This window comes from Clostridium sardiniense (genome assembly GCF_019753795.1).
Taxonomy (GTDB): Bacteria; Bacillota; Clostridia; order Clostridiales; family Clostridiaceae; genus Clostridium; species Clostridium sardiniense.
The window spans coordinates 115,344-173,014 of the sequence record NZ_JAIKTU010000004.1; the positions used below are offsets into that span (position 1 = coordinate 115,344).

Here is a 57,671-nt window from a genome sequence, read left to right on the forward strand (position 1 = left end):
CTCTCCCCACATAGAAGATATATTTATTATATTGCCACCTCTTCCAATCATATGAGGTATACCATGTCTTGTTATATACATGGGCCCTTTAAGATTAACCCCTATAAGGTTATCTATATCTTCCTCACTTGCATCCATAAAAAGCCCTAAGCTACTTATTCCTGCATTATTAATTATAATATCAATAGCTCCAAATTTATTTATAGCTGCATCTACTACATTTTTTGCACCTTTAAAACTTTTGATATCCTCTTTCACCTTTATAGCATATCCACCAAATTCCTTTATTATATCTATAGTTTTTTTTGCACCTTCCTCATCCTTTGAATAGTTTATTAAAACATTCGCACCATTTTTTGCAAGCTCTATTGCTATATCTCTTCCTATACCTCTAGATCCCCCTGTAACAATTGCTACTTTCCCTAATAATTTGCTCATTTAATTACTCCTTACTGCATTCCTTTAGTACTCTAATTATATTTTTATAAAATATCTTTTCTATTTCATAATAACTAAACCCTTCTTTTTCAAGATAGTTAGCCAGTTTATTCATTTCACTTGTATCTTTTATTTCAACTTCATTTTCAATTCCATCAAAATCGCTCCCCAATGATAGAACATCTATTCCACCTATATTTCTTATATGTTTTGCATGCAGTACTAAATCATTAATAGATGTTACTTTATTTTCTCCAACAAAATCATTACAGAAATTTAATCCCATAACACCGCCTTTTTCTGCTAAAAGTTTTATCATATCATCTGTTAGGTTTCTTGGATGGTTCATTATCCTTCTTGAGTTAGAATGAGTTGCTATAAAAGGTTTCTTACATAGGTTTACTAAGTCGTAAAATCCTTGATCCGATAAATGTGAAGCATCAGGTATTATCCCTACCCTTTCCATTTCTTGAACCATTTCTATTCCTTTATCTTTCAAACCCATATCTTTATATTTAAAATTATAATTCGGATATCCTATGCTGTTTTCATAATTCCAAGTTAATGTTATCATTCTTATACCTAAATCATAAACTTCTTTAACCTTATCTATCTCTCCATTTAGAACTTCACCTTCTTCTATTGATAAAAAAGCTCCTACTTTTCCTATTCGTTCTACCTCTTTAAGCTCTTTTAGATTTCTTACTATTTTTATGCTATCTCTATTTTTATTTACTTCTTTCATAAAATTTTTGTACATATCCATAAATCCTACAAATGGATCACTCACTTCATCTAAATCTAAGAAAAAGGCAAATACTTGAGCAATTGCTCCTCCTTTTTTAAGCTTTTCTACATCAACCTTGCATATACTACTACCTAATGGTAATTTTTCATTTAACATTCTATAAGCTGTATCACAGTGTAAATCAATATATTTCATAATTCCTCCAATAAATGTATAAGATATTGTTTATATTATAACATTTATTTCTTAACAAATTTTAAATAAGCTTCAATTCTTTCAGGTCCTGCTAAAAAACTCCTTCTTATATATAAGTTATTTTCATTCCCAACTTCTATACTCCATTTCACTACTGAAATAAGACCCTTATTAATTTCTAAAGATGTTATACTATTCGGAAGAACACAAGAACCATCATTAAAATAAAGCCCCTCTCCAGCTTTTGGAAATTTAATTTTATGTGTATGTCCACATATCAATAATATTTTATTCTTATCTGACCACTTTCCAAGTTCTTTATCAATTTTGCTTCCTTTTTTATAGCTATTTGCTGGGCTATTTGGAGCTTTAAATCCAGCAACTCCTTCTAAAAATCTCCATAAATATCTTACTAGAAATCTACTTACACAACTTAATTCATCATTCATTAAATCTAATTGATGTCCATGAGCTACTATACCTTTTTTATTTGATGGTATAAAATTCAGTACAAGCCCCTCGTGAAATTCTATATTTTCTATAAGATTTAAAAAATTTTCTCCAAAGTTATCTCCAATTTTTTTAAATCTATTTCTATGAATTATTTTAAAATTTTTATTTTTCTTCATCTTATCATGATTTCCATATAACATATATAGCCTCTTATCTTTATTGAATCTATTGTATATACTAAATACATCTTTATAATTATAGGCTATATCTCTACAGTCTTTATTTTTCCATAGCTCATCTCCGTCTCCAATCTCAACTAAAGTATACTCTTCTTTATAATAATAATTTATAGCTGCTAAATATATATTCTTATTGCCTATAAGTGAATCAGCAGATCCTCCATCACCTCTATGAACATCACTTATAAATACAACTTTAGAATTTAAGTCTATATCTAAGACCTCTGCATTTTTTAATATTTTTTCAAACTTTTTCTTTCCCATATCTATCTCTTTATAATTATTTTGCAGTATTATTATATTCATGAATTTATTCTATGATAGTATAACTAAGTATTAATTTTATATCTTCCTTTAATATCAAATGAAATATGCTATCTATGCTAAGAAAATTTAATGACCTAAGAAAAGAAAAAGTCAGGTAGTATTCTACCTGACTTTAAACTTATTTATACATTCTATGTTTTGAGCTTAACTTTTTAACTCTTTCAATTAACTCTTTAGATCCTTCTTCTCTCTTATCTATTAATTCATTAATTATTGAAGCAATTTCTTTCATATCTTCTTCCTTATATCCTCTAGTTGTTACTGCTGCTGTTCCTATTCTTACACCTGAAGTAACAAATGGACTTCTTTGTTCATTTGGAACCGTATTTTTATTTAATGTAATTCCAATTGAATCTAAAAGATGCTCTGCTTCTTTACCAGTTATATCTTTATTAGTTAAATCTACTAATATTAAATGATTATCAGTTCCTCCTGATACAAGTTTAAATCCATAATTAACAAGTTCTTCTCCTAAAACTTTGCAGTTCTTAACAACTTGATTCATATATTCTTTAAAACTTGAATCTAATGCCTCATTAAAACATACAGCTTTTGCAGCTATAACATGCATTAATGGGCCACCTTGCATTCCTGGGAATATATTTTTATCAATATCTTTTGCATACTTTTCTTTGCAAAGAATTAGTCCTCCTCTAGGTCCTCTTAAAGTCTTATGCGTTGTTGATGTTACAAAATCAGCATAAGGAACAGGTGACATGTGTATCCCTGCTGCAACAAGACCTGCAATATGAGCCATGTCAACCATAAAGTAAGCTCCTACTTCATCACATATCTCTCTAAATCTTTTAAAATCTATCGCTCTTGAATAAGCACTAGCACCTGCAACTATCATTTTAGGCTTATGCTCTAAAGCAAGTTTTCTTACATTATCATAATCTATAACCTCAGTGTCTTTATCTACTCCATATGAAACAAAGTTAAATAATTTACCTGAGAAATTTACTGGTGAACCATGAGTTAAATGTCCTCCATGGCTTAAATCCATTCCAAGTACAGTATCTCCTGGATTTAATACAGTAAAGTATACAGCCATATTTGCTTGTGATCCGGCATGAGGCTGAACGTTTGCATGCTCTGCATTAAATAATTTTTTTGCTCTTTCTCTTGCAAGTTCTTCAATTTCATCAACTACATAACATCCACCATAATATCTTTTATTTGGATAACCTTCTGCGTACTTATTTGTTAAGTATGATCCCATAGCTTCCATAACTGATTCACTTGCAAAATTTTCTGATGCAATTAGTTCTATCCCCTCTTCTTGTCTTTCAACTTCCTTCTCAATTAAATTATAAATTTCTTCGTCTTTTTTTGATATTTTTTCAAAATTCATATTTCCACCCCAATTTCTTTTAATTATAAAAATTATAAGTTCTTAACCAATATTTTTCAATCTTTTTTCTTAAATTTCCTAAATATTATTTCTCATATTTATATATTCCATTCATATAATTTTACTTCTTTTAACATTATAATCTCTTTAATATATGATATAATACTCTTGGTAATTGATTTTGAGGTGGTGATATTTTGGATGTAAATAAATTACTTCATTTATCCACATATGCAGGTATTATAATGCTTCAAAGTGGAGCAGAAATATACAGAGTTGAGGAAACTATATGTAGAATATGTGAAGCATATGAAATTGATGAAGCAAATAGCTTTGTTACTCCAACTGGAATTATGGTATCTCTAAGCTATAACGATCAAACTTACTCTATAGTTAAAAGAGTAAATCTAAGAGGAATTGACTTACATAAGATTGAAAGAATAAATGATTTATCAAGAAGGATAGCTGCTTTTAAACCATCACTTGAGTCAATAGATAAAGAACTTAATGATATAAATAATACAGCAAGATATTCTATGCCTGTTACACTAATGTTTTCAGGACTCGCTGCTGGATTTTTTTCAATACTTTTTGGGGGAAACTTTAGGGATTTACTTGCAGCCTTTTTTATAGGTGGCTTTATAAAATATCTAGCCTCATTATTTACAAAAATGTCGTTAAATGAATTCTTTATAAACACTATTTGCGCTGGAGTATCTGCTGCATTTGCAATATTATTTTTAAATCTAGGTTTAATAAGGAATATAGATGAAACTATAATCGGAGCTATAATGATTTTGGTTCCTGGTCTTGCAATTACAAATGCTATACGTGATACTATAGCTGGCGATTACTTAGGTGGAATTATAAAGGCTAGTGAAGCTTTTATAGTTGCAATTGCAATAGCTGTAGGTACAGGTAGTGTCATAAGCTTCTGGCTTAAGGTTTTAGGAGGTGTTTAATATGACTATTGCCCTACAAACCATATATGCATTTATAGCGACTTTAGGATTTGGAATAATTTTTAATATCCATGGAAGAAACTTATTTTTTGCAGCAATCGGTGGAGGTATAAGCTGGTTTGTTTATGCCTTAGGACTTGAAGTTCATTTTTCAACTACAACAAACTTTTTCTTATCTGCAGTAGTTTTTAGTACTTATTCTGAAATACTTGCAAGAAAATTAAAGACCCCAGTTACTACTTTAGTTGCCTGTGCACTAATTCCTTTAGTTCCTGGTTCTGGAATGTATTATACTATGTATCAAGCTGTTACTGGAGATGTTATGCAATCCCTTGAACTTGGAATTAATACCTTAGCTAGTGCAGGAGCCTTAGCACTTGGGGTTATATTTGTGTCAACTATAACTAGACAATACTATAAAGTAAAACTTAAAAGTAAAGTAACGCTTAAAAAGTTTCAAAAAATTAAAAAGATTGAGAAATAATTTCTCAATCTTTTATTTATTCTAATCATCAATTAAAATCATATCAATACTACATAATTTTTCACTTAGCTCATCTATATCAATAATTTCATCAAATTCACTTGATGGATATTTTATATTAATTCTTGTATTAACATAATTATCTAATGCTTTTTTAGCTTTACCAAACTCACAAAGTTCAATTCTCAGAAGACACTCCATAAAATATAGATCTCTAAAATCATCATATTTTTTAGTATAAGTTTTTAAAAATCCTTCTTCCTCCTTATACATTTTTAGTTGATGAAGAGCTTTGCTTCTATTTATTATAAGTCTTGGTATCAACTCTACTATATCTTTATTTTTTTCTTCTTTAATTTTTGTTATAGCTTCATCATAGTTTTCTAAAGCATTCTTGAAATTTCCAATCTTTCCAAATTCATTGCCCAGTCTAAAAAAGTAATATATATCTTTTTTTTCATCTTCATAATTTTCAAGTATTAAAATATTCCTTTTACTCTTATTATCAACATCTACTAAATTCTTATCATTTCCATAATGAAAAATTTGAGTATCACTAAATGATAAGGCATCCTCACCATATTTTTTTATAATACTATCTTTAACAGTCTCTTGTATTTTCCCTTTAAATCTTACGGCACTATCATTTCTAAAAAGTCTTATAGAATTATCTATGGATCTTCTTTTTCCATCTATGAATGAGACTACTCTAAGACTTATTCCCTTATCTTTTTTATTATCTTTTATATAATTAAAAATTCTTCTTTTCCCTTCATCATTTATTATCTCATCACAATCTAATACTAAAATCCATTCTCCCTTAGCTTTTTCTATAGATATATTTCGAGCATAGGAAAAATCATCTATCCATTTTTCTTTATATACTTTTCCTCCATATGATTTTACAATGTCCATACTTCTATCAGTGGATCCTGTATCTACAACTATTATCTCATCAACCATATCTTTAACACTTTCTAATGCATTTCCTATTGTTTTTTCCTCATCTTTACATATCATACAAAGACTAATTAAAGCCTTTTCCATAATAAAACCCCTCTCAATCTTTAATTTTGTATTACATCTAAAAAAGTTATGTAATATTACTCATATATTATAAAGATATTAATTGCCATGGTAATTTATGTTAAATTATTTTATGATTATAAAAAATAATATTCAGTAAAAAAGACTTCAGTTTAAATAAACTGAAGTCTTTTTTAGCTAAAACCCTAATGGAATTCCAAATGCAAAGAATCCAATTAATAGAATTGTCCAACATATTAAGAATCCAACTGAATATGGGAACATTAATCTGATCATATCTCCTAATGTATATTCCGGCTTATACTTTCTCATAAATACAAGTATTATTCCAGCATATGACATAAGTGGAGAAATAACATTTGTCGATGAATCTGCTAATCTATATGCAGCTGATACAAACTCTGGAGTTAAATTATTGTTAACTTGATATAACATTGGAATAAATATAGGTCCAAGTAACATCCACTTTGATGTTAGTCCACCAACAAATAGATTTATTATTGAAGTTATTATAATAAATCCTATTAAAAGAACTATTGGATATTTATCTATACCAAGTCCTTGAAGGAATGATGCTCCTAAATATGTTATATAAGTTCCAATATTTGAATAACTAAGTAGTGCTAAGAAATTATATGAGAAGAATGTTAAGACTAAAACATATCCCATTCCACCCATTTGCTTTGACATAGCTCTTACTATGTCCATAGCATTATTAAACTTGCCTACCTTTCTACCATAGAATAATCCTGGCATAAAGAATAAGAATGTAATTATTAATATAACATTATCCATAAACGGATTAACTTTTGCTCCATCTTCTCCTATAAAAGGTGCTAATGGCCCAAAGTAAAGAATTGCAACTAAAACTAATCCTATTAAAAAACCAAATCCTGCAAATTTTAATCCTTTGTTTTCTTCAACCTTAACTGAGAAATCTGATAAGTCCATATCTTCTGGAACAACATACGTTTCTTTTTCTAATCTCGGTTTTATGAATTTAGCAGTAATAAAGTATCCAACCATTGATAACAAAACAGTTGATGCTACTATAAATATATAATGCATTGTAGCAGGATTTAATGCTTGTCCACTTTGTGATAAAAATGGAACACCTTGTCCCTCTGCAAATATCTTAGCATTATTACCAACTATAACATCAATTGGAGTTCCAGGTATTAAGTTAGCACTAAATCCAGCTGATACCCCAGCAAAAGCAGCTGCCATACCTATCAATGGATTTTTCTTTAATCCAACATATAATAGTCCAGCAAGTGGTATTAATATTATGTATCCAGCATCTGTTGCAATACTACTCATTATTCCTAAGAAAACTAAAACTACAGGTAAAAATTTATCTGATACTTTAAGTCCTATTTTCTTAATTAATGTAGTTAATAATCCTGACTCTTCTGCAAGTCCAACTCCAAGCATTACAATAAGTATTGTTCCTAAAACTCCGCCACCATAAGCAAGCCAGTTATTTAAAAGTGCATTATCAAATATCCATCTAAAATTTTCTGCTTGGAACATATTTTTTATTTCATAAGCAACTGTTCCACCATCTGCACCTAAAGTTTCAAATTTTATTCCACCCATGAATATAGTTGCAGTAATTACTATTGCATATAATACCATGAATATTATTACTGGATCTGGTATCTTTTTCCCAACCTTTTCAATAAAAGACCCTTTTTGTTTTTTCCCTTCTTTCATTTCTAAACCCCTTTTCCTTGTTTATTATTTAGACATATTATTATTAATTTATTCATAATTTCTTTTTAATTATATCATCTTTATTTCTATATTTGAAATTTAAAGTATTTTTTACCTCTTCTTTATGACTTTCTTCGTAAATTCAATATTTTTCCTCGATTAATTAACATTTTATTAAAATTACTTCAACTTTATTATCAATTCATTATCAGACTTATTTTGTTACATATCTATTTTTCGCACATTCTTTATTTTTTGTATCTATATGGCGGACATATTTTTCATAAAAAAAATACCTCTTTATTCTTTTTAGAATAAAAAGGTATTTATAATTTCTTAAAAATAATATCTTAATTGTTATTAATTTTATTTTTATGATAATTATATATATAAAATGGAACCCCTATAAGCATTAATATAAAGCCCCACATTACAGTTTCTGCACCTGATCCATATATTGTCCATATTGAATATATAAAAGCTAAAATTGGAACTATAGCTTTTGTTATGAAAATCTTAAAGTTAAATTCTTTTGCACCTTTAAACATTAACATTATTTCTGCTGCTGATGTTAAAAGATATATTGGTAAAAACGAAAGTGTTGCAAGTATAGTTATAAATGTAAATGCTGAAACCATGCTCTTTTGGAAATTCATAATTAATAATATATTTACTAATATTGATCCCACTATTAAAGCATTTGCAGGAGTACCATATTTAGGATGAAGTTTTCCAAAAAATTTAGGGAATACTCCATCTTCTCCAGCTGCAAAAGCAACACGTGCAGTTGAAAGAAGCCATCCTATAGTTGTTCCAAGTATACATATAACTACTGCAATTGTAATTGGTTTACCAATTGAACTACCTAAAATCTTGCTTAATATATCAGTAAGAGGCGCTTGGCTATTTGCAAGTTCTCCGTTTGGCATAGCACCCATGCTCGCTACACTAATTAACATATAAATTACAGCTGCTATTATCATTCCATAAATTGTACTTTTCTTAACATTTTGCTCTGGATTCTCTATTTCTCCAGCAGTAACAGTTGCACTTTCAAGTCCTACAAAAGCCCAAAGTGTTGATGTTGCCGCAAGTGAAATTGTTGAAAATCCTTTTCCATCTGGAATTAAAGGCATAATATTTGCTACATCAAAGTTTAGGAAAGCTACTATTATAAATATAGCAAAGAATGCAATTTTAAATACAGTTGCTATAGTTTGAAGTTTTCCAGCCTTTTTAACCCCAATAATATTTATTATAGTAAAAAACCATAAAATAGCACTTGTATATATTATTGAAATAAATGGGTCCCGTAGTGCTGGAATAACTGCTGAACTATAGCTTGAAAGTGCTACAATTATAGCTGCATTTCCAATCCATGAACCATTCCAATAAAGCCATGCACTTAAAAATCCTGTAAATTCTCCAAATGCTATTTTTGTATATTGATATGCTCCACCTGTCGTTGGATACTTTGATCCAAGATTTGCAAAAGATATCGCTATTAATATTGATCCAGCTGATGTTATAATCCAAGCAATTATTGTTGCAAGTGGTCCTGAAAGTTGTGCTAATGTTGCAGGAAGCATGAATACACCAGATCCAATCATATTACCACAAACAAGCATGGTGGCCATAAATAGACTAATCTCTTTTTTTAAGTTTCTTTCTTCCAATTTGTCCCCTCCCAATTTTAGAGTAAAAAAATAAGCCCAAAAGAGCTACTGTCTTTGAGCTTGTATATATTCACTACAAACGCAAAGATAGCTCACCACAATTTCTTATGGCAGTTTTACACATATTCTATGTAAACCCAGTATATAATCTCAAAGCATTAATTATATACTTCGGCAACAATACCTTTTATATTAACTCAAAGTGCTTTCCTCATTAATATTACTTATTATTATTGCGACCTCTATCTTACCCGATTCATTATATTATGACATTGTAATTTTAGACAAAATTTCAGAAAATGTCAAATAATTTTTAAGTCTATCAAATCCCTGTAGTTATCATATTCTAAAAGTTTTCATTAATTTATAAATTCCTAATGATCAAATTAATATATTCCATAATTCAACTTACATTTCCTTGATACTTTGTTTATTTTTATTATTTTCCAATTCTATAATTTTATTTCAATATATAATAAATTAATTATCTCTTATGATTTTTTCTTTAACTTTATAAATTGAATATATAATTCTATTTATTTTAAACTGGATTTTATTTTTAAAAATTTCACACTTATTTAATGTAGGGGTAGCGAATGTTAATAGCTAGTTCAATAATAGCACTTATAATCGTAACAAATTGTTTTTTAGAGGTGTACTTATGAATATTTCACAAATTTTAATTGGGAAACCATTAATGACAAAAGATTTAAAAAATCAGACATTTAATACATTATGGGGATTGCCTATATTATCAAGTGATGCAATATCATCTGTAGCATATGCTGGAGGTGCAATACTTGGAGTATTATTGCCAGTAACGGGCTTATTAGCCTTTAAATATATGCTATTTGTTACAATTGCCATAATACTATTAATGTTCTTTTTAATTTGCTCATATAAGCAAGTTATTGATTGCTACCCTGCTGGTGGCGGTGCTTATATGGTTGCCAAAGATAACTTTGGTACAAAGACTAGTTTACTTGCAGCATCAGCATTAATAGTCGACTATATTTTAACTGTAGCCGTTAGTGGTACTGCAAGTACGGATGCTATAACATCAGCTTTTCCCTCACTTTATAACTATAGAGTGTTAATAACACTAGGACTTATACTTTTTTTAACTATAGGTAATTTAAGAGGGATACGAGAAGCATCAAAGCTTTTTGGTGTACCTACATATCTTTTTGCAATAGCAATACTTTTTATGATTGTTGTAGGTATATATAAAGTACATGTTTTAGGATTTACTCCTAAACCACTATATAGCTTGCCAAGCTTTTCAAAGAATTTAACAATTTTAATATTTTTAAAGGCCTTTGCTTCTGGATGCACTGCCCTTACTGGTATTGAAGCCGTAAGTAATGCTGTTCCAGCATTTAAAGCGCCTTCACAAAAACATGCAAAGCATGTACTTTATTTATTAGGGCTTTTAGTATTTTTAATTTTAGGTGGATTATCCTACCTATCAACAATATATTATGCTATACCAAATCCTGAACAAACACAGATATCACAAATAGCTATTCAAATATTTGGTCATAATATATTTTACTATATAATACAGTTTACAACTGCAATAATATTACTTATGGCTGCAAATACTGCCTTTTCAGGACTACCATTATTATTATCAATAGTTTCAAGGGATGGATTTGCTCCAAGACAATTAAGTAAAATCGGAAGAAGACTTGGTTACTCAAATGGAATCATCTTGCTGTCAGTAGTTTCAATACTATTAGTAATTATTTTTAATGGAGATTTATCTTTACTACTTCCACTTTATGCAATTGGAGTATTTATTTCATTTACAATTGCTCAAAGTGGTATGTTAGTTAAATGGTTTAAAGGAAGACCTAAAGGATGGAGGCATAAAGCTTTAGTAAATGGTCTAGGACTTATTGTAAGTGCTATTACTTTAATTATAATAACAGTTTCTAAATTTCTTGAAGGTGCTTGGATTATTTGCATAATAATTCCTATTATAGTCTTTATAATGTATAGAATAAAAAAATACTATGATGTAACTTATTCTGAACTTAAGATAAATGAAGGAGAAACTCTTAAAACCTATGAATCAGATATTACAAATTATAGGGTTGTTTTACTTATTGATTCTTTAAATAAAAGTTTTGTTAAATGCTATAATTATGCTAAGTCAATATCTTCAGATATAACAATTCTTCATATATCTACAAATGAAGATAAAACGAAGAAGCTTATTGATGATTTTAAAAAATTTGGATTTAAAAATGAAATTACAGTATTATCATCACCTTATAGAGAAATACGTAATCCAATTATTAAATATATAGATCAAATGTGCAAGGACTTATCAAGTGATGAGAAAGTCTTAGTTGTGTTACCTCAACTAGTTTCCCCTAAAATTCATGATAACTTCCTTCATAATCAAATTACTCTAATACTTAGAGCATCTTTATTAACTAGAAAAAGTGTTGCACTAGCAACAATACCTTATATAATTAAATAAAAAATAGCCATAGAGATATAAATATCTTTATGGCTATTTTTTATTTTAAAAACTTAAAATAATTCCTTAACTTTTTTACCTATTCTTTCTCCAAATATCATAGGTGTATCTATATCTTTATCATTTACTCCATTTACACTTATATATCCTAAATGTATAAATGGCTTTCCAAGAGCTGCTCCACCAGAATAAATAAGCATTCCCTTTACTATTATCTGATTTATTAAAGTTAAAATAGCAGTGTCTGCACCACCCCATATATAATCTGCTGTTGCATAAAATGATGCTAATTTACCTTCTAAATTTATATCATGAGAATCATCAAGCCATTTCTTCATATTTGCAGTAGTATTTGCAAGATATGTTGGTGTTCCAAATACTACTCCTTTACTCTCATCTAAAAATTCTTTATCAATTTCTTCAATATTCATACATTTTATTTCTATTCCATCTACTCTTTCAATGCCTTTCTTTATTATCTCCCCTACTTCTCTAGTATGTCCACTTTTAGAATCATATAAAATTGAAACCTTCATACTTTCCTCCTTAATATCCTTAATCTCTCTTTTTATATTACACCTATTCATATTATATATCAAAAAGGGCTAAGCTTTGTTTATTTAACAATGCTTAGCCTTTAACCTTTTCATATATAACTTTATGATAATTTAACTATTTTTTTAACCTTTGCATATCCTACAAAGCTTAAAACTATCATAGGTATTACAAAAGGAATATACATTAAGAATAATACTCCTCCTACAGAGTAAAGAATAGCACCAGTTAATGCAAATCCTGCTTTACTTTTAATTGCCCCTATTACATTAAATATAGTTGCTAGAACAATACAGATCATATGTGGTGTTACTAAAGCTGTTGCTATAGCACCTCCTAAAGCTTCTGCATCTGATGATGCTCCAGATATAGCACCTCCAAAATTAACTACTAAAAATATGGAATATAATACTCCAAGTACCGCTGATATAATTAATACCTTACTTCTCTTTTCCATTTTATAATACCTCCTAATGAATAAAAATAATACCTGTAGCTTATTACTTCTTGCTACAGGTATTATTATAAATTACATTATTAATTTTATGGTCTGCTACCAGCATACAAATTAAATTTTATTAGTTTCCAATAGTAATCCTAATATAAAGAATATAATTATTGTATATAAAATATATCCACCTAACACTTTAAACTTATTATTACTTTTTAATAATGGTAACTTAACTTTAATATTAATAAAATTAGAATATAAAAATATAAGTGCTAATAAAGATACTACCATGTATAAGTTTTCTAAAAATGCAGATTTAATGCCTTCAGTTTCTGTCGGAGTAAATAGTCCAATCACTAAAAATCCATATCCACAACATGCTAATATTTTCTTCCATAATACCCCTGTCCTAAAGCCAGGAATTATTTTATAAAAGTTTTTTATAGAAACTTTATATCCGCTTTTATTTATACCTTTAATGTCATCAGTAATTGATGTGTTTTTATTAATATCCTCAGAATTACTTTCTACATTTTCTAATTTTACATTTAAAGTAGGGTCATCATCTCCTTTATTAAGATCTAGTAAATTCATTTCTTTATTAAGATCTAACAAATTCACTTTTTTATTTTTATCCACAATAGACTCATCAATATTATCTACTGATTTATAAAATTCTTCTTTAAGCATTAGCAAATCTCTTTTTAATTCACTTACATTTTGATATCTATCAGATGGTGAAAATTCAATACTCTTTTTTATTATGTTCTGTAGATACCCATTATTAAGCTTATTTTTAGGATAAGTTCCTGTTGTAAGCACATTCATAAGTATTCCAACTGAATATATATCACTTCTTCCATCAGTTTGTATAAAACCAAATTGTTCAGGAGGTGCATACTCTTCTGTACCTTGAATTTTAGTATCTTCATTTATGCCCTCTTTATATTCTCTAGATACATCAAAATCTATTAATTTTAATACATCATCACTACTTATAATTATATTTGATGGCTTTATATCTCTATGTATAATTGGAGGATTCATATTATGTAGTTGTTCTAATACACTACAAAGAGATATTATGTAATCTATAACCTTTTCTTCTTTAATAATTCCCTTATCCTCTATTATTCCTTTTAAAGTATCCCCATGAATATATTCTTCAATAACTATTAGAGATCCATTATTTCTAAATACTTCATATATTTTAGGTAAATTTTTAAAATTCATTTCTTTTATAGTTTCATATATTCTAAAATTATAATTAGTTAAAATCTTTTTTATATAAATCTTTTTATCGTTAGTATTTTTAACTAAATATATCTTACTCTTATTGTTCTCATTTAATTTAGTTAGTTCTTTATAACAAGAAAGCTTGTATTCTAAAACAAGATTATCCATAACTCTATTTCCCCTTACAATATTGATTTTACCCCTAAAGAATTATATCATATTACTTGTACACCTTACAATTTAATCCTAAGGAGTGAATATATAATAATGAATGAAAAAAATACAACTGAATTACTAGATCGCCTTAAAAACACAAAAAATATTAAAGAATTAGAGAATTATATAGATTCTATAGATGAATATACTTATACAGATTTTGCAAAATATATACTAAATAAATGTGAAGAAAAAGGAATTAAAAAGAGTGAGCTTATTAATAAAGCTGATATTAGTAGAACTTATGGATACCAAATATTAAGTGGAGATAAGAATCCTAGTCGTGATAAAATAATTAAACTTTGTATAAGTGCTAAACTTAACTTAGATGAAACTGAAAGAGCTCTTGCAATTGCAAAAGTTGGTAAATTATATGCTAAGGATCCGAGAGATAGCGCATTAATATTTGCAATAAATAAAGGTCTATCCGTTGCAGATGCAAATGAATTCTTATTTAATCTTAATGAAAGTTTTGCATTTAGAGATGAATAAAGAACGTGATATAATTCACGTTCTTTATTATTTTAAATCTGTTGATTCATTCCAGTTTATACTACATTTAAGTATTAAATTTTTATTTTCTAAATTTTCTTCTTCAATAGAATCAATTAGAATTCTTGCTGCACACTTACCTTCTTCATATGTTGGCTGGGATATTGTTGTTACTGTTGGAGTAGCGTACCTAGTCCACTCCCAATCATCAAATCCTATAAGCCCAACATTATTTGGTATATTTAAATTTTGAGTCTTTATATAATCATAAGATTTCTGAAGTACCTTTCCATTTACAGCAAATATTAAATTTTTTCTATCTAAATCAATATTTGTATTTATTACTTCATTAAGCTCTTCCCTTGTAATATTATCATCAATTACTTGAACTTTATAATTTACACCTAGTTCCTCTAGTGTATCTATAAACCCATTCATTCTTTCCACTCTAACCATTAACATATTTGGATCTTGTGTTAAAAGCACAAAATTGTTATACCCTTTTTCTACTAATTTAGTAATTGCTTCTTTAGTTATATCATAATTGTTTGTTTTAACCCACTTGCCTCTAAAGTCTTTATTTACTGAATCTAGTAGTACTAATTTTTTACCACGCTCTTTTATTTTATCTATAAGTTTTGTAAATTTCACAGTTGATTGAACAATAAATCCATCAACACCCATATCTAACATTCTATTTATATATTTCTCTTCATAATTAAAATCATAACTGCTACTTCCAACTATTATTTGATAGTCTTCTTTTCTAGCAACTTTATCTATACCTTTTACTATTGTACTACTAAAAGGATTTGATATGTCAGCAACTACAACTCCTATTAAATTCATCTTTTTAGAGGTAAGACTCCTTGCCACAATACTTGGACTATAGTTAGTTTCTTTGATTACCTCTTCTATTTTTATTTTTGTCTCTGCTGACATCTTTTCATATTTCCCATTTAAATAAAAAGATACTGTTGTTTTCGACGTTCCTGCCATATCTGCTATATCTTTTATTGTTACTTTTTTCATTATACTCCACCTCTAAATCGGTTTACATTGTATTATTTGATTATGCCTTTAATCTTATCTTATTATAAGTTTCTCCTTTTTTATGAATAACTATAACTTTCCCGTAAAAAGGTACATCTTTATAATAATACATTTTACCACCTTTATATGTTTCTTTATTAAATATTATAACAATATAACTCTCATTTTTAGATATTATAAATTCTTTAGAAAATGCTACTTCTTTATCAACATAATCTAGGCTATTGAATTGCTTTATATTAGCTTCTCTAACTTCAATATTATCATCTATAATAATATCATAATTTACACTTCTATTGTTGAATTTTAATGATTTAACAATCTTTTTATTATTATTAACTTTATTGTAACATTTTGATAAAAGTCCATTAGTTATTCTTAATTTTTCTTCACTTATAATTTTAAGATTATCATTTTCATTTTTTATATCTACACCATTATAATTTAAAGATACCTTAACATTATTATCTAGATTATATATACATTCAAGTTCATGATTCCCACTACATTTTACATCATTAACAACTATCCATATTGCAGGATCTATATATAACACCTTTCTATTTATTAAATATGGAATTCCACTTTTAAGCTCTCCTGTAAATGGCATTTCCACATAACTTATATTATCTTTATTTTCAAAATAGTTTTTAAGACAATCTCCATAACTAAAATAACTCCATGATTTATTTGGTATTCCATGTGGTTCTTTATCTATTACACATACATTATGAGCCCTATAAGACTTTAAATATTCCCTTAATGGATCTTCTTCTACGTATGTATACCTACCACAATCAATAAGGTATGGCTTACCTTTATAGTAAATTGATATGTGTCCTAAATCTGTATGCCCATGTCCACTACCTAATGTTCCATTTTGAAGATAAGTATAACTTCCATCACATTCAAATGTATTCCTTATATAAATATTTCCTGAATCTTTAAAAATCTTGCACTTATCAATTGGTTCTTTTTTATTTAATTTATTAAATTTATCATATCCATTTTTTCCAAGTAACCATATACTCATTAAATCCATATCATCAAAAGAAGCCCATTTTAAAGTCTCATTATTAAATAAAACTGCAGCTTTAACTAACACATCTCTAACATCTGTTATATCACTATCCCCTTGTGCTTCTTGCGTTGATTTAGGAGATTTTGAATACATTAGATATTCAGCCATGCTCTCTATTTTATTTATGAAATTATTATCTATCTCCATGCCAAGCTTTTTACCATAATTAATAAGTTTCATTGAACAATTTAAAACTTCTACATGATACATAATAGATTGCTCCCAATGTGATCCATCATCAAAGACCTGCATCTCTATTTGTTCATATAGTTCCTTCTCCGCCCAATTACTTAACTCTCCATCTTCTAGAAATTCATTAAGCCATAAATATATAGAGCATATTGAAGTTGTTTGAAGTACTCCCCAATTACTTAATGTATATTTACCAATGTAAGCTTTCTTTAAATATTCTATTTGATCTTTTATACTAAATATTATCTTTAAAATCTCTTCATTCGTTACTTTTTTTTCATCTATTAAATGAATTAACACCTCAATCCAAGCAAGACATCTAATACCAGTGTCAATTGTTCTTATAGTATTTCCACCTTTTATATTAATTTCATTATTATCTATCCAATTAAATATAAACCATTTTAATTTTTCAATATACCTATCATCTTTTTCAATATAATAAGCCATAAGTAATTTATTTAAATACTCATGTCTATTTAACATAAATATCCATTCTTCATCTCCATTTGGTGTATAAATCCACTTAAATGGATTTATTCTGTATGGAATATTGCATTGCTCCATATCCCAAGTATTATCAAAAATAAAAGAGTTATTAATTAGAAGATTTGCTCCTATTAATTTCTTATTGTATTCTTTAGTATTTTTATTTTTTATATAATCAATAACAAAGTATTTATCATATTTGTTAAAGTAATTTCCAACCTTAATTTTAAGATTATCTATCTTTTTATTATAACTTTCCATATAAACCCTCCATTAAACTATATATCATAGTTATTATACTTTAAGAGGCTACAAACAATGTTTTTGTCTGTAGCCTCTTAACTAGAACTTATCTATTTACACTTCCTAAACTTTTATTGTTAATTAAACTATAAATTTCATCACTACTTGCTAAACTAATATCTCCTCTTTGAGCATGTTTCAATACAGCAGTAGCTATTCCAAATTCAATAATTTCACTTTTATCTTCTACACTATTATCTAGTATCTTTTTAAGAACTCCAGTTGCAAATGCATCTCCTCCACCAATCCTAGATAACATATGGAATTCATACTTAGATGATCTATAAATTTCTCCATCTGCATAAAGAACCCCAGTAAGTGAATGTACGTTTAATGCATTAGCTCTTCTTAAAGTTGTTGCTACATTCTTAACTCCAAGCTCTTCTGTCATATACTTAAATTTTTCTTTTAAAGCTAAATCAGTTACTTCCTCTTTAGATGGATCTAAAAATTTGAATTCTTTCGGATTTTTAGTAAGCCATCCAAAACATATATAACTATCCTTAACTATAGGCTTTAATACTTCTAAAAATTCCTCATAGCTTTCAAATAATTTAGCTCTATAATTTAAATCTACGCTAATTTTAATGTCTCTTTTTTTAGCTTCATTTATAATTTTAGTACTAATTTTTCTAACATTTTCTCCAAGTCCAAAAGTTATTCCTGAAACATGGAGTAGATCTACTCCATTAAATATGTTATCAAAATTTAAGTCATCTTCTTCTATCTCTGTTATTGAAGAATTCTTTCTATCATATATTACATTCGCACTTCGTGCTCCATATCCTTCTTCATAATAATATAGTCCAAGCCTATCTCCCTTTGTAACTACATTATCACAGTTAACCCCATAGGACATAAGAAAGGCCTTTGCTGAATTTCCTATTGCATTATTGGGTACTGCTGATATTATGCTTGTCTCTACCCCTAAATTTTTAAGACCAACAGCTACATTAGCCTCTGCACCCCCAAAGTACATCTCAAGAGTACTTGTTTGGTCTAATCTTAAATTATTAGGAGGAGTTAATCTCATCAATAATTCTCCTAAAACTAAAACCTTCCTCATTGTATATACCTCATTATTTCTTAAGCTCTTTAATTAAATTTATATATTTTTCAGTCTCATTCTTAACTTTATTTGGATCCTTAAGTTTAGTTATTGCACTCCCAATACTTACAACTTCGGCTCCACATTTAAACCATTCGCTAATATTATCGTAAGATACACCACCTGATACCATAACTCCAATATCTTTAATTGGAGCTTTAATATCTTTTACAATTGAAGGACTATAAGCTGAACCTGGGAATAGCTTTATAACATCTACTCCTGACTCTCTAGCTTCAACAATCTCTTTAGTAGTAAAACATCCAGGTATATATGGTACACCATATCTATTGCATATTATTGATGTTTCTTTATTAAAATATGGACTTACAATAAATTCTGCACCTTTTAAAATTGCAAGTCTAGCAGTTTCCGGATCAAGTACAGTTCCAGCACCGATTAAAACATCATCATTCTTATCATTAACTAAATTCTTTATTACTTCATCGGCATTTGGAATAGTAAAAGTAACTTCAATTACCTTACATCCTCCATCTATAGCAGCTTTTGCAATTTCAATACCTTCTTCTGTGGTATCAGTTCTTAATACTAATACAAAAGCTTCCTTACCTATAGTAACTAATTTATTTATTTTATTAATCATATTATCTCACAAGCCATCCGCCATCAACTGCAATAACATGGCCATTTATATAATCTGATGCTCTACTTGATAAGAATACTACTGTTCCCATAAGATCTGAAACTTCTCCCCATCTTTCTGCTGGAATTCTTCCAAGTATTTCAGCATTTCTCTTCTCATCTGCTCTAATTGGTGCAGTATTTGCAGTCTTTATATATCCAGGTGCTATAGCATTTATTTGTATATTATGCATAGCTAATTCATTAGCAAAAGCACGAGTTATTCCAACCACTCCATGTTTTGATGCTGTATAAGGTGGTACAAATTTCCCTCCTTGGAATGATAGCATTGAAGCTATATTTATTATCTTACCGCTTCCCTGTTCTACCATTACTTCAGCAACTCTTCTTGAAAGATAATATACAGCGTTTAAGTTTATGTTCATAACCGCTTCAAAATCTTCATCTTTGTATTCAAGAAGTGGTGCTCTTCTTATTGTTCCAGCATTATTTACTAAAATATCAATTTTTCCATATTCTTTTAAACAAGTATCTACAACTGTTTCTCTAACTTCCTTTTTAGTAAGATCTCCCTTTACAAAAACAATTTTTCTACCAGCACCTTCTACAAGCTCTTTAACTTCTTGTACATTATCATCAAAAGAAGTTACTAATAAATCTGCTCCAGCCTTTGCTAATGCTTCAGCATAAGCCATACCAAGACCTGTATTCCCTCCAGTAATTATAGCTACTTTTCCTCTTAAATTGAAAAAATCTAGTGAAAATTCTTTTAAATTATCCATAATAAACATCTCCTTATTCTTTTAAAGCTCCTATAATACTAGCTTTATCTATTTCTATTATTACATCTTTGGCTATTTCAAGTTTTACTATATTCTTATCTATTTTTTTAATCTTTCCATAAATCCCTGATATAGTAATTACTTTATCATTAATTTTTAGAGAAGAGAGAATCTTCTCTCTCTCCTCTTCTTGTTTTGCTAATTTCTTTTTATTTAAAAGTGGCATTATCATAAGAACTATTACTGGATATGCCGCTAATAGTATTATAAGTATGAAAGTCAATCTATCCATAAGAAATTAAGCTAAATCCTTTCTACATATAATAGAGCTCATATCTTTAAGTCCCTCTAATGAAGATTCAATTGTTTCTCTTATGTCTTCATCAGTACTAATAACTAAAGTTTTCATTACTATATCAAGTATACATCCAACTGATACTCCACCTATAACATATTGGTTATCACTTTCTTCATTTAAAAGTACTTCCCTTGATGTAATCTGGAAAGGTGCTCCTCCAGTTATATCAGCAAAAATTATTAAATCCTTATTTTCATTTACATGTGAATGAATCATCTCCGTAAACTTATCATGAGTTAATTCTTCATTTAAGTTTATAGCATCTATTCCTTCATCTACTCCAGTTAATAACTTTATAGCTGATTTTATTCCAGCTGCATATTCTCCATGTCCTACAATTAAAATCTTCATTATATCTATTCCTCTCTAATCCTATTATCCTAATATTCCAAGTACTGATCCAAGTACTCCTAGTACTATTGTTAAAGCAACAACATGATAAGTTGTCCATTTGCGTTTCTTAATTAAGTAGAAAACTAGTATTGTAAATAACGCTGGTAATAATGCTGGTGCTATTTTATCTACCATCTCTTGTATAGCAACTACCTTTTCCTTACCATCTGGCATTGCTGCTGTATACTTTATTGGAATTTGTAATTTAACAAATGATACTGCAAGTCCTGAAATTACTGTTACACCAATCATGCTTGCGATCTTTGAAACTTCTCCCATTTTCTCACTTAAAGTTTCAATAACACTTGTACCTAATTTGTATCCCCATAAACCGGTTAACAACTTAATAGTTAGTAATATTCCATTCATTGCTAAGAAGAATAGTAATGGTCCTGCAACTAATCCATCTTGAGCTAATGATGCTGCAATTGTAGAGAAAAGTGGTGCTAAACAGAATTGTGATAATGAATCACCAATACCTGATAATGGTCCCATAAGCGCCATTTTTATTCCTCTGATTTCATCAGTTGGTGTATCTGCTTCAAGCATTACTAAATGCAAACTTGTTATAAATGGTAAGAAGTGAGGGTTTGAGTTGAAAAACTCAATATTATCATCTAGTGTATTCTTTAGTCCGTCCTCATTATTCTTATATATCTTTTTTAACGCTGGATACATTACATTAGCATATCCAAGACCTTGATAGTTTCCATAGTTAAATCCATTTTGCAAGAAATATGATCTTAATGATACTTTTACATAATCACTCTTTTTTAAAACTCTATTAGATGCCATCTTCAAATACAACCTCCTCGTCTTCTTCATTTCCTCCATTTGATTTACCATTATGCTTTATTCTGAAGTACTCCATTAAAGCAAACATTGTTCCAACAAATGCTACTCCCATTACAGGTAAATTTAAATAAGCTACCGCTATATAACCAAGTAATACAAATGGTATTAATTCTGTCTTTGCCATAACTGTTAAAATCATTGCAAATCCTACAGCTGGTAACATCTTACCTGCTACTGATAATCCATTAATAAGCCATGCTGGTATAAGTTCTATAACCTTTTGTAATCCTTCTGCACTATAAGCTCCTGCAAATCCTATTAAGAAACCTACTATAATAAATACAAATATTGTTGCATTAGCTGCTATTCTAAATTGCTTAAAATGTTTCTTTTCAAGACCTTTTTTAGCATAAGAAGTTAATCCTGTTGCAAAAGTATAAGTTGCTGTTATTAAGAATTGGAACGCTACTGCAAATGGGAATGATAATGCAAGTGCTGTTGCTGTATCCATCCCAGTTCCCTTCATAGTTATTGCCATAATTGTTCCAACAATTCCAGGGCCCATTGGGTTTGGAGGAACTGTTCCACCTGCTCCTACACCGAATCCCATGAATGCAAGTTCTCCAACAGCCCCCATTGCAAGACCAGTTGGTATATCACCTAGTATAATACCTACACCGAATGATAAAATAATACAACGATTTGTATAAATACCTAATAGCATACCTGCTAGACAGAATGCTGTCCATAGACCTATCAGTACACATTGAATTAATGATATTTCCATTATTATACCTCCATAAATAAATTATATTCTACCTCCTAGAGTTTACCTAGGAGGATTTTTTATAAAGCAATTTAATCTAAGTATTTTGTTATATCTACCTGAACTGCTCCATCATTTCCTGATGGTGTAGTCTTTGTATTAAATTTTATTCCATATTTTTCTGACATTTCTTTAATAGCAGCCTTATCTTCTTTGCCTAAGTAAATAGAACGAGTTACTTGTTCTTTACCTTCGCAGTTGTGTATGTTACCTAAATTTATTTCTTTAACTGGAACTCCACCTCTAATTAGTTTTAATGCATCCTCTGGAGTTTTGCATACTATAAATATTTTTTGTTTAGGTGATGCTTTAAATATTACATCACATGTATGCTGAATTGAGAAAAATCTCATTGCAACAGACTTTGGAACAACCGTTTTCATTAAAGTTTGTTGAATTTTATCTTCACTTGCCTCATCATCTGCAACTATTACAGTATTAACGCCTAATGCATTTAACCACATTTGTCCTTGTCCATGTATTAATCTTTGATCCACTCTCATCATTTCAATATTTGGCGTATTCATAATTACCTCTCCTCTTTTACCAATATAATTCCCAATCTTTATAGAACCTAATTAATGCTTCTAAATAGTAATAATCTCCCCATATATTACCTTCATCTACTCCTTTTCCTGAATGCCATGAGTAAACTCCATGTAATAAAACCGGTTCACCTTCTGCAATATTAGGATTTGTATAATTCTCAATTAATTCTCTAAGAATTGTATGCATTGCATACTTATATACTTCCTTATTTTCATCAACTTCTGGAAGATATTTATTCATTTCATGCATTCCACATACTGCAATTGCAGCAGCTGATGAATCTCTTGATTGATCATCTCCATCATTAAATATTAAATCCCAATAACATACATTATCTTTAGGCAATCTATTTAAGAAATAGTTTGTCATTCCTTTATACAGATTAAATGCATGAGTATTTTTTGTACTTCTATAATTTAGAGGAATTCCATATATACCCCATGCTTGTCCTCTAGCCCAAGCTGATTCATCATTATATCCTTGTCTAGTTACCCCTTTAACTGGAGCTCCATCTTCTGGATTCATATAGAATGTATGGAATGCTGATGCATCATCTCTAATAACATAATTGCATGATGTTTCGAAATGTTTTTCTGCAATTTTTCTATATTTATCATTTCTTGTTTCATCACTTGCCCAGTATAGTAAAGGAATATTTAATAAGCAATCTATTATAAATCTATAATGATCTTTATGTCCTAGTTCTCCCCAAGCTTGAATAAATCCACCTTTTTCTTGATATCTTGAAATTAATTTATCGGCAGCCTTTATTGAAGCCTCTTTTGCAATCTCTGACCCTGTTAATTTATATGCACTAACACAAGATAGCGAATAAAGGAACCCTAAATCATGATGATCTATTTCAATGTCTTTATCTACTCTGTTTTTAAATGATAAAACATTCTTTTCTGCAAGTTCTCTATATTGGTTATCTCCAGTATATTCGTATGCCAGCCATAATAAGCCTGTCCAGAAACCATCTGTCCATTCTATATTTTCTATGATTTCATACTTACTGTTCTTAGTTGCTGAATATGGAAACTTTTCTTTGAAATATTCCATATTTGCATCTATCTGCTTAATAACATTTTCTATAGCTTGCTTTACTTCTGATTTAGTTAATAAATTACTACTTAAAAATTCATCTCTTTTTTTTATTTCTTCAATATTTATATCCTTAATCATAATTATCTCCTAAATGCTGTATTATCTTAATTCATCCATTCTTATTGCATCCATATCATCAAATGTTTGGTTTTCTCCACACATTCCCCATATAAATGTATAATCACTTGTTCCTACACCTGAGTGTATTGACCAACTTGGAGATATGATAGCTTGTTCACTTTTTACAACTAAGTGTCTTGTCTCATCCGGTTCACCCATGAAGTGGAATACTCTTGTGTTTTCTTCCATATCAAAGTAGAAGTAAACTTCCATTCTTCTTTCGTGAGTATGGCATGGCATTGTATTCCAAGCACTACCCTCTTCTAAAACTGTCATTCCCATTAACAATTGACAACTTTCACATACATTTGGATGTACATATTGATATATTGTTCTCTTATTAAGACTCTTAGCATCTCCAAGCTTAACTGGATTCGCTTTTTCTATTTCAATCTTAACAGTTTTATACTCTTTATGAGCTGGTACTGAATTTACATAAAGTTTTGCAGGCTCTTCTGGATTTACTGATTTAAACTTTACTTCTTTATTTCCTTTTCCTACATATAATCCATCTCTTTTATTTAAGTTATATTCAACACCATCTATAGTGACTATTGCTGCTCCACCTATATTGATTAATCCAAGCTCTCTTCTTTCTAAGAAATAATCAACTCCCATTTCTTTTCCTGCTTCAAGAACTAATTCTTTATAAACCGGTTTAATACCTCCAAATATTATTCTATCAACATGGCTATAAGTTAATTCAATATTGTCATCAACAAATATTTCTTCAACTAAATAATGTCTTCTAAGATCCTCTGTAGTATATTTTTTTGAATCCTCTGGATGATTCGCATATCTATAATTCATAATATCCTCCTTAAAGCTCCAACTTAGTAAACCGTTTTTCTTAAACCGCTTTACTCAGCTTATGAGTTTATTATATTTTCTTTTGAAAAGGTTGTCAATAGAATTTTAATATATTTTTTTATAAATCTTTAATTTACTTCTTTATATTATGAAAGGTTTTCATAATATACATTATTTCCAATACATTTTTATACAATTTATTACATAAATTGTATAAAAATAAAAAAACCAAGAACTTAGTCTTAGTTTTTTATTAGATAAATTCATTTAATGCTACGCCATATTTGTAACGTCAGTTTTTATGTTACTTTCTATATCATCTAACACTTCTTCTTTTCTGGATTCTTCTATTTTCTCTTCCTTTAGTATCTTATTTAAAATAAGCGCAACAATTGTTCCTGTTGATATTCCTGATGAAAATATCATCTTTATTCCTTGAGGAAGCTCTGCTATAAATTCAGGTCTAAAGGTAACTCCAAGTCCTAATCCTATTGAAGTTGCTATAATTAATAAATTTCTATTATTTATCTTTATACCGCTTAAAGTTTTTATTCCAGCTGCCGCTATAGTACCAAACATTACTATACCGACTCCTCCAAGAACTGGTGCTGGCATTATATTTATAAGCGCTGCAAATTTCGGAAAAAATCCAAGTAATATTAAAAGTATTCCTGCCGTCATAGCCACAAAACGGCTACCATTCTTAGTTAATGGTATTAAACCAACATTTTGACTAAAAGTTGTATTTGGGAAAGAGCCTACTATTCCTGCAAATAAGCTTCCCACACCGTCAGCTAATACACCTCTACCGATTATTTTATCATCAGCCTTAATATCTGTTACTTCACAAATAGAAGCTAAACATCCCACAGTTTCTATAACGGTAACGAAATATGCTGGTATAAAAGTTAATACATACTTTATATCAAAATCTACTCCATACTTAAATATATTAGGCATTGCAAACCAACTTGATTCCTTAACCAAAGTAAAATCTACCATTCCTAGTGGAATACACAATATGTACCCTATTGTCATTCCTATAAGAATTGCTGCACTACTTATCATACCCTTACCATATCTATTTAAAAGTAATGTTATAACTAATACAATCATTGCTATACTTATGTTCCTCATACTTCCATAATCAGCATTTCCTACTCCACCAGCCGCCCAATCAATAGATACTGGTACTAATGTTAATCCAATTAAACATACAACTGTTCCTGTTACAATCGGAGGAAATAACTTCATTAACGGTCTTATAAAAAAACTTAATATAAATTCTAGTATTGATCCTAAAATTGTAGCTCCAATAATTCCTGGAAGCCCTGCAATTGAACCTACTGCAATTGATGGGGCAACAAAAGTAAAGTCTGTTCCCATGACACAAGGTACTTTTGCTCCAAAAGGTCCAATTCCCTTAGATTGTATAACAGTTGCAACTCCTGATGCTAAAATTGAAGCACTTAACAGTGCAGTTGATGTTGCTCCATCTAAACCTAATGCGCTTGATATTACAAGCGGTACTGCTATAATTCCTCCAAAAGCCGCAAAAATATTTTGAAATCCTAATAGTACTTGTGCTGCTAATTTTGGTTTATCATTAATCCCATATATCAGCTTATACTCATTGCTACTTTCTTTAATTTTCTCCATCCTATTTTCTTCCCCTTTTGATATATTTATCATCTGCTCTATTTAATTTTTAGGGATAAAAAAACACCTCAAATATAATTTGAGGTGAATAAATTTAACAATAGTGTTATCCTATATACTAAATTTATATTTACCTCGTAGTCTGCTAATTTACGGCTAGCAGGTAGAAACTTTCGGACCCTATTTCCGATGATATACGAGCAGTTTCTATGATATGTTTCATATTATATCATAAAATTTAAATTTAAAATTCATTAACTTTAAAATTATTAAAATTTCAAAGTTAAACATTTACCTTTAGTATAATCGTATATTTTTTCTAATTATAGAATTACATCTTAATTTCATTCTTTAAATTTTTTATGATTTATTTATAAACCTCATTATTATAATCACATTATTACTAGATAAATTATATATTATTATATAGTATTTAGTTTATTTTTTAACAAACAGTAAACTTTTACATTTTGTGTAGATTTTTCTGAATATTCGTTATATTATATAAGTAAGTTAATAAATAAAGTGTTTAGAGAGATTTAGAGTTATACACGAAATTTTTAAAATAGATTATATGTTGCATGTAATTTCTTTTAGCAATTTAGTTATAACTCTTTTTTTACAAATCTTTGTTAAAATTTTAACTTATTTTTTTATTACAAGGAGGCAATTATATGAATTATTTAAATATTTATAAAGAAAAATTAATTTCAACAGAGGATGCTCTTAACTTAGTAAAATCAAATGATGAAATAGTTTGCTCATTAGGTCCTTGTGAGCCAAAAGGATTTTTAGGAAAATTGCACACAATAAAAGATACGGTTGAGAATGTTACTGTTGTAACTATGTTAAGTTTAAATGAATATAAATACAACACATTAGAAGAAATGAAAGGTCATTTTTTTAATGAATCTCTTTTTATGGGTGCACCCGCAAGAAATTCTAACAAAAATGACCTTTGCTCATATATACCAACTCATTTAAGATATTCAGCTACAAGAAGACTTAAATATAGAAAGCCTAATATATTTGTAGGTGCAGTAACACCAATGGATAAACATGGATTCTTTTCTTTATCACTTTCTTTAGTTTACGAGAGAGAGAATATTGATAAAGCAGATATAGTTATATTAGAAGTAAATGAAAATCTTCCAAAAGTACATGGTGATACTTGTGTTCATATAAGTGAAGTTGATTATATTATAGAAAATACTTGTAAAGTGAATGAATTAATTTCTACAGAACCATCAGATAAAGATTATAAAATAGGAGAATATATATCTTCTTTGGTTGAAGATGGATCAACAATTCAACTTGGAATCGGTAATATTCCTAATGCAGTTGCAAAATCCCTACTTAATAAAAAGGATCTTGGAGTACATACCGAAATGATAACAGAAGGTATAGTAGATTTATTTAATGCAGGAGTAGTAACAAATAAATACAAAACACTTCATCCTCATAAAATAATAGGTTCATTTGCCTTAGGAAGTCAAAAACTTTATGATTTCCTAGATGATAATCCTTGTGTTGAGCTGAAAAGGTGTTCATATACTAATGATCCATATGTAATTTCAAAAAATAATAAAATGATTTCAATAAATACTGCCCTTTCAGTAGATTTAACTGGGCAATGTTCGTCAGAAAGTCTAGGCTTTACTCAATATAGTGGAACTGGTGGACAAACAGATACTGGAGTTGGTGCTTGCATTTGTAGTGATGGTAAATCAATAATAGCCCTTCATTCAACTGCAAAAAATGACACTATCTCAACTATTACTATAAATCATTATCTAGGTTCTGCAATTTCTTATTCTAGAAATGATGCTGATTATATTGTTACAGAATATGGTATTGCAAATCTATGCGGAAAAAGTATTAAAGAAAGAGCTTATAGCTTAATAAATATAGCTCACCCAAAATTTAGAGAAGATCTTATGGAACTTGCTAAAAAAAATAAACTTTGTTAAAGGATGTGTTATTATGAATTCAAAAGAATCAAATAAAAGTCTAAACAATAAGATAGATACCCTAACTAATGAAGTTAAAATACTTGAAATGATTATAAAGAACTCTTCTTCTTGCGATGAAATACTTCGCTATTTTGGAGAGGGGTCTTCCGATTATTTAGATAGTATTATAACAAATGCATCTCAAGTTTTAGGTGAGTAATTTATAAGTTAAAGCTAAAATAAAAAAGACATGTATATTTATTACATGTCTTTTATTCTATTCTCTTTTTCATATAATTGTCCCTTAAGAATTGATAGAAAATGATAAATAAAAATATACTAAATACTTTTCTTGTCTCCATAACTATTTTAATCAATTTTCTATTCACCATATACAATCCCCTATTCACATTTTGTTAAATATTATATAATTTACCTATAATATTGATTATAAATAAGTTAAAAATAAATATATTAGAATTAATCTATTCATTGTGATATCATTAAATGAACTTATTAAAATAAATTTTAAAACGAAAGGTAAGATTTATGAATTTTAAAAACTTAGGAATAAAATCAGATATACTTAATGTATTAGAAAAATATGGAATACACACTCCAACAGATATACAAAGGGAGGCTATTCCTTTTATAAAAGAAGGTAGAGATGTTATAGCTGAAGCGCAAACAGGTACTGGAAAAACTTTAGCTTTCTTACTTCCTATATTTGAAAATATTTCTCTAGATTCTAAGGGTATTCAAGCGCTCATAGTATCTCCTACAAGAGAACTTGCAATACAAATAACAGAAGAGGCTATAAAGCTTAAAGAAGGAAAAGATATTAATATACTATCTGCATATGGCGGAAAGGATATTGGATCTCAATTAAAAAAATTAAAAGGAAATATACAATTAGTAATTGCAACTCCAGGAAGACTTCTAGATCACCTAAAAAGAGGTACTATTGATCTTAAAAACTTAAAAACATTAGTCCTCGATGAAGCTGATCAAATGTTGTTTATGGGGTTTAAAAATGAAGTTGAAGCCATAATGAAAGAGACTCCAAAAAAACGTCAAACTTTATGTTTCTCAGCAACAATGGATTCAAAAGTTAAAAAGTTATCTTATAGATATATGATTGATCCAGTTGTTGTTTCAGTAAAAAAAGAAGAAATTACATTAAAAAATATAAAGCAAGAGGTAGTTGAAACAACAGATAGAAGAAAACAAGATGCTTTATGTACAGTATTAGATAAAGATAATCCATTTATGGCAATAATCTTTTGTAGAACCAAAAGAAGAGTTGATAATTTAGAAATGGACCTTCATAAACGAGGCTATAACTGTAAGAAGATTCATAGTGACATTCCTCAACCTAAGCGTGAAAGAATAATGAAATCTTTTAGAAATGCTGATATACAATATTTAATTGCAACAGATGTAGCTGCTCGCGGACTTGATATAAGTGGTGTTGATAACATTTATAATTATGATATACCAGAAAATGTTGAAAGTTATATACACCGTATAGGTAGAACTGGTAGAGCTGGTGAATGTGGTTATACTTGTCTTTTTGTAGATCCAAAGGATAGTAGAATGTTAGAGGAAATAGAAGAAACTATAGAATTTAAAATTCCAAGGAGAATTTTAGATATTTAAATTAAAAGAGATAATATATATTTAAATATATATTATCTCTTTATTTGCTTATTTTCATTTTATCTCTTTATATGTTGCTTTTATATATTGTTTTTGCTCATCTATTTCTTTTTTTCTAGTATCATTTACATGCTCCAATAACATTAATCCTATACTTATTACTATAATTCCTAATATAATTAAATTCCGTATTTTTAGCATCTTTTATCCTCTCTCTGTTATTTTATTATACACTTATTATATATTTTCAATGTTATTTTACATATTTTATAACCTTTCAATAACATTACATATTTGTAATGTAAATAATAATGTAACGCTATTTACTTACGACATATCTTTATATATTTTTATCACACTTAAATTTTTCAACAATTTCCTTTGGTACAGCTATATTTTCTAATATTATGCTATTGGGATTAGTAGTTAAAGGAAACTCCTCAATCCATATGTTACCATCTATCTTTTCCATAAGATTTACTGCTCTACTTGGATCCTCATCATACACCTCTTCTACATATTCGTCTTCTGTTAAAATAACAATACGTCTACAAGGTTCTTCACTATCTGCATATATATTAAAAAAACTATTATAATTGTCAAAGGATTTTACTGAAGTAACTACTTTGGCTTTTAATCCTAGCTCTTTTGCTGCTTCTAATACATTAATATAATTTTCATTCATCTTATGTACCTCTTTTCTAAAATTACTTACATATTTAACTATACCATATATATTTTATCTAATGTCCTCCATTATTATTTTTCACATAAAATCTATTATTAAGCTAACTAATATCAACCATTAATTTATAAATATAAATTAATTCTAAGCTAAATTTAGGAACTACATAAAATAATTGACATGCATATTCTAATATGATAAAATATTTGTTTCGTCAAAATACAACAAGTGTGTTATAATATTATTATAACTATTTTTGGAGGTGCTCTGTTTGTTTAATGTAGGAGATAAAATTGTTTATCCTAGCCAAGGTGTTGGTGTTATTGATGTTGTTGAAGAGAAGGAATTCTTAGGTAAGATGCAGAAATATTATAGAATTCATTTAGTTAATAACAACTTAAAACTTATGCTACCTGCTAATCGTTCAGAAGTTTGTAATTTAAGATTAATAAGCGAATCTAATGTCTTAGATAAGGCTCTTAATAATATTAATAAATTTTCTACTGAATTAGAAGAATTAAATAGCAGCAATTGTAAGGCAAGGTTACATGATAATACTATAAAATTTAAATTAGGTACTTTAAAGGATTATATTGAAATAATATCTAATCTTACTCAAGTTAGTAAAGATCATAATTTAAATACAAGTGAAAAACAAATGTTAACTAACACAAAAAAATTTTTAATTAATGAAATATGTTTAAGTAAAGAAATATCTAATACTGAAGCTACTACCCTATTAGATAATTCACTTTCTTTAATATAAGTTAAGTACATATAATTGAATATATTTTAAAGCAAAGAGAGGTATAATAGAACTTTATTTAAATTTATATCTCTTTTTTCATAAAATAAAAGATGTATGGAAAAATCCAATACATCTTTTATTTTATGATATTATTCAGCAGTTTCATCTACTGCAACCTCTTCTTCAGCTTTACTCATATCTGCTATAAATGAATTTAAATCCATAAATGAACTTTTTGCAAAGTCTAAAAATAAATCTTCATCAATTTCTTTAAATTCTCTACTATTAACAACAACTAAATCTCTCATTAAAAGATTAACATCTATCTTACCAACAACTTTAGCAATATTAGCTCCTGTTAAAACGCTTAATATTCCTTCACATTCATTTCTATTATTTATAATAGCATTATTTGATTTTGGTAATGTTTCTTTATAATCTAATGTAATGCCTTCATAAAACTCGCCATATTCATCATAAACTTCTAACGCAATATTGTTAGTGTCTAAATATCTTTCCATGACACAAGTTAAATTTAAACCATCCCATTGAATTTTTTTATTAAATATCTTTATAGTTGCCATACCTAATTCTACCTTCTTTCAAATATATATCTCTATCTTAAGTGGATTTAAAATAAATCTCTCTAACTTTAAAAGAAGTTAGCTCTACTCACTTAATTTTTTCCTGCTTGTTTATTATACATTAAAAAAGAAGATTTTAAAAATACTTTTCAAAACTTATGCTTTTATTAAATCATCTTCAATATGTATTAATCTTTAAAGCTATTTCTTTAAACTAATTATTTGCCATTATCTTATCTATTATATCTTTTCTTTCTTCACCTAATATATTAGATAACTTTACAGGCATATGTCCATCCTTATATACACTATTTCCATTAGCCTTAACAATTCTAACTATTTTTTCTTCTAGTTTTTCATAAGTGATAAGATCATCTAAATGTTGATCTATTAAGTCCTTTAAACATGTTGCTAATTCTTTTGGATTTTTGTAAACTGCTCTCATAATGTACTCCTTTGTATTAATTATTTTATCATCTATATAATAACATATTATATTATTATTTTATATTATTATTTAAATTGCTATAAAATCTGCAAAGATATTCATATTTTTTATTAATATCTCTATATAAATACTACCACATTTTCTTATATTTATTAAATGAATAAACTATTTAACCTGTAAAAATATTATAGAGAAAATGTGTAGGATTTTACCTACACATTCTTATTTATTAAATATTAAAGTTTATTCTTTCTCTTCTTTAAAAAATATAATCCACTTCCAAATAACCCTCCACCAGTTAATACTAATCCTAATGCTTCTGCCGTAAGACCAGTACTTGGAAGTTTATTTTCTGATGTATTATTTTTATCCTTCTCATCATTTTGTGGTTTGATTTCTTTTTCTAATACTTCTACCCCTAGAGTTTTCTCTTTTTTTCCACCTTTACTATCAGTAACAGAGAATACTACATTATACTTTCCAGGCTTATCTACCACTGAATTCTTATCAAGGGGTAGATTATTTTTCTCTATTAATATTTTATCAGTTATATCACCATCTTCTTTATCTTTTGCACTTAATTTATGAAGAGCTTTATCCCACTTATCGCCTTGATTTAATTTTATATCTTGTCCATATATCTCTGGTATTTCATTTAGGCTTTCTATATCAGGTTTGTTATTTCCATCTTTAAGTTTAACTACAAGTTCTGATGTAGTTCCTTTAGAATCTTTAACATCTACATCAAATGTAACCTTTCCATCTTTAAATTTAACATTTGATATTCTATCATCTTTAGAAACTATATTTCCTCCACTTTTATTTATTTCTATTGATATCTTATTACCTTCAAAGGTTGGATCTGACACAGAAATTGTTAGGTTTTTATTATCATCTTCCTTCATTATTACTGAAGCTTTCTTATTTGATGTTATATCTCCAGAGGTATTTTTTCCATCTACCCAGAAGTTTGCACCTTCAATATTTAGTCCAGTATGCTTAACTCCACTTGCTTTTTCATCATTTCTAAGTATTTTAATCTTAGAATCTTTTGAATACTTTTCTATTTCATCTTTTGACTTGTTTGGAAGCAGCACATAACTATATTCTTCATCTTTAATATTTTTACCATGATCTATATACATAGTTAGATAATTATTTGTTACCCCTTTATCTAAGGATGATGTTCCTGAATTTATATCTAGCCAATTTCCTTCTCTTCTATCTCTTAAAATATTTATATCTTCACCATCTGGGAAATAATATCCTATATCTGACCCTTCAGCATTTCCTTGAAGGTATGCCCACTTTGCATTTTTTATCTCTCCCTTATCACCTAGATTAGATACTTTCTCTTGTCCATCCACTATAAATTTATTTGTTCCGTCTTTTTTAATCTTTCTATTCTCTATTATTGTCTCTGTATCAAATTCATCTGGATTTGTTATTCCAGATCCTAAGCAAACTATCTCATTATCAAACATAAACCAAGCTTTATTTGCAGTTAATGAATCATTTTTATTGCTTATTTTCATACCTGCTACTCCATACTTACCTAACTTACTTCCACCTGACCAGCTTTCATTAGTAAGTTCATAATATACCTTATCTTGCTCTGTTGCACCTGGGTCAACCCCTGGAATTATTTCTTTATCTGCTCTCTTTTTACTATCAACTGTGGTTCCAGGCATTCTATATGGATCAACAGTTGGCCAAAAATCCTCTGAAAATTGTGTTAAATCATTATTATAAAGATATGTCATTCCATCTCCTTGGAACCAAGGTCTTAAATTTTCTTTATTCATAAATTCATATTTACTAATTCTATTTGAACTTCTTGAAATTGCTAAAGAATAATCACTTCTCTCATGAACAGTCTTGTCCATCATATTTAATGCATAATGATTTTCACCTTGTTTTGATGCTACAACATTATCATCTTTCATAATCTTATAAAATGTATTTATAGCATTTATAGATTTGAATCTACTTCCAGGGTCTATTACACTAGAAGACTCTTGTGCCCATTCTTTCACTAAACTCTGGATTCTTTGTGATGTTTCTTTATCTGAAATCATTGAAAGTTTAAGCATTCCCTCCATAATTCCTGCTGCTTGAATATATCCGTTATCTTTAGGTCTTGATATGGATCTTCCTCTTACCATATCCATAACATATCCTTTATAGATAATTGGATCAAAACTTTCAAATATCCATTTATATATGTTATTTTTGTTATCAGATTTAATACTCCATGGTGTATTTTCCAATAAGAACATTAAATTTGATACTTTATTTATTAAAACGTTACCATAAGAGCCAGTATAAGCCACTATGCCATGCTGCACATAGGAACCATCTGGATAAAATCCATCATCACTAGTTACATAATTAAATACACTTACTATATCCTCTGATGCCTCTTTTATTTTACTTGAATCCTTTTGATTAACTCCTTGTAATAATTTATTTAGACATACATCTGCTAAATTTGCTCCTGTATGATGCTTACTCCCTGGTTCTATACTTGGTAAGAACTTTTGTATTGCACTCATATATTTATCAACTTGTTCTTTTGATAAATCATCATACATTAATACAACTACATCATTTAGTCTAGCAGGTATACCAATCATCCAGTCCCACCAATTTCCATATTGTTCTATCTTGTCGTTATATGCGTTTTCATTAATCCACTCTAAGGCATATATTATTTTATCTCTAAGTTCTTCATTTTGATAGTAAGTATCATTTGGTAAGCTATAAGCCTTAGCCATAGATACTACGTTATTAAACATGGATGTTATTCTTGCTGGATTCTCCTTATAATCTTTATACTCTTCCCATAACCAGTCTTTTGACTTGTCTTCATTCATAGTTTGTAGAAATTTTTTTGTTTGATTTACATATCCGGTTATCTTTTTAGATATAACTGGATTATCTAAATCAATATCTTTACCTCCAGTTAAATCATCTTTCCACATAAGTCGTATCTTCTCAATAACCTGTTCCTCATCATTAACTTTACCTGCCGTTAATTCTGCTTTTTTAGGATTTAAAGTAGCTGCATTTACAGTATTACTAATTAAACTTGTTACAGAGATAGTAGAAATTAAAGCTGTAAGTATTAAAATCTTTATACTTTCTTTACTTTTTCTCATAAAAAATAATCTCCCCTTTATTTTATAATCTACCAAAGCTATCCAGCCTCTATTGTAAATATAATATACAGTAAACCGATTTGCAATATATATTTTTTAATTTTTTAATATATATTTAATTGTTTTTTTAAATTATATTAATTTTTTACTATAATTTATTTTTGAATATATAATTAACATATATTTACCTTGTGTTAATTTATATAAATATTTCATCGGTATAAAATAATAATTGAGGTGATTATTATGAAAAATGAAATTAAAATTGTTAGTGCCATAATTGATAATAAAGATCATAAGAAACTATATAACAATAAATACGTAAAATAAAAAACAGGTATTATAATATATACCTGTTTTTTATTTTACTGTACCTCTTTCTATTAGGTAAGGATCTAATTCTATTATCTTTTCCTCAATATCCTTTTTATCTATAAGTCTAAGAAGAAGTTTTATCCCTTCCTCTCCCATATTATATATAGGCTGTGCTACTGTTGTAAGCTCTGGCTCAATAAAATTACAGATATCAATATTATCAAATCCTAATATACTTATATCTTCTGGTATTTTATATCCGTTTCTAAGTAAGTATTTTATACCTCCAATAGCCATTACATCACTACTGTAGAATATTGCATCTATCTCCAGATCTTTTTCTATAAGACGCTTTGTTGCCTTAAATCCACCCTCTAATGAAAAATCATCCTCTATATTAAAATCTTTGTTATATATACCAAGTTCAATAACTTTTTCTATATAGGTCTTTAATCTAATATTAGCAGTACTATATTCTTTATTACCTCCAATAAAAGCTATATTTCTTTTTCCCTTATTATGTAGATAATCTAATCCTAGTCTTATACCTTTTTCATTATTACAAAAAACTCCATTAAATTTTTCAAAATCTTCTACAACTCTATCCACTATTACAAAGGGTATACCTTGATTTTCTAATATATCAAATGATTCACTCTTATCATCACTTGGAGCTATTATAAGTCCATCTATAGCTTTACTCATAAGTAGCTTAATATGTTCATTTTCTCTCCTCTTACTATTTAGTGTATTACATAATATTATGCTATATCCATTCTCTTCTGCTATTTTTTCAATGCCTTTAGCCATTTCACTGAAGAAGGGATTTTGTATATCTGGTACTATAACACCAATACTATAGGATCTTTTAGTTATTAAACTCTTAGCTAAATAATTTGGTACATAATTTAACTCTTTTGCAGCCTTAAATATTTTTTCTTTTGTCTCTTTTGATATATTGTTCTCTTTATTATTAAGTACCATTGATACTGTAGTCTTAGAAACATTAACAGCTTTTGCTATGTCTAATAAAGTCGTTTTTCTCATCTTTTTCCCCCATAAATTTATTATTTAAAATTATACCATATTTCTTTCCTTTAAATTTGTACATTGAGTAAATTAAAAGAGCCTAAAACTCTATTAATTTTTAGGCTCTTTATTTTCTTTAATTTGAATAAATCTTTAAATCTGCTGCAATATTATTGTCTACCTTTTCACCATTATAGATCTTAGCTGCAAGCTCTACTCCTAATTTACCAATTTCATCTGGTTGCTGTGCTATAGTTGCTTTCATTTCTCCCTTTTCTATAGCCTCTTTAGCATCTTCATTTCCATCGAATCCGATTACTATAGTGTTAAGTCCTGCTGCCTTTATTGCCTTTGCAGCTCCAAGAGCCATTTCATCATTATGTGCAAATACCACTTGAATATTTGGATCTCTTTGTATGATGTTTTCCATAACTTGAAGTCCCTTTTGTCTATCAAAATCTGCCGCTTGAATTGATATAAATTTAGCTTTGCTTTCTTTATCTAATATATTATGGAATCCTTGTCCTCTATCTCTTGTAGCTGATGCTCCTGGTATTCCTTGAATTTCTACTATATTTATATTATCTTTATCCTTAAATTGGTCTAATACAAACTTAGCTGCCATCTCTCCACCAGCAATATTATCTGATGCTATATGACTTGTAACAACTCCTCCATTCGCTTGTCTATCTAATGTTATTACTGGAACATTAGCTTTATTTGCTACCTCTATAGTTTTAACTACTGCATCACTATCTGTTGGATTTATAAGTAATGCTGTCACTCCAAGTTGTATTAAATCCTCTACATTTGCTCTCTCTTTTGCAGGATCATTTGTTGAGTCAAGTACAATTAATTCAAAACCTAATTTTTTAGCCTCAGCTTCTGCTCCTTCTTTCATTGAAACGAAAAATGGATTATTTAAAGTTGAAAGAACCATTCCAATTTTTTTAGGATTATCTTTTTTCATACATCCAGTTAATGAGCCTAGAGCTAATACTCCAATTAAAGCAAGAGCAATTACTCTCTTTTTTATTCTCATATTCTTTCCCTCCGTAATATCCTATTTCTTTCTGCTCTTTTTATCTAATAGGACTGCTATTAATATAACTAAACCTTTTACTATTGATTGATAGAAAGGTGATACATTCATTAAGTTTAATCCATTATTTAAAACTCCAATTATTAAAGCACCTATTATAGTTCCTGATATTTTACCTTCTCCGCCTGCTAATGAAGTTCCTCCAATTACTACTGCTGCTATTGCATCTAGCTCAAAACCTACCCCTGCATTAGGTGAAGCTGATCCTATTCTACTAGTTATAATTACACCAGCTATTGCTGATACAAAACCTGATACTACATAAGTTAATACCTTTATTTTATCTGTGTTTATTCCTGATAATTTAGCTGATTCCTCATTGCCACCTAAAGCGTATAAATATCTTCCGAATCTAGTTTGTGATAATATATAAATTGAAATTGCTGCTATTACTATAGTTATAATTACTGGAACTGGTATGAAACCAAGCTTCGCATTACCTATCTTTAAGAAACTTTCAGGTAATTTAGATATTGGAGTACCATTTGTAAATACTAAAGTTGCACCTCTAAATATTGTCATAGTTGCAAGTGTTACTATGAATGCTTGTAATTTACCTTTAGCTATTAGTATACCGTTTACAAGACCTATAGCGATACCTACAACAGCTGCAACTATTATTGCTAAGAATATATTATTTGTTGATTTAATAATTGAAGCTCCAAGTGCTCCACTAATTGCAAGAGTTGATCCAACTGATAAATCAATTCCACCTGTTAAGATAACAAAAGTCATACCTACTGCTATAATTGCATTAACTGAAACTTGTGTAAATACATTAGTTATATTTGCTACAGTTAAAAAGCTTGGAGTTACAAAAGTTATTATTATACATAATAGTACTAGTCCAATTAAGGATTTATATTTATCTAAGTATTCTTTGTAGTTTTCTTTCATAGTTTAAAACTCCTCTCATTTGTAAAAATTAATATTTAATAATTAATTTATTCCAACCGCTAATTTCATTATTTTTTCTTGTGTAGCTTCTTCTCTTGAAACTTCACCAGTTATCTTTCCTTCACTCATAACCATTATTCTATCACTTATTCCAAGTACTTCTGGCATATCAGAAGAAATTATAATTATGGCTTTTCCACTTTCTTTAAGTTCATTTAATAATTCATATATTTCTTTTTTTGCACCAACATCAATACCTTTAGTTGGTTCATCTATTATTAAAACTTCTGGATGTAACATAAGCCATTTTGCTAAAATAACTTTTTGTTGATTACCTCCACTTAAATTTTTCATAAGTTGCTGTGGATTTGGTGTCTTTATTCTTATTTTCTTTATGTATTCATTTACATCAGACATCTCACCTTTTTTATTTAATGCACCAAATTTATTCTCATAACTTGTAAGATTTGAAATTGTCATATTATCAGCAACAGATAAGCTAAGTACACAACCTTCTTTTTTTCTATCTTCTGAAAGATAACATATACCATTTTTAATAGCTTCTTGTACACTTCCGCCTGATAGTTCTGTGCCATTTATCTTAACTGTTCCAGAAGTCTTCTTATAAGCTCCAAATATAGTTTTTGCAAGCTCAGTTCTTCCAGATCCCATAAGTCCTGCAATTCCTAGAATTTCTCCTTCTTTAACTTCAAAGTTTGCATTATTTACTCCAGCTTTAGAACATAAATTTTTAACTTCTAATATGGCTTTTCCCTTTTTAGTTTCTCTGTATGGAAATTGATCTTCTATCTTTCTTCCAACCATCATAGTTATAAGCTTATCATTATCAATATCTTTAACTAATGCATTTCCTGCATACTTTCCATCTCTTAAAACTTCCACTCTATCACATATTGCAAAAATCTCTTCCATTCTGTGTGATATATATATGATAGCTATACCTTTTTTCTTTAAGCTATCTATTACTTTAAATAATTGCTTTGTTTCAACATCAGTAAGTGCTGTTGTTGGTTCATCCATTATTATAACTGCTGCATTTTTTGTAAGAGCCTTTGCAATTTCAATCATTTGCTTTTCTCCTACATTTAAATTAGATGCAAGCTCATTTGGATCTACATTACAACCAATTTGTTCTAAGAACATTTTGCTTCTCTCTGCAAGAAGTTTTTTATTTATTTTTCTAGTTCCCTTATTAACTTTTTCATTACCTAAAAATATATTTTCGCAAACAGTTAAATTATTAATTACACTAAGCTCTTGGTGTATTATTGTAACTCCAAGTTCTTCCGCTGCCTTTATTCCTTTAATATTTACTTCTTCTCCTTGGATAAATATCTTACCTTCATCCTTTTGATATACACCACTTAATATTTTCATAAGAGTTGATTTCCCTGCACCATTTTCTCCCATTAGTGCAGTAACTTCTCCTCCATATGCTGTTATATCTACATTGTCTAATGCTTTAACTCCAGGGAATGATTTACTCACTCCCTCCATCCTTAGCATTGGTTTTTTTGAATCCATATAAATTCCTCCTTATTAAAAGACAACTCCTGACTTTAAAATTATATTTGCATAAGGTGTTTGTTCTCCTGTTCTTATAACCGCTCTACAATTTTTAAGTTCTTCTTTTAAACCTTCATGGCTTATAAATGTTATTTTAACATCTCCAATTTCCTTCTTTATTTCTAAGAAAAGCTCTGGACTTACTTCTTCAGTTTCCGTTGCTATGATTACTTCTTCTATTTGCAATTCTAGAAGAACTGATTTTAATGTATCCATAAATGTTGGTAGGTTCTTAATTAATGCTAAATCTATTCTTTTTACATTCATAGGTATAGGCAATCCACAATCTCCTATTGCTAATGAATCAGTATGTCCCATTTGTGATATAACTGTTCCTATCTCACTATTTAATAATTTTGTCTTTCTCATAAGTTTTACTCCTCTCCATAAATCTCAATAACTTCTACAAGTCTTGCTATTGAAGGTTGTGCACCTTCTCTTTGTACTGTTATTGAAGAAACTTTATTTCCAAACTTAACTGCTTTTAATAAATTCTCAAAATTCAAATTTTCTATATTAAGCTTTGAACTTAATCCACCAATAAAACTATCTCCTGCTGCTGTAGTATCTACTGCATTAACTTTAAATGCTGGTACTACTTGTCCATTTTCTTTGTTTATAACAGCAGCTCCCTTTGATCCTAAAGTTATAATTACAAACTTTACACCCTTATCTAATAGTTCCTTTGATGCTATTTTTGCAGTTTCTAAATCATTTACCTCTACTCCTGTTAAAAGTTCAGCTTCTGTTTCATTTGGAATTATTATATCTGTATATTTTAATAATTCATCATCTATCTTTTTAGCTGGTGCTGGATTTAAAATAGTTATTTTATTATTTTCTTTTGCTATTTTAAATGCTTCTAATGTAATTTCTTCTGGTGTTTCAAATTGAGATATCAAAATATCACTATTTTTTATTACTTCCTTTGATTTATCTATTTCACTTTTATTTAAAGTCATATTTGATCCTGATATAACAGTTATTGAATTATTTCCTCTATTGTTTACTGTTATCATAGCCATTCCTGTTGGCTCATTCTTATCCTCAAATACTAAGCTTGTATCTATTCCTTCTTCATCTAATAAAGTCTTTAAGATTTGTCCATTATCATCTCTACCAATCTTTCCAATCATAGAAACTATATTTCCACATCTTTTTGCTGCAACTGCTTGGTTAGCACCTTTTCCACCTGCAATCTTTTCGAAAGATTTTGAAAGGATTGTCTCACCTTCCTTTGGCATCTCATTAACTTTTATAACTAAATCCATATTTATACTTCCAAGTACGCAAACTTTATTCATTTAACTCACCTTCCTACTAAATCGTTTCACTAAATCGATTAACTATATAATAATATATTTGTAAACGTTTTTCAACATATTTTTTAAAATTTTTCAAATTATTTTTATAAGATTTTACTAATGAACATTATTTTTTATTTTTATATAAAATAAAATTGCCGTATACATAAGTATACGGCTCATTTTTTAAATCCCTATTTTCTTTTTACTGGTAATAATCTTTTTATTACTAATATAGCCCAATCATCTTCAGGATTTTCTTTCCATTCAAAATCTACAAGAAGCTTTTTAAGCCAAGCATTTAATCCATTGCTTTCTTTTGATGCATTTGGATATTGTCTTCCGTAAACTTCTTTAATATCTTCAAGAAGTTTCTTTTGATCCTCTTCTTTAATTTCTTTATCAATTTCATTTAATATCATTTCACGGCACTTATCAAAAGCTTTTGCATCATTTGCATAAAGCATATCTGCCATAAATTGTCTCTCTCTATTTAACTCTTCTCTAACTTCTTTAATTTCATCTTCATTTGATAAATATTTTAAAGCTACTTTAAGTGCTTCTATTTCTTTATCAAGTTTTTTAATTTTTCTCTCTAATTGAAAATTTTCCATTTAATATTCTCACTTTTCTTGTTTTATTTTATTTAGTTATATTTTTCTTATAACAATTATTTTATTATATCATTAATTCTTATTTTCTCAAATAATCACATAATTAATTCTTATTAAATATCTTATCTATATAATTTAATTTAGGAGAATTTTATGTGCGCATTTAGAATTGTTTCATTTGATGGTGGTGGCATTCGTGGAGCATTATCAGCTAGAATCTTTAAAAGACTTTGTGATAGATATCCAGATATATTGAATAAAACTGACCTTTATGCTGGTGTTTCTACAGGATCATTAATAGCTTTATTATTAGCTTCAGGTAAAGATGGTGATTATGTTGATAATCTATATAATTACGATAATATAAAAAACATATTTACTCCAAATCATTTAAATATTTTTAGACCTAAATATAGTAACAAAAGATTAAAAAATACAATAAATTCAGTTTTTGATGAAAATTATAAATTAAAAGATTTAGATAAGTATGTCTTTATTCCATCTTTTAATGTACTTGGCCTAGACTCTAAAAGCTGGGAACCTGTATTTTTTAATAATATATCAAAAGATAATAGATTATCAAACTATTCTGTTATAGATGTAGCTTTATCTAGTTCTGCTGCTCCAACATATTTCCCATCTCATAATGGTTTTATAGACGGAGCTGTTGTAACTAATATGCCAACTGCAACTGCTTTAATACAAATTTTAAAATTATATAAGTCTAAGTTAGATTTTTCTGATTTTAGAATTCTATCTATAGGTACAGGAATAACTCCCTGTAGTATAAAAAGAGATACTTCAAAATGGGGAATTGCACAATGGGCTTATAATCCATTTCTAAAGGCCAAAAAGCCTTTAGTTTCAATTTTACTTAATGATACTATTCCTTTGGAGGATATGTATTGCACTGAACTTCTTAAAAATAATTTTTTTAGAATAAATCCAATTTTAGAGAATGAGATTGAAATGGATGATTATAAGAAAGTAAATGAAATGAAAAAGCTAGCTAGTAGCCTTGATTTAACAAAAGCTTATAAATATATTGAAAATTACTTCTTAAAGTAAAATATAAGGTCATCCTAAATTAGGATGACCTTATATTTATATTCCTATAATCTCTTCTAATTTTTTTATATCTATATTCTCTTTAAGCAAGTCTGCTAATTTATCATATTCTTTCAATTTATGTTCCATGTAAGATGAGTTCTTTTCAATACCTTCTATTAATATGTTATTTCTTTTAGCTATATACTTTATAAGTCTTAAGTTAAACTCATCTGAATCAAATATTCCATGAAGATATGTTCCTATAACAGTACCTTCTTTATTTATAGATCCAATTATTCTATTTTCTTCATCACAAATAAATGGTACTACTTCTTCATTATATTCATTTGCTCCATTATGAATTTCATAGCCTTCCAATGTTATATTTGAAATATATTCATTTATAGGATTGTTATCTTTAATAAACGCCTTAGTTTGAATTGTCGTCTTTTCTTTATTAAACTTAGTTTTAAAATCTAATAAATTTAATCCTAACTCTTCTAAAGTATCCCCTTCAATTTTTTCATCATCTATTATCTTTTCTCCAAGCATTTGATATCCACCACAAACTCCAAAAATTAAAGTTCCATTAGCCTGAAGATCTTTAATTTTATCGTATAAACCTATATTTTTTATAATCTTCAAGTCATCTATTGTGTTCTTACTTCCTGGTATTATTATCATATGCGGATTATCTAATTCTTCAACACTTTTAACATATCTTACACTTAAATCATTCATTCTTTCTAAGTTATTAAAGTCAGTGAAGTTTGACATATGAGTAAGCTTTATTACAGCAATATCTATTTTACCTTTTTTATTATTCTTATTTAATATTTTATCACTTACTCCATCTTCATCTTCAATATCTAAAGTGCAATGAGGCATAACTCCAAGTACAGGAACATCTATTATATCCTCTAACTGTTTCATAGCATCTTTAAATAAATCTACTCTTCCTCTGAATTTATTTATTATTACACCCTTAACTCTTTTTCTATCTTCTTCTCCAAGAAGCATAAGTGTCCCAACAACTGATGCAAATACTCCACCCCTATCTATGTCTGCAACTAATATAGCAGGTACATCTGCCATTTTAGCCATAGCCATATTAGCTATATCAGTATCTTTTAAATTAATTTCAGCACAACTTCCTGAACCTTCAAGTACTAATAAATCATAATTATCTTTTATAGAATTATATGTATTAGAAACCTCTTTTTTTAGTTCATTGTTTATTTCTTTATACTTGTATGCATCCATTGTAAATTTCACTTTTCCATTAACTATAACTTGAGTTTTTCCTCCGTTTGGTTTTAATAAAAGAGGATTCATAAAAGCTTCTGGTTCTATGTTGCAGGCCTCTGCCTGAACAACTTGTGCCCTTCCCATTTCAAGTCCATCTTTTGTAACAAAAGAGTTTAATGATATATTCATAGCTTTAAATGGTGCAACTTTTAAATTTTTATTTGTAAAATACCTACAAATAGCTGTAGCTAACGTACTTTTACCAACTGATGATGCTGTACCAAGTAACATTATTCCTTTAGATTCCATCCTATCCATCCCTTTTAAACAGTTTTATTTTCTTATAAAAGAAGCAATTCTATTAATTGCATTGTTTCTTTTAACTTTATATTCCTATAATCAGAACTTAAAAGAAGATATTCACCTTCTCCTCTCTCATGCATACCATTCATTGAATTAGTTATATGATCTCCTGTTATAAGCATAGAATATTTACTATAATTATCTTCTATATGTTTTAACAATGGATTAATCATCTCAGTAAATATCTTTTCAATAAATATTGCTTTTCCTTCTGTGTCTTTCCTGTGAGATAATTCATCACATCCATTTATATGTATCAATAAAAAATCAAACTTATCTATAGCTTCTTTTCCCTTATTTCTCTTCTCTATTAATAAGGTATCATAATCCCCAGTAGCATTACTTAAATTAATCTTTTTTAATCCTATAGATAGACCCATTCCTTTTAATAAGTCAATTCCAGCAATAACAGCTCCATCTAATTCAAATTTTTCTTTCATTGAAGTTAAAGAGGTTTTCTTTGATAATCCCCAAGGATATAACATTATACCTTCATATCCTATATTCTTAAAATAACTATAGGAATACCTCATAAATTCTAGTATACTTAATAACCCATCATTATCTTCCTTGATATTGCTTTTTGGCATTATTTCACCTATCATTTTACCAGTATTATCATGGGGCTTTGAAAAGATAATATCTTTTAAACTATAATAATTTTTATTTATAAAAAGTAAATTCCTATATGCATCACAATGAATCATTTTAAAATCTTTGCTTAGACTTTTATTCTTCTCAAGATTTTCTATAAACTTATGTGTAATAGCTCTAGATTCCTCTTTTGATAAACCACTAGTAAAATCTTTTAATCTATCATCCTCAATCTTGACTAGATTACATCTTAACACTGATTCATCCATTTTAAGTTTATAGCCTTTGGACAATGCTTCAAAATAAGCTCTTTCATATATCTTATTCTCTTTAGGAGAGTACCCCAAAATATTAAAAATACAATTTAAACTATCTACATCATATCCTTTAATTGAGCTATCCATCATACCTCTATAGGAAAATTTAGTTATAGATTCTAAACTCTTAAATTTAGAATCTATAACTTCTTTTATCTTTTTTGTATTTTCAAAATACCCATCTAAAATTACTAATATCTTTTTATCTCTCATCATTAAAAACCTTATTTAAAGCATTAATAATTTTATTATTCTCTTCTCTTGTTCTAACAGCTATCCTATAGAATTTATCATCTAAACCTATGTAATTATTACAACTTCTTATTAATATTCCATACTTTAATAATTCCATTTTTAAATCCATATCTTCTTTTATCTTAAAAAATATAAAGTTAACTGATGGTGAAAATACTTTTAAGCTCTTCATATCTTTTAATTTATTATATAAATATTCTCTTTCAGTATTTACATAATCAATACTTTCTTTGTTATATGTAATCTCCTTAAGTCCACATACTGCTGCAATAGATGCTAATGTATTAACATTCCAAGACATAGTTACTCTATCTATTTTTCTAAGTAAATCTTCATTATTTGTAACTCCAAACCCTATCCTAAGACCTGGAATCGCATAAAATTTAGTTAAAGATTTTACAATTATTAAATTTGAATATTTATATATTAATTTCATAACAGAATACTTGTCTTTATTATCAACAAAATCTAAAAATGATTCATCAACTGCAACAAAAATATTTAACTTCTCTGCCCTTTTTATAAGTTTTTCCAAATAAATTCCATCAGTTATAACACCAGTAGGGTTATTAGGGTTGCATATAAATAAAAGATCTATGCTTTCATCTAATTTTTCTATAAGCTCGTCTGTTAGTTTAAAATCATCCTCTTCTTTTAAAAGAAAATATTCTATATCTCCATAAACACTTTTAACCCCTTCTTCATATTCTGAAAAGCTTGGGGCTAACAATAACGTCTTTTTAGGATTTAGGGCACGTGCTAAATTAAATATGCACTCTGCCGCCCCATTGCCTAAAAATATATTTTCTTTTTTTATTTCTTCAAATTTACTTATTTCTTCTTTTAATTCATAATAAGTTATATCTGGATAATTTACTACATCACTTAAATTATCTATTATAGAATTTTTTATGTTTAAATTAAGTCCTAATGGATTTATATTAGCTGAAAAATCAGTAATACTTTCTCTATCTATATTATAAACTCTACATATTTCATCAATGTTTCCACCATGAACAGACTTTATCATTAAATCACCTCAATAATTATACTTATACTACAAGCTAGTATAACACCTAAAAATGAACTTAAGTATAGAATTTTATTTACCATATCAACACTATCTACGGTTATCTTCTTTATTCCATCTCCTATTTCAGGCTTTTTTACTAACTTTCCAAAGTAGTAATTTGCACCTCCAAGCCTTATATCTAAAGCACCAGCTACTGCTGATTCTGGATGGGCACTATTTGGGCTTGTATGATTACTTTTATCCCTATTATAAATCTTAAAGGCATTTTTATAATCTAATCTTAATAAAAATGCTGATATTATTATTAGATATGCAGAAAGCCTTGCAGGTATATAATTAAATACATCATCTAATTTAGCAGGAAAATAACCAAAGTCCATATATTTATCATTTTTATAACCAAACATAGAATCCATTGTATTTACTGCCTTATAAGCAAATATAAGTGGTACTCCACCAATACCTGCAAAGAATAATGGCGCTATTATTCCATCAGACATATTTTCAGCAACTGTTTCTATGACCGCTCTAGTTATTCCTTCTTCATCTAATTTATCAGTATCTCTTCCAACTATATATGATAACTGATGTCTAGCTTTATCTATATTTTCTTCTTTTAAATATCTTATTACCTTCAGCCCCTCAACCTTTAAAGCCTTTGTTGATAAGCAAAAGTATATTGCTATAGCTTCATATGCAATAGCTACATATGGACTTATTCTCCCTAATAATTTTATAATTATAAAATTAATGAAGAATATTATTAATACAACTGTAATCCAAGTTATTGCTCCTGCAAGCTTTAGATGCTTTTTAAATAACTTTCTAAATACATTTTCACTAAATTTAGCTACCTTTCCAACTCCCCTAATTGGATGATATGGATTTTGAGGATCTCCTATTATTAAATCTAATATATATCCTATTATTATTTCAATCATGTTAAAGCTCCTAATTTATTATATAACCTTAAAAATTATATTTTTTTATTAAATGCTCCACTAATTCAGTTTCATTATAAAAAGTATCTCCATAATTCATTTTAGGTTTATCTATAACAATGAGCTTTATATCTCTATCTATAGCAGATTTTAATTTTTCAAGTGTTCCACCAACTGTTCCACTATCTTTAGTTATTATCGCCTTCGCATTATATTGGTCTATAAATCCTTTATTTAATTCATAACCTACAGGGCCTTTAATAGCTATAACGTCTTGAATGTCAACTCCTAAATCTAACACTTCTTGAAGTATCTTAGATGATGGCAGAATTCTATGTATAATTCTATTTCTACAGTTAAGTTTAAGTATATTTCCGATATTTCTACTTCCCGTAGTATTTAATATATTTCCATCAATTTCTTCTAAAACTTCTTTTAACTCATTATATCCTTGAATTTTTATTATATTTTTATAATCTGAACTACTTAATACTCCTTCTCTTTCATAACGAATATAAGCAATTTTTGAATCTTTTGCGCTTTGCATTGCATTTTTACTTACTTCTGTTGCATATGGATGTGATGCATCTACTAAAACCGTTATATTAAAGTTTTTTATTAAATCTATTAATCCATCTTTATCTAATGGTTTTGTATTTAAATGTGCTACTTTATATTCTTTAAGTAACTCACCACCATATTCTGTGGCTGTAGACACAACTATTTTATCAGTATGTCTATTCATCATTTTTAAAATTTTCTTACCTTCAGAAGTACCTAATATAAAACCTATCATTTATTTGTCCTCTATTTTATAACCTCTAGGTGTTATAAATGTATCATCTTTAATATAACTTTGTGAATTACCAACTATAACTATACTCATCATGTCCACAATTTCAGTATCAAACTTTTCAATAGTTGTTATAGTATATTCCATACCATCTCTAAGAGCATTTTTTACAACAGCAATTGGAGTATTTCCATTTCTATAAGATGCAATTATATCTAAACATTCTCTTAAATACTCAGGTCTACCTTTACTTTTAGGATTATATAAAGATATTATAAAATCTCCTTCTGCTACAAGCTTAACTCTCTTCTTTATAGCTTCATAAGGAGTCATTAAATCACTTAAACTTATATTACAATTATCATGCATAAGTGGTGCGCCAACCACTGAACCTGCTGCGCTTGATGCAGTAAGTCCTGGAACTATAACTACTTCCTCATCATTTTTAAGTTCTAATATAAGCCCTGCCATACCATATATTCCAGCATCTCCAGTACTTATTAAGCAAACATCTTTTTCTTTTGAAAGTTCTAATGCTCTTTTACATCTTTCAACTTCGCCTCTCATACCAGTTTGATATACTTCCTTATCACCTATTAAATCACGTACCATTTCTATATATTTTGTATATCCAACAACTATATCACAATTTAATATTGTATCTCTTGCTTTCATTGTCATATGATCTAGCCCGCCTGGACCAATTCCTACTACATATAATTTTCCCATTAATTTAATCTCCTTTAAATATACTTTTCTCCTATTGAAAGAGTCATTCCTTCATATTTAATCTTCTTTACTTTTACTTCTCCATCCATTAAATGAATTACAGGTTCACATACGCATCTTACTCCAACAGTTTTAAATACAAAATCACTGCCTTCATAATCTGCTTCTATGCTGTTTATTTCATCTTTATTAAAAGTTACAAATTCACATCCTAAATAATTAGCTAAGGATATTATAGCTTTTTCCTTCTTTTTTATATCTATTGATCCAATCTTAATTACTGATCTTTCATCATAATTATTCTCTTTTAACATCTTAAGTACAAATTTTCTAAGCTTTTTTTCATCTGTATCTTTTCTACAACCTATTCCTAATACTATATCTTTTCTGATAAGCTTTAATAATTTATCTTTCTTAGGAATATCTAATTTATTTGTAACCAAAATCATATCGTCTTGTATTTCTTCTGTTTTTATATATCCTTTTGGTGCGTATATTATATCTTTTTCATCTTTAAAATATACCTCTTTATTATTTACAATAAGTGATGCAACTTCCTTGCATACTTTCAAATCATCTATAATTAAATTATTTTTCTTTGCGATCATATCTGGAGCTTCTATATTCATTCCATCTGTTGCTGTTGTTATAACTGGAGTATTATTTAATATATTAGATATTTTAAGAGTTAATTCATTAGCACCACCTAAATGTCCACTTACAAGACTTATTGTAAAGTTATTATTTACATCAACAACAACTATAGCTGGATCTTTTGTTTTACTTTTAAGATATGGAGCTATGAATCTTACAGCTATCCCAGTAGAGCTTATAAATACAACTCCATCTAATCCTTCCATAAACTCTTTTGTTACATTTTTTAAATCTAAATTTTCTCTAGATTTGAGAAAGATTCTACAATCAATATTTTCTTTTATTTTTTCTGCAATTATATTACCCTTCTCTGTAACGCTTATTACCCCTATCATATTTTAAACCTGTGAATCTCTAAACATGTGAGCAAATGACTTATCATAAAGTTTGCTCTTTTCATATTCGCAATCTATAAAGTCCCCAACTAAAATTTGAGCACATTTTGTAATTCCAGCTTCTTTAACTTTTTCACTTATGTCATCTAATGTACCAAGAAGTACTCTTTGATCTTGCCATGTCGCTCTTTCAACTACTGCTATATTAACGTTTCTTCCATATCCACGTCTAAGTTTCTCTACAACCTTATCAATCATTGATATTGATAAGAATATTGCCATTGATGCTCCAATTCCAGCAAGTTTTTCTAAGTCTTCAGTTTCAGGAACCTTAGTTCTACCTTCCACTCTAGTTAAAATTACTGTTTGAGTTATGCTTGGAAGAGTAAATTCTTTCTTTATAGCTGAAGCTGCAGCTGTAAATGAACTTACTCCTGGAATTACTTCATATTGTATATCATATTTATCAAGCTCATCCATTTGCTCTTTAATTGCGCCATATATAGCTGGATCACCTGTATGTAATCTTACAATAGTTTTATCCTTATTATCAGCCATAACTTTTATAACTTCATCTAAAGTCATCTTTGCTGAATTATATATTTCTGCTCCCTCTTTGCAAAATGTCATATGTTCACTTGAAACTAGTGAGCCTGCATATATAACTATATCAGCCTTTTTTAGAGTTTCTCTTCCCTTAACTGTAATTAAATCAACATCTCCTGGACCTGCTCCTATAAAATAAACCATTAATTTTTCCTCCTATTATCTACTTGCTATAATTAAAGACATATATTCTCTTGAATTTATTATATCTTCTCTATTTTCTAGTATTTTTTCTCCGTCTCTTCCTACTTTTTGTACACAAACATAATCAAAGCCTTTTTCTTCAAGACACTTTACAACTTCTTCTTCTCTCTTATAAACTTTCATAATTACAACGTACTTTTCATCTTTAATATCAGAAACTCTAGCTGCTGGAAGAACTAAAAGAGGTTCATTTCCTATAACAAGAGTTCTATTTACTAAACTAGCTGCTGCACAAAAAGAAGTTATTCCTGGTATTGTTAAAACCTCTATTCCATTCTCTTTCATATGCTTTAGCATATGAATGTATGTACTATAAACATAAGGATCTCCAATAGTTAAAAATCCTACTGTCTTACCCTTTTCTATTTCACTTTTTATATATTCATAAGCTTCTTTTGCTTTTTCTACTCTATCTTTTTTTCCCATTGGAAAATGTTTAAGTACAACCTCTGTATTATCTTTTATATAATCCTTTGCAGCTTCATAGGCTACGCTTTCTGATCCTTCTACTGCAACTGGTGCTACAATAATATCACATTCTTCAATAGCTCTAACAGCTTTAATAGTTAAAAGTTCCGCATCTCCAGGTCCTACACCTATTCCATATAATTTAGCCATCTATTTCTTCCTTTCTGCACTCTACTATAAATATTGGATTATTTGCTATAAGCATTAAGCTCTTTCCCCTTGTTTTGCTTACTTGAAGCATTGTTACATCGACTTTGTAACCAATCTTTTCTACTATGGCAATAGCTTCATAAACATTCTTTAAAGTTATAAAATTCATAACAAGCTTACCTGAATTTTTAAGTAACTTATCAGAATAAATTAGAATTTCTTCTAATCCTCCACCACTACCTCCAACAAATATAGAATCAAAGATCTTTTTTTCTTCTACAAATTGTTTTAAATATTCAGTAGCTTCTCCTGTATAAAGATTTATATTTTTACAATTAAATTTCTCTATATTCTTCCTTGTAACTTCTATTGCATCTTCATCTTTTTCTATTGAATATACAGTTCCATTATTTGCGATCTTAGAACATTGTATTGTAATTGATCCTGTACCACTACCTATATCTAAAACTTTTGAATCTTCTTCTAATTCTAATTTACAGACTGAACTTACTCTTATATCCTCTTTAGTCATGGGACAATTTCCTCTTATAAACTCTTCATCCTTTATAAATTTCATCTCTTTTCCTCATTCCATTATACTTTTTCAATTATAACTACTGATAAAAGTTCATACTTTTCATCTTTTAACTTCTCAGGAATACCTATACTTATTTTTTCATCATCATAGGATAAATTTTCACCTATAATAACTTTTGATACTATATTATTTTCATATAATATCTCACAAAGTTTACTTGGATTGTTGATTCTATCAGTAAGCCATATTGAGCAATCATTTTCTTTAACTTTAATTAAAAATTCTTCTTCTCTTCCATGTAAACTTCCTAAATAAGCTGTACTCCACATTACCCCTACTTTACTAGTTAGATACTGAAATGAACTTATACCGGGTATAATCTCTATATCATCATCTAACTTTTTCTTTAAATAATTTGTTATTCCATAAAAAGTTGGATCTCCTGAAGCTATTATTGATAAACTTAAATTTTTATTTTGCTCTACGGCCTCTAATAATTCTTTTAATGATTTTACAATTATAGATTCCTTATTTAAGAAATCTATAGATTGCATGGCTCTTTCGAATCCAATTATTTTATCACTATTTTTTAAGGTTTCTAAAGCCTTTGGAAGTATATATTCTCTCTTTCCAGGGCCAAGTCCCACTATATAGATCATCTAATTCGCTCCCTCTAATGAATTCCATAAAACTTTAGGATTACATGGATCATAATACATAACTACATCACAATTTATTTCATTGTAAGTATATAATTCCAACCTTGCTTTAATCTTTTCACCTATATTTTTATATAAATCATCGAAGCCATTACCTAATAACTTTACCGCTCCCTCTGAAGTTTTTTGCTCTAAAACTTCTTTTACAAAATCTATATCATAACCTAAAAGTGCTAACTCTAATGCTATAACCTCAAGTCTTACATCACTTACTCTACTATGAGTATTAAAACATCCATAAGCCACTTTGCTAACTTTTCCTATATGTCCTACTAAAACTATATTTTTAATCTTTAAGCTAGCACAACATTCTAATGCATATCCAACATAATTTGAAATTATAACAGTTTCACTTTCTTTATATCCAAGTTGTTTGCATAGTCTTTCACCCATATTTCCAAAGGTTAATACTAAAGTTTCGTTATTTATAGCTTTTTGATTTATCTCTAGCTTAACTGATGCTTTAAGTGCATCTTCTGACATTGGATAAACTATTCCTGTAGTTCCAAGTATAGATATTCCACCTACTATACCGAGCCTCGGATTAAAAGTTTTCTTTGCAACTTCTTCTCCCTTTGGTACGAATATAGTTATTTGTACACCTTTATCTTCTGGTTTTACACTAAGAACTTCTCTTTCTATACATTCTCTTGGAACTTTATTTATTGCCGGCTCTCCTTTTGGTATAAAAAGTCCATCTTTCGTAATAGTTCCTACACCGTTTCCACCCTTTAGTACATATCCCTTATCAATAACTTTTGCTTCTGCCCAAATATCTATCCCATGAGTTGCGTCGATATCATCTCCACCATCTTTTATAATTGAACATGCTACAAAATCTTTTCCTCTTTTTATTTCATTTATCTCTAAATCAAGTACTATACCTTTTGGAGTATCAATTTTTATAGATTTAATTTCTTCATTATTAAATAACATGTAAGTTGCAGCTTTTGCAGCAGCTGATGCACAAGAACCTGTTGTATAACCACACCTTAACTTCTTTCCGTCGCTTTCAACATACAAATCAAGCATTTTTATATCTTACCTTTCATAAAGCATGTACATAAGAGCATTAATAATTGCAGTTGCAACAGTACTTCCACCTTTTCTTCCTTTAACTCTTATATAAGGTATCCCTAAAGTTTCTAGACCTTCTTTACTTTCAGCTGCTCCAACAAATCCTACTGGAACTGCAATTATAAGCTTTGGTTTTGCATTTCCACTCTCTATAAGCTCCCTTAATTTAAAAAGTGCTGTCGGTGCATTACCAAATACAAATATATCAACACCTTCACTAGAAGCTAATTCCACTCCAGCCATTGAACGTGTTATTCCTCTTTCTTTTGATAATTTATGTACTTCATCTAAATTAACATAGCATATTCCTTCTGAATTTAGTGCATTTAAAGCTCTCTTATTTATTCCTGATAAAATCATGTTAGTATCAGTATACAATTTAGCTCCATTTTTAAATATTTCTTTAGCAGCATATATTGCACCTTCACTTATTTCTAATAAGTTTTTATACTCAAAATCAGCGGTTGTATGTATAACTCTTTTTACTACAAGTAACTCTTCATCAGTGAAGTTATGTTCTCCAAGTTCACTACCTATAATTTCAAAACTTTTTTTTTCTATTCCCATTGGATCTTTTATATAGTTCATAATTCCTGTTAGAGAATCTATGTATCCTCTAACATTCACCTACTTTCTAAAATAAATTTTATTTTTCATAATTAATTATTTCTTTTAAGAAATTAATATTTCCTAAAAAATTAATATGAGGATACCCAGCTATAGTATTATTTTTCTTATACCCACATACCCATTCACTTTTATTTCCTAAATAATTCTCTTTGCTTATATTATATACTGTCTCTTCTTCTAAATTAACTTTTGATTTATGAAATTCATGACAATTAATTGTGTATAAATTTCCATTGTTATGTAGAGTTAGCTTGGAGTATCCAAATCTTTGAAGTCTCTTTGTCATCTCAGTATTTCCTTTAAAGAATCCTACCATCTTAGTCTCATCTATGCTTTCAGTAAGATACATAAGCCCTCCACATTCAGCAAAACATCTAAGTCCATTATCAAGTGCATCTTTTATACTTTTTCTCATAGACTTATTTTTTGAAAGTTCTTCTTTAAAAATTTCTGGATATCCACCCCCTAAGTATAGAAAATCTAGACCTTTAGGAAGTTCTTTATCATTTAAAGGACTAAAGTATACAACATCTCCAATACTTTTTAATAACTCTATATTCTCTTCATAATAAAAATTAAATGCCTTATCTAACGCAATACCTATTTTTATATTTTTATTTTTTAAGTTGTATTCTATACTTTTTGCTTTATATTCTTTAAATTCATCTATGAGACCTTCAAGGTCTACATAATTCTCTAATAACGAACTTGCATAATCTATTTTTTCTTTAAGGTTTGATACTTCAACACTTTGAACTAATCCAAGATGCCTACTTTTTAAATTTAAATTTTCATCCTTTGGTATATATCCAAATACCTTTACATCACAGTTTTTTTCTATAGCAGATTTTAGCATAGTGTAATAGCTAGTACTTATAGAATTTAAAACTACCCCAATAATATTTGCTTTCTTAAAATCTTTTAATCCATTTATTTCGGCACATAAAGTAACACTTTGAGCTCCTGGAGTAATTACAAGTAAAATTGGCATGTCATTAAGTTCTTTTGAAACATGATATGTTGATCCAAAAGTATCTATTCCCTTACCATCATAAAGACCCATGACCCCTTCAATTACTCCTAAATCTCCATTTCCTCTTGAATAAGTATCCTTCATGCCATCTTTACCCATTAGAAATATATCTAAGTTTCTTGAAGGTTTCTTAGTTATAAATTTATGAAAGGCGCTATCTATATAATCAGGCCCAACTTTAAATCCTTGTACCTCAAACCCTTTTCTCATTAAAGAATTCATTAAAGCTAAAGTAAAGGTAGTTTTACCACCGCCACTTCTATTAGAGGCAATAATTAAAGATTTCATATACCTTCCTCCTTATTTATCTCTTGCTTATTTTCTTAATTTCTTAGTTTCCCCACATCCTAAATATGTATCATTTTTCATATCATCTATATGATCTATATATATTTTTCTAAAAGCTTCCACTTCTCCTAGCCCATGTACATGCGCTTCTACTTCAAGCCCTTTACTTTCTAGTATTGTCTTCCATGAATCCTCTTCATCTGATGCCATATCATTCTTAACATGATCCCCTGCAACAACCATTAGCGGTACT

Annotated in this window: 59 protein-coding genes and 2 riboswitches (2 of these 61 cut by a window edge); of the genes, 9 read left to right on the plus strand and 50 right to left on the minus strand. The window is 28.4% G+C overall.

Going from position 1 to position 57,671, the window contains the following annotated elements:
- The 4 genes from ymfI to K5V21_RS05640 form a co-directional block, all read right to left on the minus strand.
- Positions 1–438, minus strand: partial view of an elongation factor P 5-aminopentanone reductase gene (ymfI, locus tag K5V21_RS05625; protein WP_221859838.1) — the 5' portion only. It extends 303 nt beyond the left edge of the window; 438 of the gene's 741 nt are visible here — the first part of the coding sequence; it begins with the start codon at positions 436–438; its stop codon lies beyond the left edge, outside the window.
- Positions 439–442: 4 nt separating this feature from the next.
- Positions 443–1,381, minus strand: a complete 939-nt coding sequence (locus tag K5V21_RS05630) for a dipeptidase (protein WP_221859841.1) — start codon at positions 1,379–1,381, stop codon at positions 443–445.
- Positions 1,382–1,425: 44 nt separating this feature from the next.
- On the minus strand, positions 1,426–2,337 hold the full coding sequence (locus K5V21_RS05635) for a metallophosphoesterase (RefSeq protein ID WP_221859843.1): 912 nt from the start codon (positions 2,335–2,337) through the stop codon (positions 1,426–1,428).
- 181 nt (positions 2,338–2,518) lie between these two features.
- A complete protein-coding gene (locus K5V21_RS05640) occupies positions 2,519–3,754 on the minus strand; it encodes a serine hydroxymethyltransferase (RefSeq protein ID WP_221859845.1) in 1,236 nt (411 codons plus the stop codon).
- A gap of 197 nt (positions 3,755–3,951) precedes the next feature.
- Between K5V21_RS05640 and K5V21_RS05645 the strand changes: the two genes are divergently transcribed.
- Both K5V21_RS05645 and K5V21_RS05650 read left to right on the plus strand, forming a co-directional pair.
- On the plus strand, positions 3,952–4,716 hold the full coding sequence (locus K5V21_RS05645; protein ID WP_221859848.1) for a threonine/serine exporter family protein: 765 nt from the start codon (positions 3,952–3,954) through the stop codon (positions 4,714–4,716).
- Between the two features lies 1 nt (position 4,717).
- On the plus strand, positions 4,718–5,200 hold the full coding sequence (locus K5V21_RS05650; protein ID WP_245000654.1) for a threonine/serine exporter family protein: 483 nt from the start codon (positions 4,718–4,720) through the stop codon (positions 5,198–5,200).
- A gap of 21 nt (positions 5,201–5,221) precedes the next feature.
- Here K5V21_RS05650 and K5V21_RS05655 read toward each other — a convergent pair whose 3' ends face one another.
- The 3 genes from K5V21_RS05655 to K5V21_RS05665 form a co-directional block, all read right to left on the minus strand.
- Positions 5,222–6,247, minus strand: coding sequence for a glycosyltransferase family 2 protein (locus K5V21_RS05655; protein ID WP_221859850.1), 1,026 nt, complete (start codon positions 6,245–6,247; stop codon positions 5,222–5,224).
- 177 nt (positions 6,248–6,424) lie between these two features.
- The gene (locus tag K5V21_RS05660; RefSeq protein WP_204594290.1) at positions 6,425–7,963 is read right to left on the minus strand and encodes an AbgT family transporter; all 1,539 of its coding nucleotides are present in this window, start codon (positions 7,961–7,963) and stop codon (positions 6,425–6,427) included.
- A 350-nt stretch (positions 7,964–8,313) separates the two neighbouring features.
- Positions 8,314–9,639, minus strand: a complete 1,326-nt coding sequence (locus K5V21_RS05665; protein ID WP_204594291.1) for an APC family permease — start codon at positions 9,637–9,639, stop codon at positions 8,314–8,316.
- An 80-nt stretch (positions 9,640–9,719) separates the two neighbouring features.
- Positions 9,720–9,892, minus strand: a riboswitch (Lysine riboswitch).
- Positions 9,893–10,300: 408 nt separating this feature from the next.
- On the opposite strand from K5V21_RS05665, the gene K5V21_RS05670 reads away from it, so the two are divergent.
- Positions 10,301–12,130 (plus strand): APC family permease, encoded by a 1,830-nt coding sequence (locus K5V21_RS05670; protein ID WP_221859852.1) that lies wholly within the window; start codon positions 10,301–10,303, stop codon positions 12,128–12,130.
- A 53-nt stretch (positions 12,131–12,183) separates the two neighbouring features.
- On the opposite strand, the gene K5V21_RS05675 is transcribed toward K5V21_RS05670, so the two are convergent.
- From K5V21_RS05675 to K5V21_RS05685, 3 genes are all read right to left on the minus strand, one after another.
- Positions 12,184–12,666 carry a flavodoxin family protein gene (locus K5V21_RS05675; protein ID WP_221859855.1) on the minus strand — a complete coding sequence of 161 codons (483 nt, stop codon included), beginning with the start codon at positions 12,664–12,666 and terminating at the stop codon, positions 12,184–12,186.
- Positions 12,667–12,788: 122 nt separating this feature from the next.
- Entirely contained in the window at positions 12,789–13,142 is a 354-nt protein-coding gene (locus K5V21_RS05680; protein WP_221859857.1) for a hypothetical protein, read from the minus strand.
- 111 nt (positions 13,143–13,253) lie between these two features.
- Complete coding sequence (locus tag K5V21_RS05685; protein WP_221859859.1) at positions 13,254–14,540, minus strand: serine/threonine-protein kinase; 1,287 nt, start codon at positions 14,538–14,540, stop codon at positions 13,254–13,256.
- 99 nt (positions 14,541–14,639) lie between these two features.
- Here K5V21_RS05685 and K5V21_RS05690 point away from each other — a divergent pair, with 99 nt between their 5' ends.
- Complete coding sequence (locus K5V21_RS05690; protein ID WP_221859861.1) at positions 14,640–15,080, plus strand: helix-turn-helix domain-containing protein; 441 nt, start codon at positions 14,640–14,642, stop codon at positions 15,078–15,080.
- Positions 15,081–15,107: 27 nt separating this feature from the next.
- Here the strand turns inward: K5V21_RS05690 and K5V21_RS05695 are convergent, their stop codons facing one another.
- The 13 genes from K5V21_RS05695 to K5V21_RS05755 all read right to left on the minus strand — a co-directional run bounded on the left by K5V21_RS05695 (position 15,108) and on the right by K5V21_RS05755 (position 27,308).
- Positions 15,108–16,112: a LacI family DNA-binding transcriptional regulator gene (locus K5V21_RS05695; RefSeq protein WP_221859863.1), complete on the minus strand. Its 1,005-nt coding sequence runs from the start codon at positions 16,110–16,112 to the stop codon at positions 15,108–15,110.
- 40 nt (positions 16,113–16,152) lie between these two features.
- Positions 16,153–18,156: a heparinase II/III family protein gene (locus K5V21_RS05700; RefSeq protein WP_221859865.1), complete on the minus strand. Its 2,004-nt coding sequence runs from the start codon at positions 18,154–18,156 to the stop codon at positions 16,153–16,155.
- 88 nt (positions 18,157–18,244) lie between these two features.
- Entirely contained in the window at positions 18,245–19,264 is a 1,020-nt protein-coding gene (locus tag K5V21_RS05705) for a sugar kinase (protein ID WP_221859867.1), read from the minus strand.
- Between the two features lie 13 nt (positions 19,265–19,277).
- A complete protein-coding gene (locus K5V21_RS05710; protein WP_204594300.1) occupies positions 19,278–19,910 on the minus strand; it encodes a bifunctional 2-keto-4-hydroxyglutarate aldolase/2-keto-3-deoxy-6-phosphogluconate aldolase in 633 nt (210 codons plus the stop codon).
- A gap of 1 nt (position 19,911) precedes the next feature.
- Entirely contained in the window at positions 19,912–20,691 is a 780-nt protein-coding gene (kduD, locus tag K5V21_RS05715) for a 2-dehydro-3-deoxy-D-gluconate 5-dehydrogenase KduD (protein WP_204594301.1), read from the minus strand.
- A 13-nt stretch (positions 20,692–20,704) separates the two neighbouring features.
- Positions 20,705–20,983, minus strand: a complete 279-nt coding sequence (gene yajC / locus K5V21_RS05720) for a preprotein translocase subunit YajC (RefSeq protein WP_204594302.1) — start codon at positions 20,981–20,983, stop codon at positions 20,705–20,707.
- 6 nt (positions 20,984–20,989) lie between these two features.
- Positions 20,990–21,400, minus strand: coding sequence for a PTS sugar transporter subunit IIA (locus K5V21_RS05725; RefSeq protein WP_204594303.1), 411 nt, complete (start codon positions 21,398–21,400; stop codon positions 20,990–20,992).
- A gap of 24 nt (positions 21,401–21,424) precedes the next feature.
- Positions 21,425–22,237: a PTS system mannose/fructose/sorbose family transporter subunit IID gene (locus K5V21_RS05730; RefSeq protein WP_204594304.1), complete on the minus strand. Its 813-nt coding sequence runs from the start codon at positions 22,235–22,237 to the stop codon at positions 21,425–21,427.
- Positions 22,227–23,024 carry a PTS mannose/fructose/sorbose/N-acetylgalactosamine transporter subunit IIC gene (locus K5V21_RS05735; RefSeq protein ID WP_204594305.1) on the minus strand — a complete coding sequence of 266 codons (798 nt, stop codon included), beginning with the start codon at positions 23,022–23,024 and terminating at the stop codon, positions 22,227–22,229. Before K5V21_RS05735 ends, K5V21_RS05730 begins: the two co-directional genes overlap by 11 nt.
- A 71-nt stretch (positions 23,025–23,095) precedes the next feature.
- The gene (locus K5V21_RS05740; protein WP_204594306.1) at positions 23,096–23,590 is read right to left on the minus strand and encodes a PTS sugar transporter subunit IIB; all 495 of its coding nucleotides are present in this window, start codon (positions 23,588–23,590) and stop codon (positions 23,096–23,098) included.
- Between the two features lie 16 nt (positions 23,591–23,606).
- Positions 23,607–24,797, minus strand: coding sequence for a glycoside hydrolase family 88 protein (locus tag K5V21_RS05745; RefSeq protein ID WP_221859869.1), 1,191 nt, complete (start codon positions 24,795–24,797; stop codon positions 23,607–23,609).
- A 21-nt stretch (positions 24,798–24,818) separates the two neighbouring features.
- Complete coding sequence (kduI, locus tag K5V21_RS05750; RefSeq protein WP_204594308.1) at positions 24,819–25,649, minus strand: 5-dehydro-4-deoxy-D-glucuronate isomerase; 831 nt, start codon at positions 25,647–25,649, stop codon at positions 24,819–24,821.
- A 273-nt stretch (positions 25,650–25,922) separates the two neighbouring features.
- Positions 25,923–27,308, minus strand: a complete 1,386-nt coding sequence (locus tag K5V21_RS05755) for a uracil-xanthine permease family protein (RefSeq protein WP_245000655.1) — start codon at positions 27,306–27,308, stop codon at positions 25,923–25,925.
- 118 nt (positions 27,309–27,426) lie between these two features.
- Positions 27,427–27,528: riboswitch (purine riboswitch) on the minus strand.
- A gap of 454 nt (positions 27,529–27,982) precedes the next feature.
- Between K5V21_RS05755 and K5V21_RS05760 the strand changes: the two genes are divergently transcribed.
- The 3 genes from K5V21_RS05760 (at position 27,983) to K5V21_RS05770 (ending at position 30,919) form a co-directional block, all read left to right on the plus strand.
- Positions 27,983–29,278, plus strand: a complete 1,296-nt coding sequence (locus K5V21_RS05760; protein ID WP_204594309.1) for an acetyl-CoA hydrolase/transferase family protein — start codon at positions 27,983–27,985, stop codon at positions 29,276–29,278.
- 13 nt (positions 29,279–29,291) lie between these two features.
- Positions 29,292–29,480 carry a hypothetical protein gene (locus tag K5V21_RS05765; protein ID WP_204594310.1) on the plus strand — a complete coding sequence of 63 codons (189 nt, stop codon included), beginning with the start codon at positions 29,292–29,294 and terminating at the stop codon, positions 29,478–29,480.
- Between the two features lie 329 nt (positions 29,481–29,809).
- A complete protein-coding gene (locus K5V21_RS05770) occupies positions 29,810–30,919 on the plus strand; it encodes a DEAD/DEAH box helicase (RefSeq protein ID WP_204594311.1) in 1,110 nt (369 codons plus the stop codon).
- Between the two features lie 54 nt (positions 30,920–30,973).
- On the opposite strand, the gene K5V21_RS05775 is transcribed toward K5V21_RS05770, so the two are convergent.
- Complete coding sequence (locus K5V21_RS05775) at positions 30,974–31,120, minus strand: hypothetical protein (RefSeq protein WP_204594312.1); 147 nt, start codon at positions 31,118–31,120, stop codon at positions 30,974–30,976.
- A 139-nt stretch (positions 31,121–31,259) separates the two neighbouring features.
- Positions 31,260–31,604, minus strand: a complete 345-nt coding sequence (locus tag K5V21_RS05780; RefSeq protein ID WP_204594313.1) for a hypothetical protein — start codon at positions 31,602–31,604, stop codon at positions 31,260–31,262.
- 271 nt (positions 31,605–31,875) lie between these two features.
- Between K5V21_RS05780 and K5V21_RS05785 the strand changes: the two genes are divergently transcribed.
- On the plus strand, positions 31,876–32,370 hold the full coding sequence (locus K5V21_RS05785; protein WP_204594314.1) for a CarD family transcriptional regulator: 495 nt from the start codon (positions 31,876–31,878) through the stop codon (positions 32,368–32,370).
- Positions 32,371–32,501: 131 nt separating this feature from the next.
- On the opposite strand, the gene K5V21_RS05790 is transcribed toward K5V21_RS05785, so the two are convergent.
- The 10 genes from K5V21_RS05790 to K5V21_RS05835 form a co-directional block, all read right to left on the minus strand.
- Entirely contained in the window at positions 32,502–32,936 is a 435-nt protein-coding gene (locus K5V21_RS05790) for a hypothetical protein (protein ID WP_204594315.1), read from the minus strand.
- Between the two features lie 214 nt (positions 32,937–33,150).
- Complete coding sequence (locus K5V21_RS05795) at positions 33,151–33,381, minus strand: TIGR04540 family protein (RefSeq protein WP_204594316.1); 231 nt, start codon at positions 33,379–33,381, stop codon at positions 33,151–33,153.
- 239 nt (positions 33,382–33,620) lie between these two features.
- On the minus strand, positions 33,621–36,545 hold the full coding sequence (locus K5V21_RS05800; protein WP_221859871.1) for a polysaccharide lyase family 8 super-sandwich domain-containing protein: 2,925 nt from the start codon (positions 36,543–36,545) through the stop codon (positions 33,621–33,623).
- Between the two features lie 360 nt (positions 36,546–36,905).
- Positions 36,906–37,907, minus strand: a complete 1,002-nt coding sequence (locus K5V21_RS05805) for a LacI family DNA-binding transcriptional regulator (protein ID WP_204594318.1) — start codon at positions 37,905–37,907, stop codon at positions 36,906–36,908.
- A gap of 118 nt (positions 37,908–38,025) precedes the next feature.
- Positions 38,026–38,931, minus strand: a complete 906-nt coding sequence (rbsB, locus tag K5V21_RS05810; RefSeq protein ID WP_204594319.1) for a ribose ABC transporter substrate-binding protein RbsB — start codon at positions 38,929–38,931, stop codon at positions 38,026–38,028.
- A 21-nt stretch (positions 38,932–38,952) separates the two neighbouring features.
- Positions 38,953–39,888 (minus strand): ABC transporter permease, encoded by a 936-nt coding sequence (locus tag K5V21_RS05815; RefSeq protein WP_204594320.1) that lies wholly within the window; start codon positions 39,886–39,888, stop codon positions 38,953–38,955.
- 42 nt (positions 39,889–39,930) lie between these two features.
- Positions 39,931–41,433 (minus strand): sugar ABC transporter ATP-binding protein, encoded by a 1,503-nt coding sequence (locus K5V21_RS05820; protein WP_221859872.1) that lies wholly within the window; start codon positions 41,431–41,433, stop codon positions 39,931–39,933.
- A gap of 15 nt (positions 41,434–41,448) precedes the next feature.
- A complete protein-coding gene (rbsD, locus tag K5V21_RS05825) occupies positions 41,449–41,844 on the minus strand; it encodes a D-ribose pyranase (protein ID WP_204594322.1) in 396 nt (131 codons plus the stop codon).
- Positions 41,845–41,849: 5 nt separating this feature from the next.
- A complete protein-coding gene (rbsK, locus tag K5V21_RS05830; RefSeq protein ID WP_204594323.1) occupies positions 41,850–42,779 on the minus strand; it encodes a ribokinase in 930 nt (309 codons plus the stop codon).
- A gap of 194 nt (positions 42,780–42,973) precedes the next feature.
- A complete protein-coding gene (locus K5V21_RS05835) occupies positions 42,974–43,393 on the minus strand; it encodes a hypothetical protein (RefSeq protein WP_221859874.1) in 420 nt (139 codons plus the stop codon).
- Positions 43,394–43,546: 153 nt separating this feature from the next.
- Between K5V21_RS05835 and K5V21_RS05840 the strand changes: the two genes are divergently transcribed.
- Positions 43,547–44,461: a patatin-like phospholipase family protein gene (locus tag K5V21_RS05840; RefSeq protein WP_221859876.1), complete on the plus strand. Its 915-nt coding sequence runs from the start codon at positions 43,547–43,549 to the stop codon at positions 44,459–44,461.
- 36 nt (positions 44,462–44,497) lie between these two features.
- Here K5V21_RS05840 and K5V21_RS05845 read toward each other — a convergent pair whose 3' ends face one another.
- The 15 genes in view from K5V21_RS05845 to K5V21_RS05915 are tightly spaced (at most 58 nt apart) and all read right to left on the minus strand, a layout consistent with a single transcriptional unit that may run on beyond the window.
- Entirely contained in the window at positions 44,498–46,000 is a 1,503-nt protein-coding gene (locus K5V21_RS05845; RefSeq protein ID WP_221859878.1) for a cobyric acid synthase, read from the minus strand.
- A 32-nt stretch (positions 46,001–46,032) separates the two neighbouring features.
- Positions 46,033–47,181 carry a hypothetical protein gene (locus tag K5V21_RS05850; protein WP_221859880.1) on the minus strand — a complete coding sequence of 383 codons (1,149 nt, stop codon included), beginning with the start codon at positions 47,179–47,181 and terminating at the stop codon, positions 46,033–46,035.
- Positions 47,168–48,250, minus strand: coding sequence for a threonine-phosphate decarboxylase CobD (cobD, locus tag K5V21_RS05855; protein WP_221859882.1), 1,083 nt, complete (start codon positions 48,248–48,250; stop codon positions 47,168–47,170). Before cobD ends, K5V21_RS05850 begins: the two co-directional genes overlap by 14 nt.
- Positions 48,250–49,194, minus strand: a complete 945-nt coding sequence (gene cbiB / locus K5V21_RS05860; RefSeq protein ID WP_221859884.1) for an adenosylcobinamide-phosphate synthase CbiB — start codon at positions 49,192–49,194, stop codon at positions 48,250–48,252. The genes cobD and cbiB overlap by 1 nt, the downstream gene beginning before the upstream one ends.
- A 28-nt stretch (positions 49,195–49,222) precedes the next feature.
- Positions 49,223–49,990, minus strand: a complete 768-nt coding sequence (locus tag K5V21_RS05865; RefSeq protein WP_221859886.1) for a cobalt-precorrin-6A reductase — start codon at positions 49,988–49,990, stop codon at positions 49,223–49,225.
- Positions 49,991–50,716, minus strand: a complete 726-nt coding sequence (gene cobJ / locus K5V21_RS05870; RefSeq protein WP_221859888.1) for a precorrin-3B C(17)-methyltransferase — start codon at positions 50,714–50,716, stop codon at positions 49,991–49,993.
- 14 nt (positions 50,717–50,730) lie between these two features.
- Complete coding sequence (cbiG, locus tag K5V21_RS05875; RefSeq protein ID WP_221859891.1) at positions 50,731–51,705, minus strand: cobalt-precorrin 5A hydrolase; 975 nt, start codon at positions 51,703–51,705, stop codon at positions 50,731–50,733.
- Between the two features lie 3 nt (positions 51,706–51,708).
- A complete protein-coding gene (cobM, locus tag K5V21_RS05880; RefSeq protein WP_221859893.1) occupies positions 51,709–52,455 on the minus strand; it encodes a precorrin-4 C(11)-methyltransferase in 747 nt (248 codons plus the stop codon).
- A gap of 15 nt (positions 52,456–52,470) precedes the next feature.
- Complete coding sequence (locus K5V21_RS05885) at positions 52,471–53,133, minus strand: cobalt-factor II C(20)-methyltransferase (protein WP_204594334.1); 663 nt, start codon at positions 53,131–53,133, stop codon at positions 52,471–52,473.
- Positions 53,126–53,710, minus strand: coding sequence for a precorrin-6Y C5,15-methyltransferase (decarboxylating) subunit CbiT (cbiT, locus tag K5V21_RS05890; protein ID WP_221859895.1), 585 nt, complete (start codon positions 53,708–53,710; stop codon positions 53,126–53,128). Before cbiT ends, K5V21_RS05885 begins: the two co-directional genes overlap by 8 nt.
- Positions 53,711–53,727: 17 nt before the next feature.
- Positions 53,728–54,330, minus strand: coding sequence for a precorrin-6y C5,15-methyltransferase (decarboxylating) subunit CbiE (cbiE, locus tag K5V21_RS05895; protein WP_204594336.1), 603 nt, complete (start codon positions 54,328–54,330; stop codon positions 53,728–53,730).
- Positions 54,331–55,422, minus strand: coding sequence for a cobalt-precorrin-5B (C(1))-methyltransferase CbiD (cbiD, locus tag K5V21_RS05900; RefSeq protein ID WP_221859897.1), 1,092 nt, complete (start codon positions 55,420–55,422; stop codon positions 54,331–54,333).
- A 9-nt stretch (positions 55,423–55,431) separates the two neighbouring features.
- Complete coding sequence (locus K5V21_RS05905) at positions 55,432–56,055, minus strand: precorrin-8X methylmutase (RefSeq protein ID WP_221859899.1); 624 nt, start codon at positions 56,053–56,055, stop codon at positions 55,432–55,434.
- Between the two features lie 58 nt (positions 56,056–56,113).
- Positions 56,114–57,418: a cobyrinate a,c-diamide synthase gene (locus tag K5V21_RS05910; protein WP_221859901.1), complete on the minus strand. Its 1,305-nt coding sequence runs from the start codon at positions 57,416–57,418 to the stop codon at positions 56,114–56,116.
- A gap of 27 nt (positions 57,419–57,445) precedes the next feature.
- Positions 57,446–57,671 carry the 3' portion of a sirohydrochlorin cobaltochelatase gene (locus tag K5V21_RS05915; protein WP_221859903.1) on the minus strand. 608 nt of this gene lie beyond the right edge of the window, so only the last 226 of its 834 coding nucleotides appear in the window; the start codon falls outside the window, past its right edge — the gene reads right to left on this strand; it ends in the stop codon at positions 57,446–57,448.

What these genes read in the sequence shown, in the direction of transcription:
- K5V21_RS05680 (WP_221859857.1), bottom strand. Translation starts at nt 13,142, where the DNA reads ATGGAAAAGAGAAGTAAGGTATTAATTATATCAGCGGTACTTGGAGTA.
- K5V21_RS05730 (WP_204594304.1), bottom strand. Translation starts at nt 22,237, where the DNA reads ATGGCATCTAATAGAGTTTTAAAAAAGAGTGATTATGTAAAAGTATCA.
- K5V21_RS05670 (WP_221859852.1), top strand. Translation starts at nt 10,301, where the DNA reads ATGAATATTTCACAAATTTTAATTGGGAAACCATTAATGACAAAAGAT.
- K5V21_RS05770 (WP_204594311.1), top strand. Translation starts at nt 29,810, where the DNA reads ATGAATTTTAAAAACTTAGGAATAAAATCAGATATACTTAATGTATTA.
- cobD (WP_221859882.1), bottom strand. Translation starts at nt 48,250, where the DNA reads ATGATAAAGTCTGTTCATGGTGGAAACATTGATGAAATATGTAGAGTT.
- K5V21_RS05775 (WP_204594312.1), bottom strand. Translation starts at nt 31,120, where the DNA reads ATGCTAAAAATACGGAATTTAATTATATTAGGAATTATAGTAATAAGT.
- rbsK (WP_204594323.1), bottom strand. Translation starts at nt 42,779, where the DNA reads ATGAATAAAGTTTGCGTACTTGGAAGTATAAATATGGATTTAGTTATA.
- cbiD (WP_221859897.1), bottom strand. Translation starts at nt 55,422, where the DNA reads ATGCTTGATTTGTATGTTGAAAGCGACGGAAAGAAGTTAAGGTGTGGT.
- cbiE (WP_204594336.1), bottom strand. Translation starts at nt 54,330, where the DNA reads ATGATCTATATAGTGGGACTTGGCCCTGGAAAGAGAGAATATATACTT.
- K5V21_RS05725 (WP_204594303.1), bottom strand. Translation starts at nt 21,400, where the DNA reads ATGAAGATTTTAATTGTAGGACATGGAGAATATGCAGCTGGAATAAAA.
- K5V21_RS05865 (WP_221859886.1), bottom strand. Translation starts at nt 49,990, where the DNA reads ATGATAGGTTTTATATTAGGTACTTCTGAAGGTAAGAAAATTTTAAAA.
- K5V21_RS05760 (WP_204594309.1), top strand. Translation starts at nt 27,983, where the DNA reads ATGAATTATTTAAATATTTATAAAGAAAAATTAATTTCAACAGAGGAT.
- K5V21_RS05765 (WP_204594310.1), top strand. Translation starts at nt 29,292, where the DNA reads ATGAATTCAAAAGAATCAAATAAAAGTCTAAACAATAAGATAGATACC.
- K5V21_RS05690 (WP_221859861.1), top strand. Translation starts at nt 14,640, where the DNA reads ATGAATGAAAAAAATACAACTGAATTACTAGATCGCCTTAAAAACACA.
- K5V21_RS05805 (WP_204594318.1), bottom strand. Translation starts at nt 37,907, where the DNA reads ATGAGAAAAACGACTTTATTAGACATAGCAAAAGCTGTTAATGTTTCT.
- K5V21_RS05650 (WP_245000654.1), top strand. Translation starts at nt 4,718, where the DNA reads ATGACTATTGCCCTACAAACCATATATGCATTTATAGCGACTTTAGGA.
- cobM (WP_221859893.1), bottom strand. Translation starts at nt 52,455, where the DNA reads ATGGTTTATTTTATAGGAGCAGGTCCAGGAGATGTTGATTTAATTACA.
- cbiG (WP_221859891.1), bottom strand. Translation starts at nt 51,705, where the DNA reads ATGATAGGGGTAATAAGCGTTACAGAGAAGGGTAATATAATTGCAGAA.
- K5V21_RS05695 (WP_221859863.1), bottom strand. Translation starts at nt 16,112, where the DNA reads ATGAAAAAAGTAACAATAAAAGATATAGCAGATATGGCAGGAACGTCG.
- K5V21_RS05630 (WP_221859841.1), bottom strand. Translation starts at nt 1,381, where the DNA reads ATGAAATATATTGATTTACACTGTGATACAGCTTATAGAATGTTAAAT.
- K5V21_RS05640 (WP_221859845.1), bottom strand. Translation starts at nt 3,754, where the DNA reads ATGAATTTTGAAAAAATATCAAAAAAAGACGAAGAAATTTATAATTTA.
- K5V21_RS05835 (WP_221859874.1), bottom strand. Translation starts at nt 43,393, where the DNA reads ATGGAAAATTTTCAATTAGAGAGAAAAATTAAAAAACTTGATAAAGAA.
- K5V21_RS05815 (WP_204594320.1), bottom strand. Translation starts at nt 39,888, where the DNA reads ATGAAAGAAAACTACAAAGAATACTTAGATAAATATAAATCCTTAATT.
- K5V21_RS05905 (WP_221859899.1), bottom strand. Translation starts at nt 56,055, where the DNA reads ATGAACTATATAAAAGATCCAATGGGAATAGAAAAAAAAAGTTTTGAA.
- cobJ (WP_221859888.1), bottom strand. Translation starts at nt 50,716, where the DNA reads ATGGGAAAATTATATGTAGTAGGAATTGGTCCAGGCGGGCTAGATCAT.
- K5V21_RS05685 (WP_221859859.1), bottom strand. Translation starts at nt 14,540, where the DNA reads ATGGATAATCTTGTTTTAGAATACAAGCTTTCTTGTTATAAAGAACTA.
- K5V21_RS05710 (WP_204594300.1), bottom strand. Translation starts at nt 19,910, where the DNA reads ATGATTAATAAAATAAATAAATTAGTTACTATAGGTAAGGAAGCTTTT.
- K5V21_RS05660 (WP_204594290.1), bottom strand. Translation starts at nt 7,963, where the DNA reads ATGAAAGAAGGGAAAAAACAAAAAGGGTCTTTTATTGAAAAGGTTGGG.
- K5V21_RS05745 (WP_221859869.1), bottom strand. Translation starts at nt 24,797, where the DNA reads ATGATTAAGGATATAAATATTGAAGAAATAAAAAAAAGAGATGAATTT.
- cbiT (WP_221859895.1), bottom strand. Translation starts at nt 53,710, where the DNA reads ATGAAATTTATAAAGGATGAAGAGTTTATAAGAGGAAATTGTCCCATG.
- kduI (WP_204594308.1), bottom strand. Translation starts at nt 25,649, where the DNA reads ATGAATTATAGATATGCGAATCATCCAGAGGATTCAAAAAAATATACT.
- K5V21_RS05655 (WP_221859850.1), bottom strand. Translation starts at nt 6,247, where the DNA reads ATGGAAAAGGCTTTAATTAGTCTTTGTATGATATGTAAAGATGAGGAA.
- cbiB (WP_221859884.1), bottom strand. Translation starts at nt 49,194, where the DNA reads ATGATTGAAATAATAATAGGATATATATTAGATTTAATAATAGGAGAT.
- K5V21_RS05910 (WP_221859901.1), bottom strand. Translation starts at nt 57,418, where the DNA reads ATGAAATCTTTAATTATTGCCTCTAATAGAAGTGGCGGTGGTAAAACT.
- K5V21_RS05845 (WP_221859878.1), bottom strand. Translation starts at nt 46,000, where the DNA reads ATGGAATCTAAAGGAATAATGTTACTTGGTACAGCATCATCAGTTGGT.
- rbsD (WP_204594322.1), bottom strand. Translation starts at nt 41,844, where the DNA reads ATGAGAAAGACAAAATTATTAAATAGTGAGATAGGAACAGTTATATCA.
- K5V21_RS05840 (WP_221859876.1), top strand. Translation starts at nt 43,547, where the DNA reads ATGTGCGCATTTAGAATTGTTTCATTTGATGGTGGTGGCATTCGTGGA.
- K5V21_RS05700 (WP_221859865.1), bottom strand. Translation starts at nt 18,156, where the DNA reads ATGGAAAGTTATAATAAAAAGATAGATAATCTTAAAATTAAGGTTGGA.
- K5V21_RS05795 (WP_204594316.1), bottom strand. Translation starts at nt 33,381, where the DNA reads ATGAGAGCAGTTTACAAAAATCCAAAAGAATTAGCAACATGTTTAAAG.
- yajC (WP_204594302.1), bottom strand. Translation starts at nt 20,983, where the DNA reads ATGGATAGATTGACTTTCATACTTATAATACTATTAGCGGCATATCCA.
- kduD (WP_204594301.1), bottom strand. Translation starts at nt 20,691, where the DNA reads ATGGATAATTTAAAAGAATTTTCACTAGATTTTTTCAATTTAAGAGGA.
- K5V21_RS05790 (WP_204594315.1), bottom strand. Translation starts at nt 32,936, where the DNA reads ATGGCAACTATAAAGATATTTAATAAAAAAATTCAATGGGATGGTTTA.
- K5V21_RS05780 (WP_204594313.1), bottom strand. Translation starts at nt 31,604, where the DNA reads ATGAATGAAAATTATATTAATGTATTAGAAGCAGCAAAAGAGCTAGGA.
- rbsB (WP_204594319.1), bottom strand. Translation starts at nt 38,931, where the DNA reads ATGAGAATAAAAAAGAGAGTAATTGCTCTTGCTTTAATTGGAGTATTA.
- K5V21_RS05735 (WP_204594305.1), bottom strand. Translation starts at nt 23,024, where the DNA reads ATGGAAATATCATTAATTCAATGTGTACTGATAGGTCTATGGACAGCA.
- K5V21_RS05755 (WP_245000655.1), bottom strand. Translation starts at nt 27,308, where the DNA reads ATGGAGAAAATTAAAGAAAGTAGCAATGAGTATAAGCTGATATATGGG.
- K5V21_RS05635 (WP_221859843.1), bottom strand. Translation starts at nt 2,337, where the DNA reads ATGGGAAAGAAAAAGTTTGAAAAAATATTAAAAAATGCAGAGGTCTTA.
- K5V21_RS05885 (WP_204594334.1), bottom strand. Translation starts at nt 53,133, where the DNA reads ATGGCTAAATTATATGGAATAGGTGTAGGACCTGGAGATGCGGAACTT.
- K5V21_RS05850 (WP_221859880.1), bottom strand. Translation starts at nt 47,181, where the DNA reads ATGATGAGAGATAAAAAGATATTAGTAATTTTAGATGGGTATTTTGAA.
- K5V21_RS05705 (WP_221859867.1), bottom strand. Translation starts at nt 19,264, where the DNA reads ATGAGGAAGGTTTTAGTTTTAGGAGAATTATTGATGAGATTAACTCCT.
- K5V21_RS05800 (WP_221859871.1), bottom strand. Translation starts at nt 36,545, where the DNA reads ATGAGAAAAAGTAAAGAAAGTATAAAGATTTTAATACTTACAGCTTTA.
- K5V21_RS05740 (WP_204594306.1), bottom strand. Translation starts at nt 23,590, where the DNA reads ATGAATACGCCAAATATTGAAATGATGAGAGTGGATCAAAGATTAATA.
- K5V21_RS05675 (WP_221859855.1), bottom strand. Translation starts at nt 12,666, where the DNA reads ATGAAGGTTTCAATTTTATATGATTCTAAAAGTGGACATACTAGAGAA.
- K5V21_RS05820 (WP_221859872.1), bottom strand. Translation starts at nt 41,433, where the DNA reads ATGGATTCAAAAAAACCAATGCTAAGGATGGAGGGAGTGAGTAAATCA.